Source organism: Enterobacter sp. BNK-16 (assembly GCF_048684955.1).
Taxonomy (GTDB): Bacteria; Pseudomonadota; Gammaproteobacteria; order Enterobacterales; family Enterobacteriaceae; genus Enterobacter; species Enterobacter bugandensis.
In genome coordinates, this window is sequence record NZ_JBLQTQ010000001.1 from 3,643,738 (window position 1) to 3,697,831 (window position 54,094).

The 54,094-nt window shown below is 52.3% G+C and carries 65 protein-coding genes and 2 pseudogenes (1 of these 67 cut by a window edge); 15 read left to right on the forward strand and 52 right to left on the reverse strand.

Annotated features, from left to right (window positions below):
- Positions 1 to 783, forward strand: partial view of a virulence factor SrfC family protein gene (locus tag ACMGGH_RS17525; RefSeq protein ID WP_232948311.1) — the end only. Its footprint begins 1,392 nt before the window's first position; the window shows 783 of its 2,175 coding nt (coding positions 1,393–2,175); its start codon lies beyond the left edge, outside the window; the stop codon is at positions 781 to 783.
- Between the two features lie 56 nt (positions 784 to 839).
- Here the strand turns inward: ACMGGH_RS17525 and ACMGGH_RS17530 are convergent, their stop codons facing one another.
- Both ACMGGH_RS17530 and ACMGGH_RS17535 read right to left on the reverse strand, forming a co-directional pair.
- Positions 840 to 1,595, reverse strand: coding sequence for an alpha/beta fold hydrolase (locus ACMGGH_RS17530; RefSeq protein WP_232948312.1), 756 nt, complete (start codon positions 1,593 to 1,595; stop codon positions 840 to 842).
- An 86-nt stretch (positions 1,596 to 1,681) separates the two neighbouring features.
- Positions 1,682 to 1,855: a GhoT/OrtT family toxin gene (locus ACMGGH_RS17535; protein ID WP_014883956.1), complete on the reverse strand. Its 174-nt coding sequence runs from the start codon at positions 1,853 to 1,855 to the stop codon at positions 1,682 to 1,684.
- Between the two features lie 244 nt (positions 1,856 to 2,099).
- Here ACMGGH_RS17535 and ACMGGH_RS17540 point away from each other — a divergent pair, with 244 nt between their 5' ends.
- Genes ACMGGH_RS17540 through ACMGGH_RS17550 form a run of 3 tightly spaced genes read left to right on the forward strand, consistent with a single transcriptional unit; the run spans position 2,100 to position 2,994 of the window.
- Positions 2,100 to 2,426, forward strand: coding sequence for a DUF1971 domain-containing protein (locus tag ACMGGH_RS17540; protein ID WP_045260685.1), 327 nt, complete (start codon positions 2,100 to 2,102; stop codon positions 2,424 to 2,426).
- 27 nt (positions 2,427 to 2,453) lie between these two features.
- Positions 2,454 to 2,807, forward strand: a complete 354-nt coding sequence (locus ACMGGH_RS17545) for a DUF1971 domain-containing protein (RefSeq protein WP_059354363.1) — start codon at positions 2,454 to 2,456, stop codon at positions 2,805 to 2,807.
- 4 nt (positions 2,808 to 2,811) lie between these two features.
- Positions 2,812 to 2,994, forward strand: a complete 183-nt coding sequence (locus ACMGGH_RS17550) for a DUF1869 domain-containing protein (RefSeq protein ID WP_003856955.1) — start codon at positions 2,812 to 2,814, stop codon at positions 2,992 to 2,994.
- 39 nt (positions 2,995 to 3,033) lie between these two features.
- On the opposite strand, the gene patD is transcribed toward ACMGGH_RS17550, so the two are convergent.
- From patD to ACMGGH_RS17585, 7 genes are all read right to left on the reverse strand, one after another.
- Complete coding sequence (gene patD / locus ACMGGH_RS17555) at positions 3,034 to 4,458, reverse strand: aminobutyraldehyde dehydrogenase (protein ID WP_048999931.1); 1,425 nt, start codon at positions 4,456 to 4,458, stop codon at positions 3,034 to 3,036.
- A gap of 24 nt (positions 4,459 to 4,482) precedes the next feature.
- Positions 4,483 to 5,289, reverse strand: coding sequence for an ABC transporter permease (locus tag ACMGGH_RS17560; RefSeq protein WP_041909768.1), 807 nt, complete (start codon positions 5,287 to 5,289; stop codon positions 4,483 to 4,485).
- Positions 5,279 to 6,223 carry an ABC transporter permease gene (locus ACMGGH_RS17565; protein WP_041909766.1) on the reverse strand — a complete coding sequence of 315 codons (945 nt, stop codon included), beginning with the start codon at positions 6,221 to 6,223 and terminating at the stop codon, positions 5,279 to 5,281. The genes ACMGGH_RS17560 and ACMGGH_RS17565 overlap by 11 nt, the downstream gene beginning before the upstream one ends.
- A gap of 1 nt (position 6,224) precedes the next feature.
- Positions 6,225 to 7,238, reverse strand: a complete 1,014-nt coding sequence (locus ACMGGH_RS17570) for an ABC transporter ATP-binding protein (RefSeq protein ID WP_136485703.1) — start codon at positions 7,236 to 7,238, stop codon at positions 6,225 to 6,227.
- A 17-nt stretch (positions 7,239 to 7,255) separates the two neighbouring features.
- Positions 7,256 to 8,401, reverse strand: coding sequence for a putative ABC transporter substrate-binding protein YdcS (ydcS, locus tag ACMGGH_RS17575; RefSeq protein ID WP_028013307.1), 1,146 nt, complete (start codon positions 8,399 to 8,401; stop codon positions 7,256 to 7,258).
- A gap of 270 nt (positions 8,402 to 8,671) precedes the next feature.
- Entirely contained in the window at positions 8,672 to 10,081 is a 1,410-nt protein-coding gene (locus ACMGGH_RS17580; RefSeq protein WP_420299187.1) for a PLP-dependent aminotransferase family protein, read from the reverse strand.
- Positions 10,082 to 10,162: 81 nt separating this feature from the next.
- A complete protein-coding gene (locus ACMGGH_RS17585; RefSeq protein WP_028013309.1) occupies positions 10,163 to 10,351 on the reverse strand; it encodes a hypothetical protein in 189 nt (62 codons plus the stop codon).
- A 425-nt stretch (positions 10,352 to 10,776) separates the two neighbouring features.
- Between ACMGGH_RS17585 and ACMGGH_RS17590 the strand changes: the two genes are divergently transcribed.
- The 6 genes from ACMGGH_RS17590 to hslJ all read left to right on the forward strand — a co-directional run bounded on the left by ACMGGH_RS17590 (position 10,777) and on the right by hslJ (position 15,219).
- Complete coding sequence (locus tag ACMGGH_RS17590; RefSeq protein ID WP_232948313.1) at positions 10,777 to 11,259, forward strand: Hcp family type VI secretion system effector; 483 nt, start codon at positions 10,777 to 10,779, stop codon at positions 11,257 to 11,259.
- A complete protein-coding gene (locus ACMGGH_RS17595) occupies positions 11,256 to 11,735 on the forward strand; it encodes a DUF2778 domain-containing protein (RefSeq protein ID WP_072058755.1) in 480 nt (159 codons plus the stop codon). The genes ACMGGH_RS17590 and ACMGGH_RS17595 overlap by 4 nt, the downstream gene beginning before the upstream one ends.
- A gap of 381 nt (positions 11,736 to 12,116) precedes the next feature.
- A complete protein-coding gene (locus ACMGGH_RS17600; RefSeq protein ID WP_063154243.1) occupies positions 12,117 to 13,517 on the forward strand; it encodes a cytochrome ubiquinol oxidase subunit I in 1,401 nt (466 codons plus the stop codon).
- On the forward strand, positions 13,517 to 14,527 hold the full coding sequence (cydB, locus tag ACMGGH_RS17605; RefSeq protein WP_045260632.1) for a cytochrome d ubiquinol oxidase subunit II: 1,011 nt from the start codon (positions 13,517 to 13,519) through the stop codon (positions 14,525 to 14,527). The genes ACMGGH_RS17600 and cydB overlap by 1 nt, the downstream gene beginning before the upstream one ends.
- The gene (locus ACMGGH_RS17610) at positions 14,527 to 14,655 is read left to right on the forward strand and encodes a DUF2474 domain-containing protein (protein WP_008501283.1); all 129 of its coding nucleotides are present in this window, start codon (positions 14,527 to 14,529) and stop codon (positions 14,653 to 14,655) included. Before cydB ends, ACMGGH_RS17610 begins: the two co-directional genes overlap by 1 nt.
- A 126-nt stretch (positions 14,656 to 14,781) precedes the next feature.
- Positions 14,782 to 15,219, forward strand: coding sequence for a heat shock protein HslJ (hslJ, locus tag ACMGGH_RS17615; protein ID WP_028013312.1), 438 nt, complete (start codon positions 14,782 to 14,784; stop codon positions 15,217 to 15,219).
- On the opposite strand, the gene ACMGGH_RS17620 is transcribed toward hslJ, so the two are convergent.
- Positions 15,220 to 15,486 (reverse strand): DUF333 domain-containing protein, encoded by a 267-nt coding sequence (locus tag ACMGGH_RS17620; protein ID WP_028013313.1) that lies wholly within the window; start codon positions 15,484 to 15,486, stop codon positions 15,220 to 15,222.
- 271 nt (positions 15,487 to 15,757) lie between these two features.
- Between ACMGGH_RS17620 and nifJ the strand changes: the two genes are divergently transcribed.
- Positions 15,758 to 19,282 (forward strand): pyruvate:ferredoxin (flavodoxin) oxidoreductase, encoded by a 3,525-nt coding sequence (gene nifJ / locus ACMGGH_RS17625; RefSeq protein WP_232948314.1) that lies wholly within the window; start codon positions 15,758 to 15,760, stop codon positions 19,280 to 19,282.
- Positions 19,283 to 19,671: 389 nt separating this feature from the next.
- Positions 19,672 to 20,811, forward strand: a complete 1,140-nt coding sequence (ompC, locus tag ACMGGH_RS17630; RefSeq protein WP_028013315.1) for a porin OmpC — start codon at positions 19,672 to 19,674, stop codon at positions 20,809 to 20,811.
- 332 nt (positions 20,812 to 21,143) lie between these two features.
- Here the strand turns inward: ompC and ACMGGH_RS17635 are convergent, their stop codons facing one another.
- The 6 genes and pseudogenes from ACMGGH_RS17635 to ACMGGH_RS17660 form a co-directional block, all read right to left on the reverse strand.
- Positions 21,144 to 21,221 carry a hypothetical protein gene (locus tag ACMGGH_RS17635; RefSeq protein ID WP_223239581.1) on the reverse strand — a complete coding sequence of 26 codons (78 nt, stop codon included), beginning with the start codon at positions 21,219 to 21,221 and terminating at the stop codon, positions 21,144 to 21,146.
- Between the two features lie 68 nt (positions 21,222 to 21,289).
- Positions 21,290 to 21,712, reverse strand: coding sequence for a GFA family protein (locus ACMGGH_RS17640; RefSeq protein WP_100170204.1), 423 nt, complete (start codon positions 21,710 to 21,712; stop codon positions 21,290 to 21,292).
- Positions 21,713 to 21,715: 3 nt separating this feature from the next.
- Positions 21,716 to 21,913 (reverse strand): hypothetical protein, encoded by a 198-nt coding sequence (locus ACMGGH_RS17645; protein WP_028013317.1) that lies wholly within the window; start codon positions 21,911 to 21,913, stop codon positions 21,716 to 21,718.
- Between the two features lie 64 nt (positions 21,914 to 21,977).
- On the reverse strand, positions 21,978 to 22,406 hold the full coding sequence (locus ACMGGH_RS17650; protein WP_028013318.1) for a VOC family protein: 429 nt from the start codon (positions 22,404 to 22,406) through the stop codon (positions 21,978 to 21,980).
- A 95-nt stretch (positions 22,407 to 22,501) separates the two neighbouring features.
- Positions 22,502 to 22,846, reverse strand: coding sequence for a DUF1294 domain-containing protein (locus ACMGGH_RS17655; protein ID WP_048999946.1), 345 nt, complete (start codon positions 22,844 to 22,846; stop codon positions 22,502 to 22,504).
- Positions 22,847 to 22,925: 79 nt separating this feature from the next.
- Positions 22,926 to 23,063, reverse strand: a pseudogene (locus ACMGGH_RS17660) (hypothetical protein); the annotation flags it as partial.
- On the opposite strand from ACMGGH_RS17660, the pseudogene ACMGGH_RS17665 reads away from it, so the two are divergent.
- A pseudogene (locus ACMGGH_RS17665) lies at positions 23,061 to 23,231 on the forward strand (site-specific integrase); the annotation flags it as partial. The pseudogenes ACMGGH_RS17660 and ACMGGH_RS17665 sit on opposite strands and share 3 nt — an antisense overlap.
- Positions 23,232 to 23,529: 298 nt before the next feature.
- Entirely contained in the window at positions 23,530 to 24,207 is a 678-nt protein-coding gene (locus tag ACMGGH_RS17670) for an SOS response-associated peptidase (RefSeq protein WP_049136369.1), read from the forward strand.
- A gap of 26 nt (positions 24,208 to 24,233) precedes the next feature.
- On the opposite strand, the gene ACMGGH_RS17675 is transcribed toward ACMGGH_RS17670, so the two are convergent.
- The 29 genes from ACMGGH_RS17675 to ACMGGH_RS17815 form a co-directional block, all read right to left on the reverse strand.
- Positions 24,234 to 24,908 (reverse strand): hypothetical protein, encoded by a 675-nt coding sequence (locus ACMGGH_RS17675; protein ID WP_420299188.1) that lies wholly within the window; start codon positions 24,906 to 24,908, stop codon positions 24,234 to 24,236.
- Between the two features lie 84 nt (positions 24,909 to 24,992).
- Positions 24,993 to 26,261 (reverse strand): Y-family DNA polymerase, encoded by a 1,269-nt coding sequence (locus tag ACMGGH_RS17680; RefSeq protein WP_049136371.1) that lies wholly within the window; start codon positions 26,259 to 26,261, stop codon positions 24,993 to 24,995.
- Positions 26,262 to 26,263: 2 nt separating this feature from the next.
- A complete protein-coding gene (locus tag ACMGGH_RS17685) occupies positions 26,264 to 26,683 on the reverse strand; it encodes a translesion error-prone DNA polymerase V autoproteolytic subunit (RefSeq protein ID WP_049136372.1) in 420 nt (139 codons plus the stop codon).
- A gap of 219 nt (positions 26,684 to 26,902) precedes the next feature.
- Entirely contained in the window at positions 26,903 to 28,462 is a 1,560-nt protein-coding gene (locus tag ACMGGH_RS17690; RefSeq protein WP_049136373.1) for a tail fiber domain-containing protein, read from the reverse strand.
- A 58-nt stretch (positions 28,463 to 28,520) separates the two neighbouring features.
- Positions 28,521 to 28,754, reverse strand: a complete 234-nt coding sequence (cor, locus tag ACMGGH_RS17695; protein ID WP_022648875.1) for a phage exclusion lipoprotein Cor — start codon at positions 28,752 to 28,754, stop codon at positions 28,521 to 28,523.
- Between the two features lie 111 nt (positions 28,755 to 28,865).
- The gene (locus ACMGGH_RS17700; protein ID WP_226857659.1) at positions 28,866 to 29,546 is read right to left on the reverse strand and encodes a hypothetical protein; all 681 of its coding nucleotides are present in this window, start codon (positions 29,544 to 29,546) and stop codon (positions 28,866 to 28,868) included.
- Positions 29,543 to 29,845, reverse strand: coding sequence for a hypothetical protein (locus tag ACMGGH_RS17705; protein ID WP_016063576.1), 303 nt, complete (start codon positions 29,843 to 29,845; stop codon positions 29,543 to 29,545). Before ACMGGH_RS17705 ends, ACMGGH_RS17700 begins: the two co-directional genes overlap by 4 nt.
- The gene (locus ACMGGH_RS17710; protein WP_049136374.1) at positions 29,845 to 33,294 is read right to left on the reverse strand and encodes a host specificity protein J; all 3,450 of its coding nucleotides are present in this window, start codon (positions 33,292 to 33,294) and stop codon (positions 29,845 to 29,847) included. The genes ACMGGH_RS17705 and ACMGGH_RS17710 overlap by 1 nt, the downstream gene beginning before the upstream one ends.
- Positions 33,295 to 33,344: 50 nt before the next feature.
- A complete protein-coding gene (locus ACMGGH_RS17715; protein WP_049136375.1) occupies positions 33,345 to 33,947 on the reverse strand; it encodes a tail assembly protein in 603 nt (200 codons plus the stop codon).
- A gap of 94 nt (positions 33,948 to 34,041) precedes the next feature.
- The gene (locus tag ACMGGH_RS17720; RefSeq protein ID WP_127353563.1) at positions 34,042 to 34,653 is read right to left on the reverse strand and encodes a hypothetical protein; all 612 of its coding nucleotides are present in this window, start codon (positions 34,651 to 34,653) and stop codon (positions 34,042 to 34,044) included.
- A 36-nt stretch (positions 34,654 to 34,689) separates the two neighbouring features.
- Positions 34,690 to 35,403, reverse strand: coding sequence for a C40 family peptidase (locus ACMGGH_RS17725; protein WP_049136376.1), 714 nt, complete (start codon positions 35,401 to 35,403; stop codon positions 34,690 to 34,692).
- Position 35,404: 1 nt separating this feature from the next.
- Positions 35,405 to 36,160, reverse strand: coding sequence for a phage minor tail protein L (locus ACMGGH_RS17730; RefSeq protein WP_049136377.1), 756 nt, complete (start codon positions 36,158 to 36,160; stop codon positions 35,405 to 35,407).
- Positions 36,157 to 36,504, reverse strand: a complete 348-nt coding sequence (locus tag ACMGGH_RS17735) for a phage tail protein (protein ID WP_049136378.1) — start codon at positions 36,502 to 36,504, stop codon at positions 36,157 to 36,159. Before ACMGGH_RS17735 ends, ACMGGH_RS17730 begins: the two co-directional genes overlap by 4 nt.
- A 336-nt stretch (positions 36,505 to 36,840) precedes the next feature.
- The gene (locus tag ACMGGH_RS17740; RefSeq protein WP_248178513.1) at positions 36,841 to 39,753 is read right to left on the reverse strand and encodes a phage tail tape measure protein; all 2,913 of its coding nucleotides are present in this window, start codon (positions 39,751 to 39,753) and stop codon (positions 36,841 to 36,843) included.
- On the reverse strand, positions 39,750 to 40,169 hold the full coding sequence (locus ACMGGH_RS17745; RefSeq protein ID WP_308937434.1) for a DUF1799 domain-containing protein: 420 nt from the start codon (positions 40,167 to 40,169) through the stop codon (positions 39,750 to 39,752). The genes ACMGGH_RS17740 and ACMGGH_RS17745 overlap by 4 nt, the downstream gene beginning before the upstream one ends.
- Positions 40,061 to 40,372, reverse strand: coding sequence for a phage tail assembly chaperone (locus ACMGGH_RS17750; protein WP_025913015.1), 312 nt, complete (start codon positions 40,370 to 40,372; stop codon positions 40,061 to 40,063). The genes ACMGGH_RS17745 and ACMGGH_RS17750 overlap by 109 nt, the downstream gene beginning before the upstream one ends.
- 64 nt (positions 40,373 to 40,436) lie before the next feature.
- The gene (locus ACMGGH_RS17755; RefSeq protein WP_049136381.1) at positions 40,437 to 41,108 is read right to left on the reverse strand and encodes a phage tail protein; all 672 of its coding nucleotides are present in this window, start codon (positions 41,106 to 41,108) and stop codon (positions 40,437 to 40,439) included.
- Between the two features lie 69 nt (positions 41,109 to 41,177).
- Entirely contained in the window at positions 41,178 to 41,588 is a 411-nt protein-coding gene (locus tag ACMGGH_RS17760; protein ID WP_049136382.1) for a DUF4128 domain-containing protein, read from the reverse strand.
- Positions 41,585 to 42,169 (reverse strand): hypothetical protein, encoded by a 585-nt coding sequence (locus ACMGGH_RS17765; RefSeq protein WP_049136383.1) that lies wholly within the window; start codon positions 42,167 to 42,169, stop codon positions 41,585 to 41,587. The genes ACMGGH_RS17760 and ACMGGH_RS17765 overlap by 4 nt, the downstream gene beginning before the upstream one ends.
- 1 nt (position 42,170) lies before the next feature.
- Positions 42,171 to 42,521 (reverse strand): hypothetical protein, encoded by a 351-nt coding sequence (locus tag ACMGGH_RS17770; protein ID WP_046887755.1) that lies wholly within the window; start codon positions 42,519 to 42,521, stop codon positions 42,171 to 42,173.
- 1 nt (position 42,522) lies between these two features.
- Complete coding sequence (locus ACMGGH_RS17775) at positions 42,523 to 43,005, reverse strand: DnaT-like ssDNA-binding protein (protein WP_062934626.1); 483 nt, start codon at positions 43,003 to 43,005, stop codon at positions 42,523 to 42,525.
- Between the two features lie 36 nt (positions 43,006 to 43,041).
- Positions 43,042 to 43,320, reverse strand: a complete 279-nt coding sequence (locus ACMGGH_RS17780; RefSeq protein WP_175437382.1) for an Ig-like domain-containing protein — start codon at positions 43,318 to 43,320, stop codon at positions 43,042 to 43,044.
- A gap of 2 nt (positions 43,321 to 43,322) precedes the next feature.
- Positions 43,323 to 44,276 (reverse strand): major capsid protein, encoded by a 954-nt coding sequence (locus ACMGGH_RS17785; protein ID WP_069732877.1) that lies wholly within the window; start codon positions 44,274 to 44,276, stop codon positions 43,323 to 43,325.
- Positions 44,277 to 44,287: 11 nt separating this feature from the next.
- Positions 44,288 to 45,058 (reverse strand): hypothetical protein, encoded by a 771-nt coding sequence (locus tag ACMGGH_RS17790; protein ID WP_069732876.1) that lies wholly within the window; start codon positions 45,056 to 45,058, stop codon positions 44,288 to 44,290.
- Positions 45,059 to 45,138: 80 nt separating this feature from the next.
- Positions 45,139 to 46,236 carry a phage minor head protein gene (locus tag ACMGGH_RS17795; RefSeq protein WP_069732875.1) on the reverse strand — a complete coding sequence of 366 codons (1,098 nt, stop codon included), beginning with the start codon at positions 46,234 to 46,236 and terminating at the stop codon, positions 45,139 to 45,141.
- A 1-nt stretch (position 46,237) separates the two neighbouring features.
- Positions 46,238 to 47,626 (reverse strand): DUF4055 domain-containing protein, encoded by a 1,389-nt coding sequence (locus ACMGGH_RS17800; protein WP_069732874.1) that lies wholly within the window; start codon positions 47,624 to 47,626, stop codon positions 46,238 to 46,240.
- Between the two features lies 1 nt (position 47,627).
- Positions 47,628 to 48,935 (reverse strand): terminase large subunit domain-containing protein, encoded by a 1,308-nt coding sequence (locus tag ACMGGH_RS17805; protein ID WP_420299189.1) that lies wholly within the window; start codon positions 48,933 to 48,935, stop codon positions 47,628 to 47,630.
- On the reverse strand, positions 48,913 to 49,914 hold the full coding sequence (locus ACMGGH_RS17810) for a terminase small subunit (RefSeq protein WP_069732873.1): 1,002 nt from the start codon (positions 49,912 to 49,914) through the stop codon (positions 48,913 to 48,915). Before ACMGGH_RS17810 ends, ACMGGH_RS17805 begins: the two co-directional genes overlap by 23 nt.
- Positions 49,915 to 49,992: 78 nt before the next feature.
- The gene (locus ACMGGH_RS17815; RefSeq protein ID WP_065421364.1) at positions 49,993 to 50,166 is read right to left on the reverse strand and encodes a GnsA/GnsB family addiction module toxin; all 174 of its coding nucleotides are present in this window, start codon (positions 50,164 to 50,166) and stop codon (positions 49,993 to 49,995) included.
- 269 nt (positions 50,167 to 50,435) lie between these two features.
- Between ACMGGH_RS17815 and ACMGGH_RS17820 the strand changes: the two genes are divergently transcribed.
- The gene (locus ACMGGH_RS17820) at positions 50,436 to 50,684 is read left to right on the forward strand and encodes a hypothetical protein (protein ID WP_127353564.1); all 249 of its coding nucleotides are present in this window, start codon (positions 50,436 to 50,438) and stop codon (positions 50,682 to 50,684) included.
- 126 nt (positions 50,685 to 50,810) lie between these two features.
- Here the strand turns inward: ACMGGH_RS17820 and ACMGGH_RS17825 are convergent, their stop codons facing one another.
- From ACMGGH_RS17825 to ACMGGH_RS17855, 7 genes are all read right to left on the reverse strand, one after another.
- On the reverse strand, positions 50,811 to 50,948 hold the full coding sequence (locus tag ACMGGH_RS17825; protein WP_164724261.1) for a hypothetical protein: 138 nt from the start codon (positions 50,946 to 50,948) through the stop codon (positions 50,811 to 50,813).
- A gap of 28 nt (positions 50,949 to 50,976) precedes the next feature.
- Positions 50,977 to 51,108: a hypothetical protein gene (locus ACMGGH_RS17830; protein WP_256099411.1), complete on the reverse strand. Its 132-nt coding sequence runs from the start codon at positions 51,106 to 51,108 to the stop codon at positions 50,977 to 50,979.
- 270 nt (positions 51,109 to 51,378) lie between these two features.
- Positions 51,379 to 51,576 (reverse strand): hypothetical protein, encoded by a 198-nt coding sequence (locus tag ACMGGH_RS17835; RefSeq protein WP_127353565.1) that lies wholly within the window; start codon positions 51,574 to 51,576, stop codon positions 51,379 to 51,381.
- Between the two features lie 409 nt (positions 51,577 to 51,985).
- Positions 51,986 to 52,447 (reverse strand): lysis protein, encoded by a 462-nt coding sequence (locus ACMGGH_RS17840; protein WP_049136391.1) that lies wholly within the window; start codon positions 52,445 to 52,447, stop codon positions 51,986 to 51,988.
- Positions 52,444 to 52,938: a lysozyme gene (locus ACMGGH_RS17845; protein WP_049136392.1), complete on the reverse strand. Its 495-nt coding sequence runs from the start codon at positions 52,936 to 52,938 to the stop codon at positions 52,444 to 52,446. Before ACMGGH_RS17845 ends, ACMGGH_RS17840 begins: the two co-directional genes overlap by 4 nt.
- Positions 52,916 to 53,140 (reverse strand): class II holin family protein, encoded by a 225-nt coding sequence (locus tag ACMGGH_RS17850; RefSeq protein ID WP_049136393.1) that lies wholly within the window; start codon positions 53,138 to 53,140, stop codon positions 52,916 to 52,918. The genes ACMGGH_RS17845 and ACMGGH_RS17850 overlap by 23 nt, the downstream gene beginning before the upstream one ends.
- A gap of 612 nt (positions 53,141 to 53,752) precedes the next feature.
- A complete protein-coding gene (locus ACMGGH_RS17855; RefSeq protein WP_049136394.1) occupies positions 53,753 to 53,944 on the reverse strand; it encodes a hypothetical protein in 192 nt (63 codons plus the stop codon).
- Positions 53,945 to 54,094 lie beyond the last annotated feature (150 nt).

Sequence of the window (54,094 nt, forward strand, 5' to 3'; positions counted from 1 at the left end):
AACCTGCTGCGGCAGGAGATCGCGTCGCTGATGCAAAGCTATCTGGCGCCGCTGGTTGAGGAACCGGGTACACGACGTGCTCAGGCCGAAAACATGGTGCGCACGCTGCAAAGCAGTGCCGCCCGTCACGGCGAACTGCTTGAGGGCCTGCTGCCGCCGCTGAAAGCCTTTGAAACGCTGCTCGCCGTTCAGCAGCCGCGCGAGGAGCAGGTGAACGGGCTGTTCACGGACACCATCGATCTGTTCGCCGATAACGCCCAGGAAAGCGCAGGACGATTCCAGACAAAAGACAAAGCGCGCCTGGCGCACAGAGTATGGATAAATCATCTGCGCCAGTGGAGCCGCAATGAAGCTACCGCCGCCCGTCTTGGTCTGGAGCCCGCGGTGCTGCAGCAAATCGCGGATGTGCTGGTGGTAACCAGCTACCGGCTTAATCTGCCGCAACAGCTTCAGCGCATTGTCGACGCGGATAAAAGCAGCGCGGCGCAACTGCATGCGGTGATAGGGAATTTCGTTGGCTGGCTGGGTTACGACCAGACCCCGTCAGCAGAACGCCCCGCAAGCCGCATTCGCAAAGGTCAGGCAATCTTTGTTACGCCCGTCGTCAGCAGTGCCGCACCACGCCTGACGCGTCTTGGGGAGCAGCCTGTTCATGCGGCCACCGCGTACGTTTATGACTGGCTGGTTGCCCTCTATAGCCGGGCAATCGAAAACATTGATTATCAGCACCCGCATGATGTTCAGCCTGACGCACGTCAGGCACTGCGGGCTTTAATCCTGTAGCGGCCTTTCTTGCCGGGTAGCGCTGCGCTTACCCGGCCTGTATTCCGCGACGATAATCACGCCGCCATACACTCCGCTAACGCCTGCGCCAGTGCCGACGGGTTTTCCCACGACATGGAGTGCCCCGCCGCAGGGATGATTTTGACCTCAACGCCCTTCAGCTTCAGATTATCCACATCGTCATCCGGCAGTGAGAACTCACCAAAAATCAACGTCACCGGGCAAGGCAGCGACAGAAATTGCGCTTCCCAGTCCGGCTCAACACCGGCGACCAGGCTTGATGCGCCGCGCCAGACGGCATAGGGTGCATTGCTTTGCAGGCACCCGGCCCAGGCGGTGGTCTCTTTGCGGAGCATGGCATTATAGCCCTGCGCCACAAACTGGTGTTCGGTTTGCGCCGCAATAGAGCGGCTAAACATCCCCCCACCAGCGTGAAAATTGGGCTCCGACACCATCAGTCCCTTCACGCGCGGTGCCAGCAGCCCTGCCGTTTCTATAGCAATGCTGCCGCCCATGCTGTGACCGTATAACCAGAAAGCATCCAGCTGAAGATGGTCAATCAACTCCGCCACGACGCGCGCCTGTTCAGTCGTTTTATAGCTATAATGTTCAGGCTTATCGCTGTAACCGCTGCCGGGTAAATCGATGAGAATAGCTCTGCGCCCTCCAAACTGAGGGTCTCGGACGACGCGAGGATATTCATAGGAAGAGGCGCAGCCCAATCCGTGGATAAAGACTACGGGATCGCCAGAGCCGGGCAAATCATGCCAGCGCACGGTGCAACCCGCATGCTGCGAGTAAAAACTGTTCATAAGCACTCCTTTTACGATGCACTGTGTATTTATACAGCTATCGTAACTGGAATGCTATGTTCATCTTTCGAAAATGGAAGGATGCTTCAGAAAAGAGAAATCAGCAGCGCAACGGGGAAACTCATCGGCCAGGTCGACCCGACCAGAAACGCGCTAAGCAGGCGGATGCGCTTGCGGTCTTTAGAAAGGAACCAGGTAATTAATGCACAGATGGAAGCCATCACTGCGTAAAAAACCAACATCTTTTGATACAACGTCATTCTGTATACCAGAGCCGAAAAAATAACCGCACGCAATATGCGTCATATGTTGATACAGATCAAGTTTTTTCATTACATAATAACCACTTAAATATTAAGGCTAATAACAACTGAGTATTTTGTATTACAAACAGGGGGAGCCACCCATTATCTTTATTGATAACATGCAAGTTAAATGCACTTTTTGATAAATCCTCTCTTCCGCATAGGCGTCTAATAAAGGCAGACATACATGGGAGGCAATATGCTACGCATTCCGCAAAGCTGTATTCATACCCGCTCTACCCCTTTCTGGAATAAAGAAACCGCCCCCGCCGGGATCTTTCAGCGTCATCTCGATACGGGTACCCGTCCGGGCGTTTATCCCCGCCTGTCCGTTATGCAGGGTGCTGTCCGCTACCTGGGTTATGCTGATGAACATGTCCCTGAGCCTGACAGCACACTGATTATCAGGGCCGGCCACTTCGGTGTTTTTCCCCCTGAGAAATGGCATCACATCGAGGTGATGAGCGACGACACGCTGTTCAATATTGAATTTTTCGTCGAACCAGAGGTGTTGAAGTCGCTTTAAGCGGCTTTTATTTACGAGGTAACCCTTATGCTACGTATCCCTGAGAATTTTGTTCATACCCGCTCCACGCCATTCTGGAACAAAGACACCGCGCCAAAAGCGCTTTTCACCCACCATAATACGAAAGCCAGCGTATATGGCCGTTTGTCGGTGATGCAGGGTGCGGTGCGCTATTTCGGTTTCCCGAACGCTGACGCGACCGAACCGGATCTGGAGCTGGTGATTGAAGCCGGATCGTTTGGCATCTCGCCGCCAGAGAAATGGCACCGCATCGAGCTATTGACCGACGATACCTATTTCAATATCGACTTTTTTGCCGATCCTGCTGTTACGCTTCAGGGGGCTGGCATCGGCAAAGTGGTCAATACACATAAGGAGTAACCGCGTGGGTAAAGCAACGTACACAGTGACCGTGACCAACAACAGCAACGGCGTCTCGGTAGATTATGAAACAGAAGCTCCGATGGAGTTGCTCATCCCCGACGTCGCCGCAGACGTGGTAAAAGATCTGGTGAATACCGTCCGCGCTTACGACACGGAAAATGAGCACGAGGTGTGTGGCTGGTAAAGCAAACGCCCGGCGATGCCGACCGCCGGGCATGATTTTCTAATGTTTAATCATAACGTGCCGGACAACCGTATAATCCTCAAGCCCGTATACCGACATATCCTTTCCATAGCCAGACAATTTCATGCCGCCGTGCGGCATTTCGCTCACCAGCATAAAGTGGGTATTCACCCAGGTGCAGCCGTACTGCAGGCGCGCGCTCAGGCGATGGGCGCGTCCCACGTCTTTCGTCCAGACCGACGACGCCAGGCCGTACTGCGAATCGTTCGCCCAGGCCAGGACCTGCGCTTCATCGTCGAATTCGGTGACGCTCACCACCGGTCCAAACACTTCGCGCTGAACGATGGCATCGTCCTGTTTCGCCCCGGCCAGCAACGTTGGCTGGAAGTAGTAGCCCGCCCCCTCTTTTTTGCTCCCGCCCGTCACCACGCGGATATGGCCGAGGGCTTTCGCCTCGTCAACCGCCTGACAGACGCGTGAAAGATGGGCAGCCGAGCTGAGCGGACCGAGTTCAGTAGATTCATCCTCCGGGGCACCCATTTTGAGGCTGGCGACCGCGGCACCGAGCTTTTCCACCAGCTGGGCATAGATCCCCTTCTGGGCATAGATACGGCAGGCCGCCGTACAGTCCTGCCCGGCATTGTAGAAACCAAACGTCCGCACGCCTTCTACAACCGCATCCAGGTCGGCGTCATCGAACACGATAACCGGCGCTTTACCGCCCAGCTCCATGTGGGTGCGCTTAATGGAGGACGCCGTGTGCCCGATGATATGCTCCCCGGTGGCAATCGAACCGGTCAGCGACACCATGCGCACTTTTTCATGTCCGGTGAGCGGGTCGCCCACCGTTTTCCCGCGGCCAAACAGCACGTTGAGAACGCCAGCCGGGAAGATATCTTTCGCCAGCTCCGCCAGCTTTAACGCCGTTAGCGGCGTGATTTCAGACGGCTTGATGACCACACAGTTACCGGCCGCCAGCGCAGGCGCCAGCTTCCATGCCGCCATCATCAGCGGGTAGTTCCACGGCGCGATAGAGGCAACCACGCCCACCGGGTCGCGGCGGATCATCGACGTGTGGCCGTCAAGATACTCACCCGCGGCCAGCCCGTTCAGGCAGCGGGCCGCCCCGGCGAAGAAACGGAAAACGTCGACCACTGCCGGAATTTCATCGCCCAGCGCACAGTGCAGCGGCTTTCCGCAGTTGAGGGATTCGAGCCGGGCAAACTCTTCGCCATGCGCTTCAATCGCATCCGCGAGCTTCAGCAGGCACTCGGCGCGCGTTTTCGGCGTCGTTTGTCCCCACGCCTCAAAAGCACGGTCGGCGGCCTGAACCGCTGCGTCGACCTGTGCCGCTGACGCTTCAGCAATCTCCAGCAGCACCTCTCCGGTGGCCGGGTTATAGACCGGCTGTTTTTCTCCCTCTCCGGCAACCAGTTCACCCTTTATCAGCAGATGTGTTTGCATAGCATTGTCCTGTTCAAATCAATGTTATTTCCCGCCGCCGGCGATGTTCTCGCCGTCGCGGGTTAGCCACCAGGCTCCCAGAATGGGGATGGTTGTTACCAGCATCACCAGCAGTGCAACGACGTTGGTGACCGGCACGTCGCGCGGACGGCCTAGCTGATTGAGCAACCACAGCGGTAACGTGCGCTCGTGTCCCGCCGTAAAGGTTGTGACGATAATTTCGTCAAACGACAGGGCAAACGCCAGCATTCCCCCGGCCAGCAGCGCCGAGCCCAGGTTGGGCAGCACCACATAGCGGAAGGTTTGCCATCCGTCGGCCCCGAGATCCATCGACGCTTCCACCAGACTCCAGGAGGTGCGTCTGAACCGGGCAATCACGTTATTGAAGACCACCACCACGCAAAACGTGGCGTGCCCAACCACGATGGTGAAAAATCCCGGCTCAAGGTTGATTGTTTTGAACGCTGTCAGCAGCGCCAGGCCGGTGATGATCCCCGGCAACGCAATCGGCAGCAGCAGCAATAGCGAGATCGCGTTCTTGCCAAAAAACTCGCTTCGCCAGAGCGCCGCTGCAGCAAGCGTGCCAAGCACCAGGGCTATCGCGGTAGATAGCGCGGCAACCTGAAGTGACAACGTCACCGATTCAATGATATCGCCGCGCCCCGCCGCCGCAGTAAACCACTTCAGCGTTAGCCCCTGAGGCGGAAAGCTGTAGGCAGCATCTTCGGTATTAAAGGCATAGACTGCGATAATCAGCAGCGGGAAGTGCAGGAAGATGACGCCTCCCCACGCTGCCACTTTCAGGAACAGCGGTGCGCGTTCAGAGTGCATCGAACGCTCCCAGACGCTTCACGAACGCCAGATAAAGTGAAATCAGCACGATGGGAACCAGCGTGAACGCGGCGGCCATGGGCATATTGCCGATCGCCCCCTGCTGGGAGTAGACCATGTTACCGATGAAAAACCCCGGCGGCCCAACCAGCTGCGGTACGATGAAATCCCCCAGCGTCAGGGAAAAGGTGAAGATTGAGCCCGCGGCAATGCCCGGGATAGCCAGCGGCAAAACGACATAGCGGAAGGTCTGGCGCGGGCGCGCGCCGAGATCGGCTGAGGCCTGCAGCAGCGAAGCCGGCAGACGTTCCAGCGCCGCCTGAACGGGCAGGATCATAAACGGCAGCCAGATATAGACGAAGACCAGAAACCGCCCCAGCCCGGAGGTGGATAAGGTGTTGCCGCCTACCGCGGGTAGCGTAAGGATCGAGGTCAGGAGCGGCTCCAGCCCCAGGTGGTTGAGGAACCATTGTGCCACGCCGTCCTTCGCCAGCAGCAGCGTCCAGGCGTAGGCTTTGACGATGTAGCTCGCCCACATTGGCAGCATCACGGCGATATAGAAAAACGCTTTCCACTTGCCGCGGGTGTATCGCGCCATGTACCAGGCCATCGGGAACGCCAGAATTGCGCTGGCAATCGTCACCGCAATCGCCATCGTTAACGTGCGCAGGATGATGTCGTAGTTTGCCGGGTTGAAGAGCGCCAGAATGTTCGCCAGGGTCAGATCCGGCGTGACCGCCATGGTGAAATCGTCAAAGGTGTAAAAACCCTGCCACAAAAGGGTCAGCAGCGATCCTAAATAGACAATGCCAAACCACATCAGCGGTGCAAGCAGAAGCAGGAACAGTCCAAGCGACGGTTTACGCCAGAACAGTGACGTAATGCGGCTTATGCGGCCGCGCGGGGCGGGAGGGTGCGCGACACTCATAGCCATTTCACCTCTCCTCCTGCAGGCGAATCATCGCCTCGCGCGACCACGACGCCGTGACGGCCTGCCCCGGCGCAATGCCGCTTAGCGGCGAGAAATCGCTGAGATTGGCCTGGCTCACCAGCAGTTTGGCACCGTCGGCGAGCCTGAGCTCAAGACGCGTGGCAGCCCCCTGATACTGAACTGCCTGGACGACGCCCTGCACCTGAACCTCACCCCCCTCATTCAGGCGGATATGTTCCGGACGCAGGGAGTAGCTGCCCTCCATGCCGCAGATTTTATGCGCCAGGCCTGCATCGAAGACGTTCGAGGTGCCGACAAAACCGGCGACAAACGGCGTGCGCGGGCGCATGTAGAGATCGCGCGGGGTATCGACCTGCTCGATGCGCCCATTATTGAACACCGCCACCCGGTCCGACATGGAGAGGGCTTCACCCTGATCGTGGGTGACAAAAATAAAGGTGATGCCGAGTTCCTGCTGAAGTTTCTTCAGCTCGAACTGCATCTGCTCCCGCAGCTTGAGATCGAGCGCGCCTAACGGCTCGTCGAGCAGCAGGACGCGCGGTTCATTCACCAGCGCCCGCGCGATGGCCACACGCTGGCGCTGGCCTCCGGAAAGCTGCGAAGGCTTGCGGGCGACGGCAAAGCTTAAGCCCACTTTTTCCAGCGCGTCGCGAGCCTGCGCGTGGCGTTTTTTCTTGTCGACGCCTTTCACCATCAGCCCGTAGGCGACGTTATCGAGGATCGACATATGCGGGAACAGCGCGTAATCCTGGAATACGGTGTTCACGTCCCGCTCCCACGGCGGCAGCGCGCTCGCCTCTTTGCCAAAGATAGATATCGTGCCGCCTGACAGCTGCTCAAAGCCGGCAATCAGACGCAGGCAGGTGGTTTTGCCGGAGCCCGAAGGCCCCAGCATGGAGAAGAATTCTCCGTCACGAACGGCAATGGTGACCCCATCCACCGCCCGCACGTCGCCGTACAGACGGGAAACGTCATTAAACTCTACCGCGTACGTCATGTTCTGCTCCCGGATGATTAACGGCCACCCATGATGGCGATGTAATCCTGCGTCCAGCGGCTGTAAGGCACATATTTTCCGCCTTCTGCGATGGGGGTTTTCCAGAACATGATTTTGTCAAAATAGTTATAGCCGTTGGTTTCACAGCCCTTGTCACCCAGCAGCGTGCTGGCCTTACACCCTTCAGGCACGACGGGCAGCGAGCCAAACCATGCCGCCAGATCGCCCTGCACTTTCGGCGTGAGCGACCAGTTCATCCACTTGTAGGCGCACATCGGGTGTTTTGCCTGCGCATGCAGCATGGTGGTATCCGCCCAGCCGGTCACCCCCTCTTTCGGGAAGACGGTGGCAACGGGCTGGTTCTCGCCCTTCAGGGCATTAGCCTGATACGGCCAGGCGCTGGAGGCCACGACGCCTTCATTTTTGAAGTCGCTCATCTGGACGGTGGTGTCATGCCAGTAGCGGTGGATCAGGGCATGCTGGTCGCGAAGTACTTTGAGCACGGCGGCATACTGTTCTTCAGTGAGCTGATACGGGTCGCTAATACCCAGTTGCGGCTGAGTGGCTTTGACGAACAGCGCCGCATCGGCGATATAAATCGGACCGTCGTACGCCTGCACGCGTCCCTGATTGGTTTTGCCGTCCGGCAGATCCTGCTTCGTAAAGACCACGCTCCAGCTGTCCGGCGGCGTCGGGAAGGTTTTGGTGTTGTACATCAACAGATTGGGCCCCCACTGATACGGCGTGCCGTAGACCTTGCCGCCCACGTTAAACCACTCGCCCTTCACGATGCGCGGGTCAAGAGTTTTCCAGTTGGGGATCAGTTCCGGGTTAATCGGCTGAACGCGTTTTCCCATAATCAGGCGGAGCGAGGCATCACCTGACGCGGTGACAAGGTCGTAACCTCCCTTCGCCATCAGGCTGACCATTTCATCTGACGTGGCCGCCGTTTTAACGTTGACCGCGCAGCCGGTCTCTTTTTCAAACTGGGTAACCCAGTCATAATTTTTATCCGTCTGTCCGCGTTCGATGTACCCCGGCCAGGCGATAATATCCAGTCGGCCTTCCCCGTCGCCAATGGCCTTTGGTGGTTCTGCGGCTTGCGCGGTCATGATAGTCATGCCGAGCGCGCACAGGCTGCTGCGGGCAAATTTTTTGCTCATAAGAGTTACTCCTGTCGCAATGAAATTTAGCGGCAGCCGTGCCGTAAAAATATCTCCCTTATTAAACGTAGACCGCGCAAATGCGCCGCACCGTTCGGCTTAAGGAAATTTCATCAAGGTGTGACCGAGGACGCATTCCCCGTTAACTGGATTATAGACAAGGAGTTAGCCGCGAAAGCCGGTATGCAGATTTCATATGATACGGCACCGCAAAATATTTGCCGTGCCGTCGTCAGGATAAGAAATGATTATTTAAATAAAGGGGAAAAGTTATTCCATCATTGTGCTAATTAATTTACCTAACTGAATGACCGCCTGCTCTTCCCGCTCACCCCACGCCCAGGACGTATTAAACCGGAAGAACGGCGTCCACGCGTCAGAGGTGGAAAACATCTTTCCGGGCGCAATGCTGATAAGGTGCGTTAAGGCCTTTTCGCTCAGCAGCCCCGCGTCCAGCTGCGCAGGTAGCTCCAGCCATAAAAAGTAGCCGCTGTCGTTGTGGTGGATTTTGACACCGGCGGGCATATGGCGCAGAAGCGACTGCCACGCCTGTTGTTTTCGCTCGGCGAGGGTTCGTCGCAGGCGGCGTAGATGGGCGTCGTAGCGTTTTGTCGCCAGGTAGTCCACCAGCGCCAGCTGCATGGGGGAACTGGTTGAAAGCGTGCTCATCAGCTGCAGCTGCTGAATGCGGCGCGCGTGTTTTCCTGCCGCCACCCAGCCGATGCGAAAACCGGCCACCAGGCATTTTGAAAAGGACGAGCAGTGAAGCGTCATATCTACCCGGTCCCAGGCTTTGGCCGGAAGCGGTTTTTCGCGACCAAAATAGAGCTCGCTGTAGACATCGTCCTCGATCAAGGTGACGTTGTGCTCCGTCAGGAGCGCGACCAGACGCGCTTTTTTTTCCGCACTCAGCGTGAAGCCAAGCGGGTTTTGGCCGTTGGTCATGAGCCAGCAGGCTTTTACGGGGTAGTCGTTCAGCGCCTGCTCCAGCGCATTCAGATCGATACCCTCCCGGACGTCTGTGGCGACCGACAGCGCTTTTAGCTTCAGACGCTCCAGCGCCTGCAGCGCGCCGTAAAAACACGGGTTTTCAACAATCACCCAGTCTCCTGGCTCCGTCACCGCCTGCAAACTCAGGTTGAGGGCCTCAAGGGCGCCTGCGGTAATGACGATCTCGTCTGGCGAGATGTTCATCCCCTGCTGCGCATAACGGCGCGCAATGGCGTGACGGAGTTCAGCGTTGCCGGGCGGCAGGTTCTCAATCACGCTCATTGCGGTAGCGGTTTTACTGACGTTTGCCAGCGAGCGGTTGAGCTGCTGAAGCGGGAAAAGCCGGGGGTCGGGAAACGCGGAGGCGAAGGGAACAACGGACGGATCGCGGCTGGCCTGTAAGACCTCGAAGATATAGGTGTTGATATCTACCGCTTCATCACGCATTACCTGGGCAGGCGGCGCAGGCTGTTGTGCGGTCGGGCGCGAGGCAACGTAATAGCCCGACTGCGGCCTGGCGACAATGCGCCCCTGACTTTCCAGCATCTGATACGCGTGGCCAACGGTCATAAAGCTCATGCCGCTGCTTGCCACCTGCTCTCGCAGGGAAGGCAGCTTATCGCCCGGCAGCCAAACGCCAAGCTCAATCTGCGAGATAATTTGTTGCGCCAGACGCTGGTATTTTTTCATCAGATTCTCCTTATTGCCGACAGTGTATATCAGCAGGAGAAAAAGAGAAGATTTTGCTAACTGTTATAGTTTAAATAAAAATTACTTACGGTACTCGGTAACGTGGCTTTGCGCCTGACGCGCAGCGGCCAGGTGATCGAGCGTGATCATTGACGATTTGCAAAAGATGCATTTCGCACCGAGCGGGTTTTTCTCAGATACATCAAAGACTGAGGTACGGTACTGCGAGCCATGACAGCATGGGCAGCGGAAATGGATATAAGAAGTCATAGGATTCTCCTGTGAACGTAAAAACGTAAATTACTCATGAGCCGATCAGGCAATAATGGTTTTAAACAAAACTAATCGGAATGTAGATAAAGACCCAAGAGAGGCTGCGGAGAGGCACAACGTGATGAGAACTGCTTTATAAAACTACGTCAGATATTTATTTGGACTCAAAACCAGAAGACCATTAACGCACGGCAATGATGACAAAGCAAGCGGTTTAATGCCTAAAATTCATAAAAATAGTGTTTTTATTCAGAAACGCTTAATGCGGCACAAAATATTAGCGGGGCCAATCTCAAGAAAAATATTTATAAATCAATGAAATATAAATATTTTGCATGGCATTTTTTGTCTAATCACCATAACACATTGGGAGTATTAACATTCATTCGGTATACGAACTGTGAAAGAAAAAGGAGTTTAAGATGGCCATTCCAGCATACCTGTGGCTAAAAGACGACGGTGGAGCAGATATCAAAGGCGCTGTCGATGTACAAGATCGTGAGGGCAGTATCGAGGTGTTGGGATTTAGTCATGGCCTGCATCTACCAACAGATAACATGACGGGGAAAATTACTGGTACTCGTATTCATTCAGCTCTCGTTTTTGAGAAGGAATTCGACAGATCAAGTCCCTATCTCTACAAAGCCGTTGCAAAAGGTCAGACGCTGAAAGGGGCTGAATTTAAATGGTTTAAGATCAACGATTCCGGGCAGGAAGTTGAATACTTCAATATGCAGCTAGAAAATGTCAAAGTCGTCTCTATATGTCCACTCATGCATGACATTAAAAACCCGGCAACGGAGAAGCATAACCATCTGGAAAGTATCTCCCTGCGTTACGAAAAAATAACCTGGAAACACTGTGACGGTAATATTATTTTTTCTGACGAGTGGAAAGACAGATGATTCGGTGCACTTTTCATTTGAATGGCTATCAGCTTTCCACTTTGAGTTGCCCCGGCTTAGGCTTTTTCCCCGCGTATTCTGGAAATTCCGGGCATAACAGAAATAATCCTAATGCCGTTGCGACTCCTGAGGTGGGCCCCTTACCCCCAGGACTATATTATATCGTGACACGTCCACGAGGCGGTTTTGGTACTCACTGGCATGACGCAATTAAAGGGTTAGAAAGCGGATCAAACCGTGACTTTTGGTTTGCTCTTTACCGCCACGATACTCACATTGACGACAGAACTTTTATCAATAATGTTGAGCGTGGTTCTTTCCGGTTACACCCGGCGGGACAGTCTGGGATTAGCAATGGATGTATTACGTTGCCAAATCACTCCCATTACAGAATTCTGATGCATGGTCTACTGGCATCCGGCACGTTTAAAGTTACTGCTGGGTTAGATGCACTTGGAACAATACAGGTATATTGATGAATGCAAAAAAGCATACCCTGACCTGGGTTGTTGAAACATTGATGCTGTTTGTTATTTACTCACTTGTATGTTACTTCATGCCTGATGTATTACTTTATCATCTCTTCACCAGACATTTTGGTTTTATGACTGAACTTGAATGGAGTGAAAGCTATACACTGTTGCTTTTCATCTTCTCATTTTTGCTCAATGCCATGTTGATTTACCTCTGGGCATTACGAAAATGAACCTCCCTTGGGCAGAAATATTGCCGCCCAGCAATATAAAGCAAAGGCAGGCAAGAAAACTGTTATAGATAAATAACCCAGGTCTGTCTCTGCAACCCAGCGCTGGCGCGGCTTAGAATGGCATCGACATAATTACATCGCGGAGTTTTGCATGTTTGGTTTAGATGCTTTTCACCTTGCGCGGATACAGTTTGCCTTTACCGTATCCTTTCACATTATTTTCCCGGCCATCACCATCGGCCTGGCCAGCTATCTTGCCGTGCTCGAAGGGCTGTGGCTGAAAACAAAAAATCCGGTCTGGCGCTCGCTATACCATTTCTGGTCGAAAATTTTCGCCGTCAACTTTGGCATGGGCGTGGTCTCCGGGCTGGTGATGGCCTACCAGTTTGGCACCAACTGGAGCGGCTTTTCGCAGTTTGCAGGCAGCATTACCGGCCCGCTGCTGACCTATGAAGTGCTTACCGCCTTCTTCCTCGAAGCCGGGTTCCTCGGCGTGATGCTGTTCGGCTGGAATAAAGTGGGGCCAGGGCTGCACTTCTTCTCCACCTGCATGGTGGCGCTGGGCACCATTATCTCAACCTTCTGGATCCTCTCCTCGAACAGCTGGATGCAGACCCCGCAAGGCTACGAGATCGTCAACGGACAGGTGGTACCGGTGGACTGGTTCGCCGTGGTATTTAACCCCTCCTTCCCCTACCGCCTGCTGCATATGTCGATTGCGGCATTCCTGAGTAGCGCCCTGTTTGTCGGTGCATCCGCGGCATGGCATCTGCTGCGCGGGAATAATACCCCTGCCATTCGGGCGATGTTTTCGATGGCGCTGTGGATGACGCTGATTGTTGCACCCATCCAGGCCCTGGTTGGCGATATGCACGGGTTGAACACCTTAAAGCATCAGCCCGCCAAGATTGCCGCTATTGAAGGCCATTGGGAAAATCCGCCGGGCGAGCCTACTCCACTGCTGCTGTTTGGCTGGCCTGACATGGAGCAGGAACGCACCCGCTTTGGACTGGCGATCCCGGCGCTGGGTAGCCTCATCCTGACGCACAGCCTGGATAAACAGGTCCCTGCGCTAAAAGAGTTTCCAAAAGAAGACCGTCCTAATTCCACCATCGTCTTCTGGTCGTTCCGCATTATGGCGGGTTTAGGGATGCTAATGCTGCTGCTTGGAGTAGTGGCGCTCTGGCTGCGTTATAAAAAGCGGGTTTATTCTTCGCGTCCGTTCCTGTGGTTTGCCCTGCTGATGGGGCCATCCGGGCTGATTGCCATTCTGGCCGGATGGGTCACCACCGAAGTCGGCCGCCAGCCGTGGGTGGTCTACGGACTCCAGCGAACAAAGGATGCGGTTTCAGCCCATGGTGACCTGCATATGAGCGTGAGCCTGTTGGCCTTCTTCGTCGTCTATACCTCGGTATTCGGCGTGGGCTACAGCTATATGGTGCGCCTCATCCGAAAAGGCCCGCAGCCGCATGAATCGTTCGCCACCGAGTCCGATGGACGCCCGGCGCGCCCGCTTTCTGCCGTCACAGCTGAACATAAGGAGCAGCCATAATGGGTATCGATCTTTCCATTATCTGGTTTGTCATCATCGTCTTTGCCACGCTGATGTATATCGTCATGGACGGGTTTGATCTGGGAATCGGTATTCTGTTCCCGGCAACACAAAACGCCGACGATCGCGACGTGATGGTCAACAGCGTCGCCCCGGTCTGGGACGGCAATGAGACCTGGTTGGTGCTAGGTGGTGCCGCCCTGTTCGGTGCATTCCCACTGGCCTATGCGGTGATTATTGATGCTCTGACCATTCCGCTGACGTTAATGCTGATCGGACTTATATTCCGCGGCGTGGCGTTTGAATTTCGCTTTAAAGCCACGCCAGCCCACCGTCCTTTCTGGGATAAGGCGTTTATTGGCGGTTCCGTTCTGGCAACCTTTACCCAGGGCGTGACGGTAGGTGCCGTCATTAACGGCTTTAGCGTCACTGGCAGAACGTATACCGGTGGACCGTTTGACTGGTTTACCGCGTTTAACCTGTTCTGCGGCGCGGGTCTGGTGGTGGCCTACGCGCTGTTAGGCTCAACCTGGCTGGTGATGAAAAGCGAAAATGCGCTGCAGCAGCGGATGCGTGAGGTGTCGAAAACGCTGTTAATCGTGCTGCTGGCGTTTATCGCAGCGATCAGCCTCTGGACGCCGCTGGCGCACCCGGCCATCGCGGCGCGCTGGTTTACGCTGCCGAATCTGTTTTATCTGCTGCCAGTCCCTGCCCTGGTCGTCATGTTTAGCTTCTACCAGTGGCGCTGCTTGAGTAATCCTGACAGCCATGCTCGGCCGTTTATTCTGACGCTGGGGCTAATATTTCTCGGCTTTAGCGGGCTTGGGATCAGCATCTGGCCGCATATCATACCGCCGTCGATCACCCTGTGGCAGGCCGCCGCGCCGACGCAAAGCCAGGGCTTTATGCTGGTGGGCGCGCTGTTGATCATTCCCGTTATTCTGGTCTACACCTTCTGGAGCTACTACGTATTTCGCGGCAAAGTTCAGCCTGGGGAGGGTTATCACTGATGCAACAACCTGTCTGGAAAAGATTGCTGTGGCTGGCCATTATCTGGGGCGGCAGCGTTCTTGCGCTGGCAGCAGTCAGCATGCTCTTTCGCATGCTGATGACGGCTGCCGGGTTTAAATCGCATTAAACTTCATTCCGGGCAGCCCTGCGCTGCCCGGCACCACCCCGCACTTTCAGATAAACCCCATTAACGCACCGCAGAGTATCGTTACACTGGTAAAAGATTCACAGAATTTATTATTTGAGAAGAAAAATGAAAAAGCTCATCGCGTTAAGTGTTATCAGCCTTGTCCTCAGCGGCTGCGTTAATCCGGGCAAAGCATCCGTTCAGCCGGATCAGCTGAAGAGCCACCGTTTTGTTCTGGAAAACGTGGACGGCAAATCCGTGAAGGGCATGACAACGCAGCCTGAGATCGCTTTTAACGCGCTTCCCGACATTAGCCTCATTGATAACATTAGCGTTTCGGGCCAGATGTGTAACCGCTTCAACGGGCAGGGAAAGCTGTCCGAAGGTGAGCTGAAAGTGAAAACGCTGGCGATGACCCGCAAACTTTGTACCGAACCACAGCTTAACGAGCTGGATCAGGCCATCGGCGACATGCTGCGCAAAGGGGCGCAGGTCGACCTGACTGAAGACCAGCTGACGCTGGCGACGGCCGATAAGACGCTGATGTTTAAGCGAGCAGAATAATCAGTAGCTACCGCAGCTTCCAACGGCAAGCGACTGTTCACTGCAGCGTTTGCCGTTTGGCAAGGCGCACATCCCAATAGCCGAACCGTCAAGCTGGCGGGCAACAGACAGCGAGCCGCCAATCATGGCGCAGTTGGCCTGGCCTGAACTGGACATTGCCGCTTTCATTCCTGGCGCCACGTGGGCCGCCGTGGCCTGCTGCACAGGTTCACTGCTACATGCCGACAACAACAACGCGGCACACCCTACCCAAAATGCTGAACGCATGCTCTCTTCCCCGTAATTAGTGCGAAACCTAAGCATAATAGGCATCACATCCCGTGTCGTCGAGAGCAGAAGTGCGTATTTATGCGCCGCTGAAACAATTTCTCGCAATTTTTTCGCCCTAAGTTTGATCTAACCATTGATGGTGGGAATACCGAGGACACAAAAGCGAAAATCGTAAAACCCCCTGTTTGCTAGACTACACAGATAATATTCAGGGTTTGTCGCCTTATGACAGCCCCCTATTTTTTGCGCAATGTAAGGGTGTCGTCCTATGCAAACTATTGACGGTAATGGTGCAGTTGCCTCAGTCGCGTTTCGCACCAGTGAAGTTATCGCCATCTATCCGATCACGCCAAGTTCAACTATGGCCGAGCAGGCGGATGCCTGGGCGGGAAACGGGTTAAAAAACGTCTGGGGCGATGTCCCGAGAGTGGTTGAAATGCAGTCTGAAGCGGGTGCGATTGCTACGGTCCACGGTGCGCTGCAGACTGGCGCGCTTTCCACGTCGTTCACCTCCTCTCAGGGATTGCTGTTGATGATCCCAACGCTGTACAAACTCGCGGGTCAACTGACCCCCTTCGTCCTGCACGTCGCGGCGCGTACGGTGGCCACCCACGCACTCTCAATTTTTGGCGATCACTCGGACGTGATGGCCGTGCGCCAGACCGGGTGCGCGATGCTGTGCGCCAGCAGCGTTCAGGAAGCGCAGGACTTTGCCTTAATTTCGCATATCGCCACGCTTAAAAGTCGCGTTCCGTTTATTCACTTCTTTGATGGTTTCCGCACCTCTCACGAAATCAACAAAATCGTCCCGCTGGCGGACGAGACTATCCTTGAGCTTCTGCCGCAGGCTGAAATCGACGCGCATCGCGCCCGCGCCCTGAACCCGGAACATCCGGTAATTCGCGGGACATCGGCAAACCCGGATACTTATTTCCAGTCACGCGAGGCCACAAACCCGTGGTACAACGCGGTTTATGACCACGTCGAGCAGGCAATGAATGACTTTGCCGCCGCAACCGGACGCGAGTACAAGCCGTTCGAATACTACGGGCATCCGCAGGCTGAGCGCGTGATTGTGCTGATGGGATCTGCTATCGGCACCTGTGAAGAAGTCGTTGACGAGCTGCTGACCCGCGGCGAAAAGGTCGGCGTGCTTAAAGTGCGTCTTTACCGCCCGTTCTCGGCTAAACATCTGCTCTCTGCCCTGCCGGAAAGCGCGCGTACCGTGGCGGTGCTCGATCGAACCAAAGAGCCTGGCGCACACGCGGAACCGCTGTATCTTGACGTGATGACCGCCCTCGCTGAAGCCTTTAATAACGGCGAACGTGAAACGCTACCGCGCGTTATCGGCGGTCGCTATGGCCTGTCTTCCAAAGAGTTTGGCCCGGACTGCGTGCTGGCCGTCTTTAACGAGCTAAGGGAAGCGAAACCCAAGCCACGTTTCACGGTCGGCATTTATGATGACGTAACGAATCTTTCCCTGCCTTTACCGGAAAATACCCTGCCTGCAACAGCCAAACTTGAAGCGCTGTTCTACGGCCTGGGCAGCGACGGCAGCGTCTCGGCCACCAAAAACAACATCAAGATCATCGGCAATTCAACCCCGTGGTACGCGCAGGGTTACTTCGTCTACGACTCCAAGAAAGCCGGCGGTCTGACCGTTTCTCACCTGCGCGTCAGCGAGCAGCCCATCCGCTCGGCCTACCTTATTTCTCAGGCCGACTTTGTTGGCTGCCATCAGCTGCAGTTTATCGACAAGTACCAGATGGCTGAGCGCCTTAAGCCCGGCGGTATTTTCCTCCTCAATACGCCATACAATGCGGATGAGGTCTGGGCGCGCCTGCCGCAGGAAGTACAGACGGTGCTGAATCAGAAAAAAGCCCGATTCTATGTGGTTAACGCGGCGAAAATTGCCCGCGAATGTGGCCTGGCCGCGCGTATTAATACCGTCATGCAAATGGCCTTCTTCCATCTGACCAATATCCTGCCGGGCGACAGCGCGCTGGTGGAACTTCAGGGCGCCATCGCCAAAAGCTACAGCAGCAAGGGGCAGGAGCTGGTAGAGCGAAACTGGCAGGCGCTGGCGCTGGCGCGCGAGTCGCTGTTCGAGGTGCCGCTGCAGCCGGTCAATGACGCCAGCCCGAATCGCCCTCCGGTGGTCTCGGATGCCGCACCTGATTTCGTGAAGTCCGTCACGGCCGCCATGCTGGCCGGGCTGGGTGACGCCCTGCCCGTCTCTGCGCTGCCGCCGGACGGAACCTGGCCGATGGGCACCACCCGCTGGGAAAAACGCAACATCGCCGAAGCGATCCCCATCTGGAAAGAAGAACTCTGTACCCAGTGTAACCATTGCGTCGCGGCCTGCCCGCACTCGGCCATTCGCGCCAAAGTGGTGTCACCGGAATCAATGGAAGATGCCCCGGCCAGCCTGCACTCTCTGGATGTAAAATCCCGCGACATGCGCGGCCAGAAATACGTTCTGCAGGTCGCACCGGAAGACTGCACCGGGTGTAACCTGTGCGTTGAGGTCTGCCCGGCGAAGGACAGGCAGAACCCGGACATCAAAGCCATCAATATGATGTCGCGCCTTGAACACGTTGAAGAAGAAAAAGTGAATTATGATTTCTTCCTGAACCTGCCGGAAATCGATCGCAGCAAGCTGGAACGCATTGATATTCGTACCTCGCAGCTGATCACGCCGCTGTTCGAGTACTCCGGCGCCTGCTCCGGCTGCGGTGAAACGCCGTACATTAAGCTGCTTACCCAGTTGTACGGTGACAGGATGCTGATTGCCAACGCCACCGGCTGCTCGTCTATCTATGGCGGTAACCTGCCCTCCACGCCGTACACCACCGATGCGAATGGGCGCGGTCCGGCATGGGCAAACTCGTTATTCGAGGATAACGCCGAATTTGGCCTGGGCTTCCGACTCACCGTTGACCAGCACCGCGCGCGTGTCATGCGCCTGCTTGAACAATTTGCCGATAAGATCCCGGCTGAACTTAACGCTGCGCTACACGCAGAAGCCACGCCAGAGGTTCGTCGCGAGCAGGTAGCTGCACTTCGCAGCGCACTCAAGGGAATCGACGGCGCTGAACAGCTTCTGACCGACGCTGACGCCCTGGTCGAAAAATCGATCTGGCTGATTGGCGGTGACGGCTGGGCTTACGACATCGGCTTTGGCGGGCTGGATCATGTGTTAAGCCTGACCGAAAACGTCAACATTCTGGTTCTGGATACACAGTGTTATTCCAATACCGGTGGGCAGGCATCGAAAGCCACGCCGCTGGGCGCCGTCACGAAATTTGGTGAACACGGTAAACGCAAGGCACGTAAGGATCTCGGCGTGAGCATGATGATGTACGGCCACGTTTACGTCGCGCAAATCTCGCTGGGGGCGCAGCTTAACCAGACGGTGAAAGCCATTCAGGAGGCTGAAGCGTATCCAGGGCCGTCGCTGATCATTGCCTACAGCCCGTGCGAAGAGCATGGCTACGACCTGGCCCTCAGCCACGATCAGATGCGTCAGCTGACGGCCACCGGCTTCTGGCCGCTCTACCGGTTCGATCCGCGCCGTGCGGACGAGGGCAAATTACCGCTGGCGCTGGATTCACGTCCGCCGTCAGATGCCCTGGCAGAGACGCTGATGCAGGAACAGCGCTTCCGCCGTCTGAATGCGCAACAGCCTGAGGTGGCAGAACAGCTCTGGAAAGACGCCGCCGAAGATCTGCAAAAACGGTATGACTTCCTGGCACAAATGGCGGGTAAAGCCGAAAAATCAACCAGCGACTAACTCCACTGCCCGGCTTGTCCGGGCATTTTTTTGGCATAAAAAAAGCCCGATGTCTTCACATCGGGCTAATCCAGATAATTAATGAATCTCTCTTTAGTTTCCCAAATGACATTCACGATAATTATGGATAAATAATCTTAAAGGCATATAACGGGGCAGAGATTACCTGATTCAACCGCTGATTAATAATTTTTATTTAATATGAATCATTTTCAATCATTCACCACAACAATGATCATTTCCGCGGATTTATTCATTTGAGATTTTACTCAATTAGTAACAATTATATTTTATTACTCTTTCGCAGGAGTGATTTAGCATGAGACAACTTTCTTATCCGGGAAGTTCAACAGGTAATCAAATAAAAACAACTGCAAAGGAATATCACGATGCAAAGAAAAGTACTGGCCCTGATGATTCCAGCTCTGTTAATGGCTGGCGCCGCGCATGCGGCAGAAATTTATAATAAAGACGGCAACAAATTAGATCTGTACGGAAAAGTAGATGGTCTGCACTATTTCTCCGATGATGCCTCAAAAGACGGCGATCAAACCTACATGCGTCTGGGTTTCAAAGGTGAAACGCAGATTAACGACATGATGACCGGCTACGCGCAGTGGGAATATAACATTCAGGCGAATAACACCGAAGGGTCTGATAATCAATCCTGGACGCGTCTGGCCTTCGCGGGTGTCAAAGTGGGTGACTACGGTTCCTTCGACTATGGTCGTAACTATGGCGTGCTGTACGACGTGGAAGGTTGGACCGATATGCTGCCTGAGTTCGGCGGCGACTCTTATACCTATGCGGATAACTTTATGACCGGCCGCGCCAACGGCGTGGCAACCTACCGCAACACTGATTTCTATGGTCTGGTGCAGGGTCTGAACTTCGCGCTGCAGTATCAGGGCAACAATGAAGATGCCAGCAACAATCAGGAAGGCACCAACAACGGCCGCGACATGCGTTATGAGAATGGCGACGGCTTCGGTATTTCAACCACCTATGATTTCGGCATGGGGTTCAGTGCCGGTGCCGCTTACGCCTCATCTGACCGTACAAATGACCAGGTAAGCGCAGGTACTGGCGCTGCGTCTCAATATGCGGGTGGTGATAAAGCGGATGCCTGGACTGCAGGCCTCAAATATGACGCAAATAATATCTACCTGGCGGCGATGTATTCTGAAACCCGTAATATGACGCCGTACGGTTCAGGTGATAGCAAATCAGGCGGTGGTATTGCCAACAAAACTCAGAACTTCGAAGTGACCGCACAGTACCAGTTCGATTTCGGTCTGCGTCCGGCCATTTCTTACCTGCAGTCTAAAGGGAAAGACCTGGGCAACGGTCAGGGCGATCAGGACCTGGTTAAATATGCGGACGTAGGCGCGACCTACTATTTCAACAAGAACATGTCCACCTATGTTGATTATAAAATCAACCTGCTGGATGAAGATGACAGCTTCTACAAAAACAACGGTATCAGCACCGACGATGTCGTTGCATTAGGCCTGGTTTACCAGTTCTGATGGTCAGAGCCCGCAGCGTCATGCGGGCTCTCCTTTTTTTGATGTTTGTCTCACAACAGCGCTTTATCGCGATATTGTTGAGGATAAGTTGAAAGAAAGCGGGTTAGACTGCGCCGATATCCCCCTCTTCATTAAGGATACCTGCGTTGTTTGGTCGTATATCCGTTACCATTCTGACACTTTTAGCATGCTTGTGGATGGCGTTAATCTTTGATTTTCGAGATATTGTCGGGCATCTCGGCACGCTGCTAAACCATCTGGATCACCATTAACAGTGAATCCCAGCAAAAAGCCACCAGCAGTGCCGGTGGCGGTAGTACCCGTTATGAACGTTACTTTTTCACGGGTTGCGGTTTTTTATCCCCTGATTCCGGGGCCTCACGCGGATCGTCTTTTTCTACACAGAGCATAATTTCTCCTGTTTTAGAAACCCACTTCCCACTATAGCCAGGCTGATAAAAAAAAGGCCAGGCGGTAATTAATCTTGATTGGTCTCTTTTTTGCGAAACGAGAGATAGCCAAAAACGCCGCTTTCGCCGTCGCTCGGATGGTTTACGCCATCCATCACCGTCACTTCTGGGAAATCAAACGGCGACACATTTTTAAAACAGGCCACATTGACACCGTATTCATTTGGGTTAGAGCGACGCTGATGGAACGTGTAAATCCCGCAGACCGAGCAGAAGAAATGCCGCGCCGTCCCCGTGTTGAACCGGTACTCCGTCAGCTTATCCTCACCTCTGATCACGGTGATACCCGACAGCGGTGCAGAGACCACAACCGCGCCCCTCATACGGCAAAAAGAGCAGCTGCAGCGCCGCGCGGTATTCAAGCCGTCAGTCAGTTCGACGGTAAAAGCCACCGCACCACAGTGGCACTGTGCATGACGAATGTCAGCCATTGGCTATACCCCTTTTCTTACCAGTTCGGCAGCTTTGAGAAAAACCTCATCTTCTACACCATCGCCTTTCTGCCTGCCCAGCCTGACAAGTTCGTTGACAATGCTGTCACGATCGATCGTTTTTTGCGATGAAACCAGCCCTATAACGGCAGCCCCAATCGCCAGCCCCACTAATCCTGTTTGTTCGTCTTTGTTCTTCATACTCATGCTCCTGATACAACAAACAAGCGTAGCAGGATTTTTCAGACCGTTTTCAGGCGTTTTACTATTTCGCCTGAATCGCTGTTATTCCGACACGCTGGCCGTATGAGAGCTCTAAGGTATTACCGTCAGGATCGGCAAAAAATACATAATAGCCGACGGGATCACCCAGATCTTCCGGCGCTTTCCTCAACACCCCCTCTTTAGCGGCCATCGCAGTTTTTCTGTCAATTTCTTCGCGCGTGGCGCAGGCAATCCCAAGGTGGCCAAAATGCCCCAGCGGCGTATCGGTCACGGTGTCCGCCTGCACCAGAACCAGCGCAAAAGGACGCGTATGGTCAGTTAGCCACGCCACTTTACGGGCAGTTGGAAGATCGGGCTCACGCGAATGGATGACGTCCATCCCGGCATATCGGCGATAGAAAGCAAGGCTCTTCTCCAGATCCCTGACCATAAACGCAACATGAGTGAATCCTACATCAATGTCTTTCATTTTAAGATGTTACTCCTGTATCAACATGTCGTAGCCATCTTAAAAGCTCAAGTTAACTTGAGGTCAACGGTGAATTTGTGCGGTCCTGATGATGTTCAAAAAAGAATAAAGGGACAGAAATGATAAAGCGCCGCCGTGGCTGAAATATTCACGACGATGCTCAGCAAAAACCAGGTTTTGAAGGGTTGCTTCTGCGTTTTATGGCGAAAGAGCTGTTGGCCCAATATGGCGCCTGGCCACCCTCCCACAGTACCAAACGTCAGTAAAGTGACTTCCGGTATCCTGCGCATCGCTTTTCGTGCCGCCGTTTTGTCGACACCATAAATCGCTATCGTCAGCATATTAATCAGCAGAAACCACATGGCAAAAGGATACGAGGAAAAAAAGCTGCCGATCGCAGTGAAGATCAGCAGAATAAAACAAAAGCGATTCAATGTCATAGGGTCAGTCACAGAATATGTAAGCGTATGTCGGGAAAGCATTATACGCTATCTTATGCAAGTATCCGGTCAGGTGCTATCAGCCCGCTTTGCATGCGGGCCTCAAAATGAATGACCTCTTCGACGCACCGAATTGCATTTTGTGAAGCTTCGCATACGCGCCATCATGAGCAAGCAGTACCTTATGGCTTCCGCGTTCAACGATAACGCCAGTTTGTTTTGGTCCCCCCTCCCGAATGGCGAACAGAAAGCCGACTACGCTTTATTAGCTATTGCGCAGAGTGTAAAACGTGCTGGCATTCGCCGCCGGAATCCGTACCATACGCGGCATACTTTTGCCTGCTGGCTATTATCTGCCGGCGCTAACCCGTCTTTCGCCGCTACTGGCTCCGAAGGTAGTAATAAATGCAAGAAAATCAATCAAATACAAAGAAAGAACAATACAACCTGAATAAGCTACGCTGATTTTGACATCCCATTGATGTCATTTAATTTATCATCTAATTCAATTAGTTATAGCATAATAACTTCTCCCTAAAGCTACCCAGAACTACATTTTTTGTGCCCTTTTTTTGCCCCTATTTCACTTTTTTGCCCCTAAATTTGCCCCTAACTTTAGCCAGTGCTCCCCCCTTCTTCTCCCTGCCCTATACTTTAATTCTGACATCTGGCTGGAGGTTTCTATGTGTGGGCGTTTTGCACAAGCTCAAACGCGTGAAGAATACCTGGCTTACCTGTCCGATGAAGCCGATCGCGACATCGCATACGACCCTGAACCTATTGGCCGATACAACGTCGCGCCCGGCACCAAAGTGCTGCTGTTGAGCGAACGCGACGAGCAGCTGTATCTTGATCCGGTTTTCTGGGGTTATGCGCCCGGGTGGTGGGATAAGCCGCCACTGATTAACGCTCGCGTCGAAACCGCGGCCGCAAGCCGAATGTTTAAACCTCTGTGGCAACATGGCCGGGCTATCTGCTTTGCTGATGGCTGGTTCGAATGGAAAAAGAAAGGAGACAAGAAACAGCCTTACTTTATTCATCGGGCCGACGGTCAGCCTATTTTTATGGCGGCGATCGGCAGCACGCCGTTCGAGCGTGGAGATGAAGCAGAAGGTTTTCTCATCGTGACGTCCGCAGCCGACAAAGGACTGGTCGACATTCATGACCGTAGGCCACTAGTTCTGTCGCCTGAAGCGGCCCGGGAGTGGATGCGTCAGAGTATAGGTGGGCAAGAAGCTGAGAAGATAGCGGCCGACGGTGCCGTGCCGGCCGACAAGTTTATCTGGCACGCCGTGTCGCGCGCCGTGGGGAATGTTAAGAATCAAACACCAGAACTGATAAACCCAATTTTAAAATCATAAGAAAAGGATTTTATTGATAAAAGTAATCAACGACCCTTTGCATCTCCAAACATCTCATAATCATGACTAGTTGAAGGAGACCATCTTTTTTTCAAACTATATGTCTCGGTGCCATCTAAATTATAAATTTTAAATAACCACCCTTCGTACATACCACTTTCAACAAGTTTAACAGCATCCCAGGAGTCTATAAAGTAATTATAGAAAACAATCACCACATCTACCTGACCTTTCAAAGGCTCATTTAGATGCAATGTGGTTTTCCCTCTTGAATAATAATCACTATATGTTTGGCCGGTGCTAATGCCATTTGCACTACGATAGTTATTGGCGAAAGCTACAACATCAGCTATCATAGTTAGCTTCTTAGTAGGCTCAATCGCTTTTACTTGAGCTCTAAAATAGTTTTTTGTTTCTTCGTCAAATTTACCAGATTTATCTGCAAGTATATCACCAACAGTGTAACTGTGTGTTTTTGCATATTCATCGATTTTCGAAGAATAGACTTTCAACTTCTCGATATAAGCTGCCTTGTCTTGGTTCTCATTATATATCAAGATGCTATAACCTACCCCACATAAAACCAATATGGCTATAATCATGCTTGCAAAAATCTTCGCAACTCTTTTCCCTGGCTTAAGGAGCTTAACAATCACGATGACAAGTAATAATGCTACTAAAAATAATACTAAGTTTAACATTTTGGCTATTTCCTTATTGAACTATTGTATCTTACCAGTACAACGCAGCTCATGTCATATAGCCCTTATGAAATATCGTGCGAATCACTTTACCCGCAGCAGATCAGATATCCTTGTTGTATAACGCGGAGAAAGCATTTCCCGCTTCATCTGCCACTGCTGCTGAACGCCCTGGCCTGCAAAGTAGAGTGTGCCTTTTCCATCTTTAGCGTTCAGGTGATCGAGTACCTCCATCAGCCGGTCACTTCCTGCGCGCGGTGCGTTTTCATCAAAAAGGTTGAGCTGAGCCACCCCTTGGCTGAAGAAGTCGCCCAGCATAATGCCAGCCTTTTGATAGCGGTGACCATCCTTCCAAATTTTGTCCAGGCACTTGACTGCAGCGTTAATGATGTCGCGGGAATCCTGTGTAGGTGTCAGAAGCTTCATTGACGCACTGTTGCCATAATAGGGCTCGTTAAGCGCAAATGGAGAGGTTTTCACGAAGGCAGAGATAAAACGGCAATACTGATGCTCGCCGCGAAGCTTTTCGGCGCCACGCGCCGCATAGCTGCAAATAGCCTGACGCATCTGTTCGTACTCGGTAACGCGTTCGCCGAATGACCTACTACAGACGATTTCCTGCTTTGCAGGCGCAAATTCCTCCAGCTCGAGACAGGGCTCGCCGCGCAGTTCCCGGACAGTTCGCTCCAGGACGACATTGAAGTGCTTTCGAATAATCCACGTACTCTGCTCTGAGAGGTCGAGAGCCGTTTTGATGCCCATGGCGTTCAGCTTCTTACTGATGCGCCTGCCGACTCCCCAGACGTCCTCCACCGGAACCAGAGCAAGCAGTCGGCGCTGGCGATCGATATTGGATAGGTCCACTACCCCGCCCGTTTGCCGCTGCCATTTTTTGGCGGCATGGTTTGCGAGCTTCGCCAGTGTCTTTGTCTGGGCAATGCCAACACCGACCGTCAGGTGCGTACGCTTCAGAACTGTAGCGCGGATCTCTTTCCCGAAGTCTGTCAGGTCACGACAATTTCGAACACCAGTCAAGTCACAAAAAGCTTCATCGATACTGTAAATTTCGACGCGGGGGCTCATTTCCTCCAACGTTGTCATCACCCGGTTGGACATGTCAGCATAGAGCTCGTAATTACTGCTGAAGCAAACAACACCAGCGCGCCGGAATAAGTCCTTTTGCTTAAAGAACGGCTCGCCCATGGTGATTCCAGCCGCCTTGGCCTCGGCGCTGCGCGCGATTACGCAGCCGTCATTATTCGAGAGAACAACCACAGGCCGCCCTTTCAAATCGGGCCGAAACACCGTCTCGCATGATGCGTAGAACGAATTCACATCACAGAGCGCGAACATGTTCAGCTCGCCGATTTAACAATGAAAGTCACGACGCCGAATACGTCGAGCGTGTCCTCACTCCCGACAATAATCGGCGGGTATGCGCTGTTCATCGGTATGAGTTGGACGGTTGGACGAAGCTGCAGACGTTTAACAGTGAATTCCCCTTCCACTGCGGCGATGACAATGTCACCGTGCTCAGCTGTGCGTGAACTGTCCACCACCAGCAGATCTCCATCGCTGATCCCGGCTTCGATCATTGAATCCCCCGCGGCTTTGACGAAATATGTAGAGCTCGGGTGAGCGACAAGTAACTCATTGAGATCGATACGCTGTTCAACGTAATCAGCTGCGGGGCTTGGGAAACCACACTGTACTAAGTCACTGAAAAGCGGAAGAGCGATAATTTCTCGCAGTTCTGTTGGCCTGATGAATTCCATTGCACACACCTCAAAATACTGTTTTTATATACAGTAGTTTTATTTGTAAGTGTCCGCAAGATACAGGCCCTATCGTCACTGCTTAAAGCTTCACCGTTTCGTTTCTAAGTTTCTATGTCGCTTCGAATTATGAGTTTTGTAAATTTTATGGCAATAGCCCTTTGCGAGCAGATTTTAGCCGCCGCCCATTCTTGCATACTATGGGCAGCGGTTTTCTCATTATGAACCAGCAAAATTATTTCTAAGGTCTGCAAGTTCTTTCTGTGTAGCTTCCAGCTGCTTAATGACGTAATTCAGCGCCAGTATCGCATCAACTAACAGGACGTTGTTATCCAGCGCCAGGGTTGATGGCTTTTGTGTCTCGGTGCCATCATCTTCAATTTCAATCCCTCCTGGCACCTCTTTCACGTAGTCCGGGTCAATCAGCATGATATCCTGGGCGATCACACCACGGCGAACGCGCTCCTTTTCATCGTTTTTGTAGATAAACGTAGTCGGTTTCATGGCTTTGATGTTTTCGACCGACGCTTTGCCGTCTGTGTAAGTGATCTCTTTTTTCAGGTTGGCATCAGATGTCGCTGATTTATTAAACACATAGTCACCAGCGAAACCGCCTGTTCCTGATACGTAGATATCGCCGGACACAAGATTAAATTGCCATGCTCGAGTACCTGCATTACCACCGTCTCCCAGAGTCATCATAACGATACTCGGCCAGGCTGATGTCCCATTCGCTACAGAACCGATTGCAGTCACAGCATGATATCCACCGGATGCACCTGAATGCCAACGCAGAGCAGGAACATATCCAGCGTCGTTGTTCTGTGTCAGGTTAGGACGGCTAAATGAAATATTGGTGTTGTCGGCGTTGGCTATATCCATATACCCCCCGCCACCGCCAACTCCAGGCGCCTGAACTGATTTACCACGGAATCGGCCATCAGCGTACCAACGATAATCGGAATTTGATGAAATGCCGTCGAAGATATTCATCTGTACGCGGTTTAAGTCTGTACCAGCTCCCCGAATAGCGCCTATTCGCCATACGCCCGCGTAATAGTTACCAGAAAGCCAATTAACATAATTCTCGGCCGGACCATCGGAGCCAACGTTTCCTAAAGTAATGGCTTTATTACCCCCACTACCAGTAGCAATACCGACCTCATTACCTGCGGTTGAGATAATGCTTCCTGTAACAGTACCGCCTAACTTTCCTTCAATTGTGTTAAGACGCGAATCATCGCCGGCAGCTACGGTACCAGCTGCCTTTCCGATGTCCTTCGTCGCTGATGTTCCTAAACCGAGGTTTGTGCGACTGCCTTCTGCCGTTGTTGCTCCGGTACCGCCCTGGACCATGGGGATAGCACCATTGGTACCTTTCTGAGCCAGTTTACCGATGCCCGGGATAGTTACGGAGGCGCCATTGATCGTAACGGTAATACTCTGATTGGCTGAGGTGGTGGCGAACGTCTCCCACGCGCCAATGTTCTCGTCATACTCTTTGATGAGCTGCGACATGGCCTGTGCCAGTCCGTCGACAGAGATATTGTCGGACACCAGGATTCCATACTTCTGGCCGCTCAACGCCGGGGAAGCAGCTGGCGTAACCGTCATTGACGTGGCGCTGTTCACGGATGAAATCTGGAACATCTGAACCGGGTTAGACATGACGATAATCGTCTGGCCAGCGCGAACCTGGCTGGCCGGTGCCGTCCAGTTCGTGCCCGTGCCGGTGGCGGTGTTTCCGTTAATGGCGATGGTGCCAGTGTTATAAAGCATATTTTCTCCAGGCAATAAAAAACCCCGCCGAGGCGAGGTTTGCATTCAAAGTCGTGAGTTATTTACATGTCGTGCTTGTGAATGTGTTCGCACTTACCCAACGCCAGTTGAAGGGATATCCGGCCCGGTATTGAGTCTGGTTGTTTTGTTTTCTAACGCCGTAAATCATAACGGTATTCTCATGGTCACCCATATATGCCGTGCCGCTGCAAATAGGTTCCTGTTTCTCAAGTACACCAGCACAACCAGACAGCATTAAAGCGATCGCCATGCTGATAATTAGCCTTTTCATTTTGAAAGTATCCAGAGGAATTCAGTAGGTTCGAAGATATCAATACAAAATCGATGGGTATAATTGATTATGTAGATCAATTATTTGTTATTGATCGCTCAAAACGATCAATCAGTCATAGGCTGCGGTGTTGATGGCCGTCAATGCTATTCCTGTGGTTGTCCCTCCCGCTGCAGAACCAGTAGCTGTTGTCGAAGGCGCGGCATTTATCCTGGTCGACGAACCGTTAAAGCGGCAGCCTGCATAGGCTGTTATATTCACGATTGTTGGAGGCTTGGTATTGTTGTTCTGTACGATTTGTGAGCCCAGAATTGCAGGTGCTACCGCATAACTACCCTGCAACGTAACATCAATGTTAATCCCTCCCGTTGAGGCTCCTGGTGTTCCGACAGTAACGAGGTCAGTAAGCACGCGGCTTTCGTTTGTCAGTACCAGCTTTCCGGCTTCATCCCAGACAGCAAATCCCCAGTCGGGCAACGTTTGTGGAAAGATGGCAAAGATGTACGCCGTCAGAGTGTGTGACTGACCATAAGCGTTGCTTGAACCAACAAGAATGTTTCCTCCTGACCGGGTTGCCCCGACTGTAGTGGGCTGGGCTGTATCACTCGTTTTGCAAAAAACCATCGCCGGATAAGAAGCATCCAGAGCTACCGTCGCAGAAGCACCGTGGTATGCCCCATTTGCCACTGAGTTAACCACTACCTTTCTGTACAGACAAAACGGCGTTGACTGAGGAGTAATAAACGGATTTCCGCTTTCCAGCGCAATCAGTGCACCATAATCTGCCATCATGCATTCTCCACGAAGACCACCAGTTCACATTCCGAGGCCGGATAATTACCAATACCAACTTCGCTGGCAGTGCTGAGAGTGATGGTGTTCCCGTTAGCGATAATGCGTCGACCCACCGAGACCGCGCCTTTATCAAGGGACACCGCAAATCCGACCTTCATCCCCGCCGGAATGGTAAAGGACCAGTTGCCCGAGGTTTGCCCCTCGGAAAGCTGAATACGCCCTACCACTGATACGGGTTTGATACCGTAGTTGTTCGGGATGCCGTTGGCGTCCCAGGTCTGAATACCCCAGGCCATTAAAACACTCCTGTAAGTTTGCCTATCTGAACACGGAGCCTGTTAGCATCCCGAATGCTGATGGTGACGTTAGTCTGCTTCATGCCTCCGGAACTGTCGCTCCCGTAGTTCTGCATCGTTCCGTCTTTACCCCAGCGCCAGCCAGCGCTTCCGGCAACATAATTATTAGACTGCAGAGAATCCGTAATTTTGCCGAACTGGATACTCGCATCACGGAAGAACGCATCATTGATGAATGTCTGCCCGTTCTGGATAACAAATGGCAAAGAAACAGTGCTGCCAGCTTGGGAGGTAACGGCAAAACGGTCGGCCAGGAAGATAACCTGTGACTGCATCCCTGATGGCGTATTCTCCACCCCGATCCCCATTCCTGCAGCGTAATACTGGCCATTACTCGTTACCCCAACTTTGATGTTGTACATCGCGCTGAGCTGGCCGTTTACGTTCGCAATGGCCTGGGCGTTCGTGGTGATAGAGGCAGTATGTCCATTGACTGTCGCCGTAATAGCATTTATCTGCGTGGCTGTAGACTGCTGATAATTCGAAACCGTATCGCTCAGGCTGTTGATGGATGCCGTATTACCGTTGACGTTCGTTTGCAGACTCAGCAATGCGCGTGCCGTTGCCTCCCTGTCATTGACGATCACCTCATCAATGCGGTCTAGCTGCGCGCTGTTACCGGCAACCGAAGCCGACAGGGTTTTACGTGTGGCCACCTGAGCGAGGTTGGCCTGGATTATCGCAATTGCCGAGTTCTTCACGCCTCCTGTCATGCCGTCCATCGAAACAGAAATCTCGTCTATCTTCACTTCGGCCTGCGCCAGCCCGTCAGCGTTCTCCTGGATGTCTTTCGCCTGCTGCTCGAGCTCGTCGGCATGCTTTTTAATGTCATCCGCCATGCCTGCAACTTTTTCGTTGCTGTCCACTGCGTTCTCGATCAGGTCTTTGAAGGTATCAGAGTCTTTCATTCCCTCCAGAATCACATCGGTGATGTCAGAAACATCGATACTTGCCTGTCCTCGCACCCATTCTGTGTACCCTGATTCGTTGCCGCTGCGGTCCACCAGCTGCGCGCGGTACCAGAAAATCTGCCCAGCCTTAAGGCCCATCTGCTGATATTTGCGCTGCGGGTAAGGCACATCGGCCAGCAGCATCGCATCTTCTTCGGTACCAGTCAGGCTGTACTGAATTTCCGTCTTCAGCGTGTCGTCGGTATTCGCCGGGAATCCCCAGTTGAGCTCGATACCGAATACCACGCTTTCAGAAGCGATGAAGCCAACCGGCTTCGGTGGATTGCCCACTTTACCCGTCAGCGTTTTCTCTTCTGAATAGCCCCAGCCTGACGAAATTTCGGCAGCATTGATGGCGCGCACGCGCACCAGGTAGCGCCCGGCATAAATCCCCGGGACGTCGAATGATGTGGTGGAGCTGCGCGGCACGTTAACCCAGTTCCCGTCGTTGCGGCGCCATTGCGCTTCATAGGCGATAGCGTTCTGCGCCTGGTCCCAGCTCACGCGCATCGTTTCGACACTGATATTTTGCTGCACCACAGAAAACGAGCTGATGACGATGTTCGCAGGCGGCGACTGGTTGCCCGGCGGGATCACGCTCACCGGCCGCTGGTCAATGATGGCTCCGGTATCAATGCGATCGAATTTATCCGGATCGTGATTTGCACCGACGATTGTGAACGTGCCGTCATTATTATCAGTTACTGTAATAACGCGATACTGCTGTGCGTAGAGCTCATCAGACTCAATGACCCATACGGCCTCGGCCTGTGGAAGCTCGCTAAAGGCGGTTGTCACGGTAACCATTCCACCTGACAGGGACTGAATCGTCCGGGATTGGGTAATACCCGACGGCAGGTTTACCATTATCCTGTCACCGGCCTTAGCACTTGGCACCCGGTCAAGTTTGAGTACACGACCATTAACCGCGGATAATCGACCGCCTAAATCTCGGCCAGAGAGATTTCGGTCAGCGACAGCAATTATGTAGCCAGGCTGAGGAATATTGCCGTCCAGACCAACGTCAAACGTTACAATCCTATCTTTATTGTTGGTCAGGATCCCCCAGCGCCCTTTCCTGTTAGCCTCAGATTGCCGGGTGCATCCGATAGCGGTGATCTCAAGCTGGTTGAAACCATAGCGCGCCACCAGAGCCTGCTCGAAGACGGGCTCCATTGCGTCAGCATAGCCATTTGCCGGATCCGACCAGGAAACAAGAGCGTTTGTGTAGCGACTTTTGGTTGTGCTGCTGGAATACACAAATTTGCCATCGACTACGTTAGCGTGCGTGTAGGTAAAATCGACATCTCTGGGCATGTCTGCAAGGGCAACAATCTGGTCGTCTCCCCAATAGGTCATGCCTCGAAAAATGGCGGCAAAGTCTCGCAGGACGGTGTAAGCGTCATTTCGATCCTGAATGTATACGTTGCAGGTGTAACGAGGTTCAGTTCCGCTACCACCCTTACCATCCGGTACCGGTTGATCACAATATTGAGCGACCTGATAAAGCGTCCATTTGTCGATATTGGCTGCCGTTAGCCGATTACCAAGGCCGAAGCGGTCTGTGACCACCAGATCGTAAAATATCCACGCAGGGTTATCCGTCCATGCCCACTTAAATGCTCCCGTCCAGGTGCCGCTGTACGTTCGTGTTTCTGGGTCATAGGTATCGGGCACACGAATAACACGCCCGCGGGGCTCGCAAGAAATTTGCGGAATTGAGCCATTGAACTGGCTCGAATCAAATTCGATGTACAGTAGCGCGGTGTTCGGATAGCGCAATTTGGCGTCGATTACTTCTGTGAAGCTTTGCAGCGTCATCGTGTCGCCAATCTTAGCGCTATTTGCGTCTGCGGTAATCTTGCGCAGCTTGATGGTCCAGGTGCTGCCCGCCTGAGGTAAATCAATACGGTGGCTGCGTTCATAACCAGAGGTGGTTTTCCCGGTCACGCTGGTATTTAGCACCGTCTGCCAGGTACCGCCATCTGTCTGCAGGTCAAATGCGTAGTTGACCGAATAGCCAACCAGATCGCCATCGTCCTCCTGTTTGAAGAGAGAAGGCCATTTTAGACGCAGGCGAACAGCTGAAAGCTGCGTATTGGTGAACGTGCGCGTCCACGCTGTAGAGCTGGAAACTTCGGAACCTACATTGATTTCATTTTCGGTACCTGGGATCCCTTGAATGTATTTTTGCGCCTGAGTTCCAGAACGAAACTCCCACGCCACGCCGCTGAAGTTCTGTGAACCATCTGCGTTCTCAAGTGCGGTGCCATCGAGATAAATATCGCGCGCAGTAAGTCCACCAGCAAACTCCCCCTCTCCCAGCGCGAGAAGGATTTTTGCCTTGGCAACTGACTGCAGGTCGTCTGGCTGTTCTGTAGGAGTTCTTGAGCTTGAACTGCCGCCCTTGCGGCCTTTAATAGCGGTTGCTATAGCCATATTGCGCCCATAAAAAAAGCCACCGGGAGGTGGCTTGTTGATAAATCTATTTACTGTTGGTCTTCTACATAGATACCGGCGGAGATGATCGCGCCACCTATACGGCGCCGTCCGTACAAGAGTGGTACCGGATTGCCCTGAGCTGTCGTATTTGTTACTCCACCAAAGGCATAACTGGCCTTGTTGTCTGCCGATTGCTTGCTGGCAAGTCCGGTTGTTTGTGGAGAAAGCATTTGAACGACACCGCCAAGGGCCATCGCAGCGCCAAATTGCATTAGAGGAACGCCGACAGCACCACCGCCAAAGTATGACGCCACAGCACCAACTGCGACCAAAGCCACACCTAAGATGGTCTGGAATACTCCACCACGTTTACTCCCGAGGATAACCGGCGCGATACGGATATCAGCGGTACTCTGATCCATAGAGAGTTCATCATCGTTCAGGTTACGCTTACCGCTGAATACAGCGTAAGTAAGCCCACGCTGCTTGCTGGTATTCAAAAACCGCTCGAAGCCTGGCACTATAACGCACAATGCACGGATGGCTTCTTTAGGCGAAGCAACAGAAAGTTTGAATTCACGACCAAATGTTGAGCCAAGTATTCCATAGAGGCGTATGGTTCTCATCGGCTGACCAGTTAAAAATGTCATACATGCCTCCAAAGTCTCTCTTGACTAAGAGAGACTATTAATGTTGATAGACTTTTTGATGTTTTTAACACGCAATCCAAGAATTCAAATCAACTTACTTATTTTTGGCTGACGGATTAGCAACTTCTGGGTGTTTTTTATTGAATTCTATAAAGCTACTTGGACATTCCTTTGAAAGTAAATAATAATTTACTAAACATGCATCCGCCTTAGCTTCATCGCTCGAATGATACACACCATCTGCCAAAGATAATGTCGGAGCTAAATACCTGGCTTTAATCAACTCTTGCCCCAACGCCAAAGCATCCTTAGAAGTAGCTGCTGAACAAGACGTAACAGCACCGTCAAATAACGTCTTATTACCTTTGCAATTTAAGGACGCATCTAAGAAGGACTCGTGTAAATCGGTGCGCACTTGAATAAATGCAGGATCAGTAATATTTGAACCAGCCAAGATCCCTATCAGACCTAACCCACCTCCGATTGTAGCAATGGCTGAACCATTGGCGAGGTTCAAATCTCCCCATACCAACCATCGCAACAGGAAAAAACTCACTGCTACGGACGTTATCAAATATCCAAACCCAGTCCATAGATTGTGACTGTGCCCGAAGAAACTCAAGCATGCAAGCCCGACCCCAACGACAAATGGAACGCAGACAACGACCATTTTAATATAAAAAGTATTCAAGTTGACAAATGCCACATTAATATCCGTTAATGAAGTACGTTGGGCTCATTATTATATAAACTTCGATTGATGGCGAAGGATTTTGTTTGTCCTCTCACGCCAATACCCACCATAGGGTACTCGCTGGCTAAGATGTCCATATAGATGATGCAGAAGCATGTTCCCCTCCAGTAAGATTCCTGAATGGTTCCACTTATTCGATTCCACCTGCATGATGATCAGATCGCCCGACATCGGTGATCCACTGAATTCACGGAAACCACACTCGTACCAGCAATCCTGATAGAAGTTGTCCGGGTAGTCGTTCTCCCACCAAGGATAATCTACACGGTAATCCTTAAGCTCGATCCCATGCTCCTGCCGGAAATAGCTCATCACTAGGCCCCAACAGTCGTAGTGTCCGAGCACAAACGGGCGCCCGAGCAACGGTAATTCACCGCGGGGAGTAATGGTGCGAAAGTCTCCTTCAGGCCAACTGACAATATGCCAGGGCAGCAACGTTGCATCGCATTGAGCCTTGTCCAGTTCGCTTGGTTGGGTCGTCGCGTCGGGGTGGCTATGTACGATTCCCGTTATCGTCCCCCAGTCTTCAGCAGCAGCGTAATCCTCTGGCGAAAGGTGAAACTGTTCCGTTGGTTCGGCAGCCAGATTACGGCATGGGAAATAGCGTTCCACCCGACTTTTCTGCGCTATTACACCACAGCATTCGCGGGGATATTCTTTCGCGGCATGCACCAGGATGTCCTGAATTGTTTTCTGACGCATGTTAACTCCTGATCAAAGATGTTCCAGGAAAACCACCGAAAGGAAGTTCATTGTGTTCACCAAACCGAAGCTTGCAGGCGGTGAGCGTGCCGTTACATTCATCCAATGAGGGATCGCTTACCGGATTGTTGTTTTTGTCGAAGTAAAGCGTGCCCGTATAATCGCACCCATCGCCGGTGCGGTACTTATTCCGGATGCACCAGGTACACAGGGAATGAAGCTGCCTGGTCGGGATCATCAACCCCTGCAGATCCATCGGGCTGGTAAGAACAAACTCGATACTTTCACCGGAAAGCTCGCTATTTTTACCGTCGATATAGAAAACCCGCTTTCTCACCTGCAAGGGATCTGCTGTTGGATTTCCATCCGGGAAATTGCGCTCATCCAGGTAATGCGCAAAAGTGTCATGAATCGTAACTTTGGCCTGCAGCATATCGTCATAGGCCAGACAGAGCGCAGTGATAGAACTGTCAATGTTGGCAACGGTGAGCGTCGGCTGGGCGCTACTGCCATCGGTTGAAGCTTCCAGTCCCTCGAGCTTATATGGCCAGGCACCATACTCTTCGCCCTGCCACCAGATACTCTTCGCCTTTAACTTTGATTCGTCGCCACCAGCAGCCGCAATCTCTTCTTCAGTATGCGGGAGGTTATAAGCGTGAAAGCGCAGAACGTCGTCCAGACCAAACGCAGAACCGTCTACTTCAAGAAGACGTATTTTTTCACCCGGTTCGAGGCGTTGATAATCTTCAGTAATCATGGTGCGTATGCCTGTTTGAAGGTTGCTTTTATGGTCATCACTTTGCTGGATAGCGGCTGGGCTTTAATGGAATCAGCTTCAATCCGGTATAAACCGGTTTCGCCAACAGGAGACGTCCAGATAAAGGATTTTGTGATGTGCTTGCGGCAAAAACTCAGCGCATCGAGCATCTCAGCTTTTTTTCCCGTTAAGGTCATCGGCCATGACTGTTTTTCAGGGTTGATACCTTCACCGGCGATCTGTTCAAAGCCGTCTCCAAAGGATGCAGAGCGTGTTGTGTAAGTGAACTCCCCTTCCATACCCGCTTGAATCTGGGTTCGCCAGGTAAATGTTTCGATCGTCACTTTTTCTCCGGGCATAAAAAAACCCGCCGAAGCGGGTATAATTCGATTAGTCGCTGAAAGAAATTTCATCTCCAATTGTCGATTCATTACGTATATTTGAATGGCTATTACACAATTTCACTACACAGCGAGTTCTCATGAAAACACTACTAATCGCAGCTCTTTCTTTAGCGCTTGTGGCGCCCTCGATCACTTATGCAAAAGGTTCTCGTGGTCATTACACCAACGGGAAAGGCTCCTCACACAAGGGTGGGACATATACAACCCATAAGTATCTGCCCCGTAAATAATTAATCTTGTGATAGCAGGCTCAAACAAGGGACTGCTATCAGTTTATCAACGGCTTTTCATAGCGTTCCAAATCAACCTTCCGGGTTGCAACTCCTTAGCAATTCCAGCACGAACAGACTGATCGATGGTCTGTTTGTAAGCCTGAGAAATAGCATCGTTATTGCCGGAAGTTTGCTGCTGAGAGTTCTGGTTTTGAACTATCACAGACGTTTGAACTGTTACGCCACCAGCTGCATGCGATTGCAGCCCATACCTTGGGGCAGAGCCAACATAACCGCCGTTAGCATATCCCGGAGCTCCACGCATAAGCGCATACAGATTGCCGACACCCAGTGCACGAGTCGCTTCTTTCGTAAACACAAACTCACCGCCGTGTACAACGCCTTTCGGTTGGTACTTACCCCCATCTCCCGTGTAGCCGCCTCCATCAAAACCGGGGACCAAACCACCACCTGAGAAACCAAAGAACGCACCGATACCAGTTCCACCAAACGCTGACTTCATTCCATTAACCAGAGCCAGTTGGGTCAGCATCTGGGCGATGCCCTTGAGGAAAGTGGAAAGGAAATCTGAGAAGTTAGATTTACCTATTGTGAAGAAATCAGTCAGGGTGCTGGCCATGCCAGTGAACGCGTTACTGGTAACCGTCTGCACCTGGGAGTACACATTGGTCGCGCTGTCTTCGAAATCAGCCCAGCCCTTTTTCGCGCCGGTCAGCCAGTCACCGCGCAGCTGATCTTCAGCATCATAGTAATCATTAGCTGCCTTAAGCTGTTTCTGATATCCGTCATCATCCAGCGAACCACCTGAATTTTTCCAGCCAGCGGCGAGCTGACTTTTCGAGAGTTCACGTTGTGCCTGACGGTCACTCATCCCGGCACCGATCACTAATGCAGCCTGCTTCTCTGCCATCTGTGTGACGTATTTCTGCGAGGTATCCATTCGCTTGTTCAGCTGTTCCTGTGCGGTAATCTGATCACCTAACAGGGCTTTCTGCCGTGCCAACTGAAGCACCTGGTATTTACTCGTCAGCAGGGATTTCTCCTGCTTTGTCAGTGAACGTGAACGCGAGGCCTCCTCCAGCACCTGAAATTTCGCTTCAGTCGTCCACAGATCTTTGCGCTGCTGGCTGATAGTGTCGTTCAGCCCTTTATGCTGCTGCAGCGCGCGTAACTGAGACTGAAGCGCCAGCAACTCGGCCTGGGCAGCATCCGTGCTGAGATCGCCAGCCGATAAAGTGCCCTGCTTTCCGGTTTTGGTTTTTTTGCCAAAAGCAGCGACTCCTTCCCGATCCTTCTGGGTGGTTGCGGCACTTATCTTTCTGGTCGTATCGAGGTATTTACCTGCACTGATATCAGCCGCATCCCAGTCTTTTTTCAGCTGAGAGACGCTGTCACCATATGCGCCGGCCATTTGTTCGTTGTAGTCCTGCCATCCCTGCAAAGTATCTGTTTTCGCCCAGTCAGGAACGAGGTTAATCGCGGCAGCGATAGAGGAAGAAATGATCTGGTTCAGCTTCTGGAAAACGATCGCAACGCTGTAATAAATTGCGTTGAATTCCTTCAGTGTGTTTGATGCCAGCTCAGCTACCCACTGACCGATACTCTGCATGGCCTCAGACGCCCAGCCCTTGATATCCAGCCACAGGCGACCAAACGGTGTCAGCGAGTCGTAAGCCTGCTCTCCACGTTCTGCCATCGTATCGCCAAACAGGTCCATAGCCTGCGTAACGGCCGCTGTCTGGTCCTTTTGCTTCACCAGTTCATCAATGTGCTTAAGCTGTGAAACGGTCAGGAAATTATATTGTTCGTTGAGACTCTGCAGCGCTTTAACAGGGTCTTTTTCGATGTCCTTATAGGCTTTGGTGATGTCCTGCGCCGAGACTATACCGGTCTGAACCGCCAACGCCGTGGAGCCCGCTGCTTTTTCAAGTTGCTGCTGTGTCAGCGATCCCATGCCAACCAGCTCAGTCATCAAGCTCTGAACGGTACCTACAGTAGCGCCAGTAGAGGCAGCAATAGACTGGGAGGAAGCCATGATCTTGAGCGCTGACGTGCCGGCAATGTTGCCAGTCCTGATAATGGCCTTGTTGATTTCGTCGTAGGCGGTGAAGTAGTCCGATCCCGCTTTGGCCGCAATCAGTACAGCACCGGCCAGGCCACCAATGGCCACTCGGGCAGGAGTCACCATCGACAACATCGCTTTCAGAGCATTGCCTACACCGCCAAACGAATCGCGCAGCTGGCCGCCCTGCTGAATGGCTACCATATAAACCGGCATACCGGACGCTAATGAAGTTACGATGTCGGTCATTTGCATTGGAAGATAACGCATCGCGTTGCGGTATTGCCCCGCGCTGATCGCTCCTGACTTCCACGCTTCTTCCTGCTCTTTCAGTCGGGCGATCATCGGTGCAGCACGATCGGACACGCCAAGTTGGGCTGCTTTTAGCTCTAACAGTTCTGCGCGCGTTTTCCCGATTGCTGTGACCTGCTCTTCCAGCGAATCGATAAAGGTTTTGCCCGCTGCAGCTGCCCGCTGCGCTGCCTGTGCCTGTTCAATGCGAGCCCGCCCCTCTGCGGTCTCAGACTCCATGACCTGCGCCAGTTTAGCTCGGGTCGTCTCAAGCACGCTGTTGTAGCGAGTAAAGTCTTCATCCCCTACAAGCCCTTTACCGCGAAACTTCGCCAGGCTCTCCTGGATCGTGTCCAGTTCATCCAGCGCCTTGTTTACGGGGCTGATTTTATTCAGTAGGTTCTGCAGTTCCTGCCGCTGTTGCTTGAGGCTTTCGCTGTTTTTCTTCTGGTTATCGATACCGGTGCGGAACGTACTATTCAGGTCATCCGCTTTACCTGCCGCGGCGGACGCGGTCTCCTGAAAGCGATCCAGTGCCCGATTACCGCGCTCCAGCTCACTGGTATTTACACGCAGGGAAATCGTGGCGATATCGTTACTCATTCCGCCCTCTCTTTATGCATAATTTTTAGCGCAGCACTTTCCATCACCCGGATGTCCGAAAGCGCGGTTGCCTCGTCGTCGACGTTGTGCAAACGCATCACCCAGGGCAAAACGTTATAGTCGAGCCCGGACGCGCCCCCCATTCCCGTTCGCCATTGCGTGCTGACAGTCTGAAACACCAGGAATGAAGTCCATACATCTGGCCAGACGTCGACGTAATGATCGTCGTAATCATCCGGCGTAAGCCCGTATGGTGCCAGGTCTGCCGCTGTGGGTTCAGGCGTATAGAACGCAGAGGCAACCGCTATCAGTTTTTTTCGCGCTGCCCCATCAGCTCGCGGTAGTAGGTTTCCGGGATGGCCTTCATCGCCGCCGGATAGTTTTCCAGCAGCACCGACAGGTTTTCCGCGTTGAATGCATCGGGAAGTGCCCAGCCAGCAATGATTTCCATCAGAAAATCAGTGGCGGTTTTGCCTTCCAGTTTTTCCAGATTAGCCAGCTCTTTGAGTGGCTTATGATTAAACGTGAAGGTCAGCACGCCATCCTCATCGCCGGCGCGCGGGATCGAGACGTTGGCCTTAAATGTAGGTTTTGGCTGAAGGGTGAATTTGGTCGCCATCGATACCTCTTAACGGAAAAAAGCCTCCACAATGAGAGGCATGAAATAGTGAAAGCTCTGACGGCTAGGCGGCAGCGTCAGTCACCTTGTAGAACGTCATCGCCGGTGACTGCAGGTTCAGCACCACACTTACTGTCTCTACCTCGTTAACCGCAGTAGTTGGCGTATCGTCAAAGGACGCCGTGGCCGCCCAGTAACGGTTTTCCTTCGCCTTCGGCACGTACATGTAAGCCGCAACCGTCTCTTCGTCTTCGTCCAGTTGGCGCAGCAACGGATATACCGGGAGAGTTGAGTCGTGAGCGATCGAGTAGGTCTGAGAGACTGCGGATTTATAGGTATTCAGGTTGCGCTGGCGATCATCGCTGAGGAACTGAATCTGCGTGGTGTTCTGATCACCACCGGATTTCGATACCTCTGTGATTTGTGGCAGTTCGGTCCATTCTTCAATTTTGCGAATAGAGCCGGAACCGCCGCCCGCCGCGTATTTGTTTTTGTTGGTGGTATTGATGTTGCGAAGAGTGACAGCATTCTCCGCAATCGCGTCGATTTTCGCGATAACGTTATCAATACCCGACCAGTTGCAGTTCACGTGAACGATATCGCCGACCGCAATATCGTCCGCGGCGCTGACGGTGATCACCGCGTGCTCAGCATTCGTCGCGCCGGTGAAAGTAATGGCCGGGCCGTAGCCCGACGCCAGATAAACATGAGCGCCGTTAGGCAGTGCAAAGCCCATAATGGTTACTCCTTTAGAAACGGGAAAACCGGCTCAAGGCCGGTCAGTTGTGGGACATCACAGAGGGAATCAGCTGGTAATGTCTGTCCGATAATTCAGGCTGACAGGAACGGTGTAGGACACAGGTGTAGGGACGCCGCGGAATATGACAGGCGCGCTGGTAATCCAGCAGGTAAAGTCTTTGCCTGCAATTTCCAGCCCCTCGGGGAACAATTCCGCTACTCTGCCCGCCATGGCAACGACGGAGGTACGGCCGGAGCCGGCTGGCGCTACGACATTAATCTGGTACACGCCTGAATAAGTCCGGCAGCGTAATCCGAGATCGATTGTTCGAGGCGTAACGGGCATATCGTGAACGGCCAGGTACATCTCGTTAGCAGGAGGTGTGAACGGCACGTTCTCCCATGCAACCGAAATGCCCTCGGCATCGGCCCAGGCACCCAGTCTGGCGGCCAGTGCAGATGCAATATCAGGAATCACTTAGTCACCTCCCTGACAGCTTCCTCAAAGAAGCGTTGAAACTCAGCTGCAGTTATGCGGACCATACCGCCCGGAGCCTGTGTGGAATGCCCCATTTCAAGCGGGTAGGCATAGGGCACGTTGTTGCAGAAATAAATGGCCTTCATCCCGACTTTGAAGAGCGACAGCGTGTAGTTCCCGGCCGCTTTTGTCAGGTCGCCGGTCTTGTCTATTCGCCCTGTCTCGTCAGTAGTTGGCGCATCAAAGGACACCTGCCAGTTACCGCGAAAGCGTCCGCCCGTATACCCCGGCGGTGCTTTGATATCCATCCCATCCACCACCTGGGCTTTTTTCTTCAGTCGCCCGGTTTTGGTCAGGTTGTCGGGATTGGCGCGCTGCGCCTCGTTGTGGTCGTAAACAGCGCGATTATAGGAAACGGCTGCCTGGTTGACTTCCCATAACTCCGGGTTGCCCACTGGGGACATCATCACCAGTTGATTAAGGATCCGAATGCCGACTGCGCGTACGACTGCTTCCTGATTCGCTTTGGCTTTGTCCACAAATGCGGTGATGGCAGCCGTGAACGCCTTATTATCGCCCATTTTATGCCCTCAACTGAGCTTTGTAGCAGAGCACCACAGCGCCCGGTTTCACCGGGTTAGGTTTAACAATACGGTAGGCTGTGCCGTCAATATCAACCACATCACCGATTTTAATTTCCTGCTCTGCCGTAAAAACGATCTGCACGTCGCCGTTAACGATGACCGTTCCATCAATTTCACCTGGCGCGTATTCAGTCTTCACGCCCACAGCAGTAAAACGGACCGCTTCAGTTTTATGCTCAACGCCACCAATAACCGCTACCGAACCTTTACGGGTGATGTTGTACGCCACGCCGTTCTGCCTGAGCATGCGGGTCGTTCTGGCCTGCACACGTTGGTAATCAATCGCCATATCAGGCCCTCTCTGCAAATGCATTAATGGCGTAACCACGACCACCAGCGAGGTCGCCCAGCAGCGCCATAACGGCAGGATAGGACGGCGTGAAAACCTCACCATCTGCGACCGCATAGGTCATGGTGACAGCACCTTCCACACGTTCAGTTTTCACAGCGGCTTCGCGCACGCTGGAGAGTAAATCCCCGTCGATTGCCTCTACCGCCAGCATGCACTGCGCGGTTATAACCTGCCGTGGAACTTCATCCGGCGGGAAATCATGTTCATCCAGAATGACATTCGCCCGTGGCCAGGCCAGCGGCTGTCGAGGGTCTGCTTTTGAGCCAACCCAGTCCAGCCCCTCCAGGTAATCCATTGCTTTAATCAGCAAAGGTGTGAGCTTGTCAGATAGTTCAATGCCGCGTATTTCCGCAAATGAGGCAAGATCCTCTTCACTGGCGTAGCTGTTGGCATCTGGAGAGGTGATATCCGTATTAATCATCTGAGCATCCTGTTTATGGGGCTTTCGCCCCATTCGTTATTCTCCGGCAGGTGCAGTGAAGGTGATCTCATCAGTGGTTTTCGCCACTCCTTCAACCGTGCCGGTTACCGTGAATGTGCCAGCAACGTCTGATGTGAGTTTCACCGTTGCACCACCAGCAGAGCCTGTTTGAGAACTGGCCGTGCTGAGTGTGCCACCTGTGGACGTCCACACGACGGTTTTACCGGATACACCGGAGCCATTCAGCATGTACTTCAGAGAAACAGTTACCGCGTCTGTGCTGTCAGCGGTTGCGGAGGTTTTATCCGCTGACAGCGTTACTCCCCCACTGCGGAGCCCAGCTTAATCAGCACGCCTGCCGTAGATTTGTTGCTGGTGAAGTGTTTCTTCCAGTTGCCCGCAGTGCCGATGGCGGTCAGGTCAGGGTTATCACCTTTGGCGGTATCCCAGCTGTAGCCCAACAGGTCAACGTTCACCACACCTTCAGCACGATAGCCAACCGCAAGGTTTTCCTGATCGTTGATGTCGTAGGAACGGAACCCCGGCGCCTGCGACTCGGTGACGGTAACCGCTCCGGCTACCAGCCCAAGGATCGCATCAGCGTCCATGGTGTCGGTCACAAGCACAGGTTTACCCAACGTACCCGGCTGCCCGCCGTAAACCACCACGCCAGCTTCTTCGTAGATTTTGTTGGCGATCGCCTCATCCACGATGTCGAAGTAAGTAGCGGAGTGCATAACGAAGAGCACGACACGGTTGAACTTGTCGCCGTACTTACGCAGGCCACGTGTCAGGGTCTTCTTACCGTCGGTCTCAATGTCGGCAGTGACCACCATGTCCGCGTTTGCGCCAATAGCAGCCGTAAGCGCTTTCAAGCCATATTTCACATAGCCTTCCAGCGTCGCGTCAGCAACATCAGTGCCGATCACTTCTGAGAACTCGTCAACCGAGCGGCCGCGGCGTTTGAACGCTTCTTCAGTAGTTTCGTATGGACCGTATTTCCACGGCGCTTTGACGGATACGGCTTCACCAGCGCCAATCTTCTTACCCGTCACCTTTTCGGTGGAGTTAACGTCACGCGATTCGATTGAGCCGCCCACCTTGTAGAAGGCACGCTTGCGGAAGTCGCCTTCAATCAGTTCGTTATCCAGCAGGATCGCGCCGTTGGAGGACGCGTTGAAAATTGCCAGGTTGTCCTGGCGACGCTCGAGGAAAGCGGTCTGCGCCAGATCGTCATAAATAATCAGGTCACTATTAATAGTGGTAGACATGGGTTAATCCCTTATTTCGGAAGTTTGAGGAAGGCCTGCTGGCCATGCTTGCGGATGTAGTCCGCTTTGTCGCTGGCGCTCATTTCGGAACGTTTCAGGCTGCCACCGCCGTTTGGTTTGTGTCCGCCCGCGCCGGTGCCTTCTGCGCGTGGAAACAGATGCGGAGCCGTCTCCTTAAGAGACTCCGCCCATTCGAGTGGACTCAGTGGCGTTTTGCCGTCTTTACCGAACAGAACATCGCCATTTGCATCAACTGCTACGGCCTCGCCTTCGTCGTTGAGCTGGAACGTGCCTTTGGCACGCAGAATCAGATCGTCGGATGCTTCCGGCAGCGCGCCAGCTTTTGAGGCTGCTGCACGGATTGCATCGCCCAGAACTCGATCCCGGAATTTGTTGGAGAACGCTTCGGCTTTGTCGGCGCGTTCATTTGCGGCTTTAATCTGCTTATCAACGTCAGCGCGCAGACGCTCGGTGCGCTTATCTAGCACCTCATCAATTTTCCCGGCGGCAATCAGCTTTGCCTCTTCGTCGTCGGAAAAACGTTGGAGGATCCCACGTACAGCATCAGGATCGATACCATCGAAGCGCGACAGGGTTTCTTTTTGCTGCTTGATGGTGCCCAGCAGCTCAGAGTTTTTTGATTTCAAGCCAGTGACTTCGCTGGTCACACGCTCATCAATCAGCTTCTGGATTTCTGGGGTGATTTCGATACCACCGCCACCGCTGCCCTCTCCGCCGCTTTCAGGTGCGTAATATTTCAGAAGCATGTTTCGAATTAACATAATTTCCCCTTGGGATTTTGCCGGGCCTCGCCCATAAAAAAGCCCCGACGGATGCCAGGGCGTGAAGAAAGTAATGGTTGTTAGTAGTCAGTACCTGAGAGCTGTTTCAGACGTTCCAGGCTGATCCATTCGCCTTTGTCAGTGAACATATCCGCCAGGTCGATTTCACCCGCGCGGAACAAACGGCCACGCTCGGCACCCAGAACTTGATCCTGGCGTTGTGCTGGCTGGCGTGCGAGCCATTCCAGATACGAGGTTTTCCCCGGTACCTGTCCATCCATGCTGGCACGAGTCCCCTCGTCCATCTCGTCGATATCGATGCCGAGTTCTCGCCATGACTTGAGGATCAGGGTTTCAGTAGAACGGCAGCAGAAATGAATCTTCCCAGGTCCCTGCAGGTAAGGCACCTTATGCCCAACCGGTTTGTTATCAAGGGTGTAGCGCAGCAGGTCACGAATAATGCAGTCATGACTTGTTTTATTGTCCAGCGTAGACAGCCACTGTTTGCCTTTCACGATATCGCTGTTGGCACTGGTGAAGCTGTTGCGTGCTGTGGCAGCCAGATGATTTACAGCTGTTTTAGCGATGCTGGCGGCATTTGCCCTGCTCATCTGCAGCGCGCCGTCGCGATAGTCTTTGTTGGCGTGGCCGCGAACACTGCGTGCGATTGTTTCTACCGTGTCGCCGGCAAGATAACCCCTGCGGACAGCGTTCACGATACGCGCCAGCCTGTCCGATTCCAGATTCTCCGCCCATTCACTCAAAAGTCGTCCCTGAAAGGGTTGCGCCATTGCTGCTGCATACACCATATCGGCGGTGATGCCCTGCAGCGAATAGTGAGACAGGACCTGTGATGGCAGAAGGGAATCGAACAGGCTCAGCTGATAACTGGCTTCGTTCTTGGCCAGCGCCACCAGCTCACCCTTGAGCCCTGCCTGCATGGTAGCTACGGCCTGATGATTAAGTTCGCGTACGCTGCCCAGTAAACTCTGCAGACGGCTAACGGTGAAGCTCTCAGGAGGCAATCTGTCCAGCGCATCCAGTAGACGTGCCGACAGGTCAGCATCCGTCTCGTTAAGCAACTTCACCATCCGGTTTGCCACGCCGGTGGCGTAGCGGCTTAACCAGACGGAATGTGCGATCGACTCATCGCGCAGGCTTTCGTTTACGGTTGCCATATCAGCCCCCGGTCAACGTGGGTGCCTGATTGCGAAGCGCATCAATAACCTCGTCCGGGCTGTCTGCCGGGTCAATAAGATCGAGCTTCTGCAGCGCGCGAATCATATCGCTGTCGCGCAGCGCACCGGACTGCCAGGCGTTGACGATCGCCGTCACCATGCCCGACTCAGCAACCTTCGCAATGAATTCCTGATTGATGGTGTAACTCGTCGTTTCGCCCTTGATGCCGAGGTATTTCGCACACCAGCCAAGCGCCAGCGTATAGGCTTCAGAAACGTTTGAAACGCAGATACCGAGCACCGATGTTGAGGATGTTTGCTCACCGCTCGCCTGGGTAGCAGTCTTCGCCGTGGCGTTCTGCTCAATCAGCCGGGCGCCAAGCTGCACCATGTAATCGCGCTTGCTGTCCATGGCCTCTTTAGCCAGCATGTTCGGCTGTGCCTGGGCATAACCAAACGAGCCTTCTTTGGGAAGCAAAAGCGGTGATCGGGAACCAATTTTCACGCCCTTCTTCTCGAGGTGATCGCGCCAGCCTGTATCGAGCCCAGTCATGTACGGCTGCACCTGGCCACAGAACCACACGCTGTCCTCATAGTCAGCACTGTTACGATAATGACCGTGATTTATCTCCACCAGCGCAGCTAGCGGTGAATCATCGATAGTGGGATCGTTATTCTGAGCACCGACAAAGGTGAACGGGATTTCGTCCCAGTAGTCCTTTCCTTTCGGCTTAGGGTGGTACTCACTGTCAACGGTGTAGGTACCGCTTGCGGTGCCACCTGCCCGGCGCCATACCCGGCAGATAAACTTCCCTTCCTGCAACGCCAGCTCGCGGTACTGGATTTCATCCTTGTAAGCGTAACCATCCGGCTCTTCTACGCATTCACGCAGTACCACCAGTACCAGCTGATCGCGCCCGTTAATTCGCTTTGTACGCCAGTTGATAATGTTCTCTGCCGGATAGCGAAGGATGATCGCCTCATCGGAGGCTTCTGCGTAATCGACATAAAGCCCCTCTCGCGCCACCTCCAGCACGTTCTCGGTCACCAGTTGCGACTGCTGATAGATGCTGGTTCCGGCCCCGTCAGCATTGTCCAACAGGTAATTGAGCTTTTCAGGGCCGTTAAACGTGGGATCCTTGCGATACGCCATCCCAAGCATGCCGATTTTCGTATTACCGGCAATGGCATAGAACACCGCGCGGCTCAGATAGTCCTCATTGCGCTTGCGATTGCGTGTGGATTTATCGGCTGGGTCGAGATAAGGCAGATACTTATTACCTGCCGCTTTTACGGCCTCAGCTCCTTTGCAAAAGTCCCTGTATTTCCGCCAGGCAGCAGAAGCCGCCCGGTGTTCTGGTCGAACCCAGGTGATGTCGTCGTTTGCCATATCAGAAAGTGGTGTCCATGGTGATTGAGTATGCCGGTTTCACGATCGGGTAATCCTTCACGATGAAGTACCCACCAGCATCATTGGGGTGATCGTTATCTGCTGATTTGTCCGGTTCGCCATTGGCCGCCCAGATTTGCTGCTCGAGGCTCTCGGTGTAAACCGGGCAGTTCTGAACGTTAACCAGATAGCGGCGTTCGCCATTGGCGTTGCAGAACATGGCGTTCATCGAGTTGATGCGGTCCTTAACAGGAGGGTTGGCATCATCAACGATGACGCTGAATCCGGCATCGTTGAGCTGGGCGATGTCGGTCTTGCTGGCGTTCTGCGATTTGCGGGAGTCGCCTGACGCATCCGGATAGATATAAATCTCCCGGCTTTTAACGTATCGGCCATCCTCGTAGCGCCAGAACTCTTCCTGGATGCGCTTAATCATCGCCTGAGTATCGTAAACCTTCACCAGTTCACGTACCGCACGCGGCAGGCCATTACGCTTTACGTGAACGATCGCGGCCATTTTTCCAACGTTGAAGTCCATACCGATAAACAGCGGATCCCCATCCTGAATCTCATCAGAACAATTGTTCAGCTTACGGTTAAAGGTGTGGTAAATGGTCCCGCTGTTGAGGTTCGTGAACTTCCCCCGCAGGTATGCCTGAATCAATTCATCAGGATAAGAACTCAGCAGCGAGGGTATGTAATCCGGGGGAAGGTTCTTCGCGTTGTCGAACGTGCTGGCCTGAATCAGCCCGTACAGAGCAGAAAGCTCAGGTTTTTCACGCACCGCTTTTACGAACTGCTGGTAAACGAATTTGAAGCCTTCCGGCGTTGTCGTGACATCGATGCCGTTACGCAACCCATCGACCTTGTAACGCATACGGGCGATGATTTTTCGCCAGGCCTGCTGTGCTTTAGCAGCCGCCATGACGTCCAGTTCATCCACCATCGCATTACCGATTTTAAAGCCGACTATCGAACCTGGCTTCTCCATCGAGCGGCAGATTGTTGTCCCGCGGTACCGTCGCCCCTCGTAGAAGTGAACCTCTTTATTCCCCTCATTGATTTTGACGCTCAGCCCCCAGTCAAAGGCCACCTCTTCGATCGTCGGATAGAAGATGTCACGAATCTGCGGGTAAGTTGGCGCGAAGTAGCCCTGGTTGATTTTCGGATGCTCCCACATGCCCTTACAGATGCCGCCACAACCCACCCACGTCTTACCGGACCCGAACCCAGCAACGTAGGCTTTGAATTTGTGCTGCATCGCGAGGAAACGCGCCTGAGGAATGTTAAGTGTCGGGCTGATCCCCATCTTCCGCCCTCGCGTCCACTACGTTGATATTGATCTGCACTGGAGTCGGTTCGTCATCATCACCATCACCGGCCAGCTCTTTGCGGAGTTTTTCCACCTCCAGCTGCCGGCGGTCGATTTCGATTTGCTGGAGACGCTGCGCGAATTCGCTATCCGCCAGGCCAAGCCGCTTCATTACCGCTTCGAACATTCGCTCACGGCTGATAGTGGTTATCTCGACGCCATTCTTGCCGATCTTTACGCCGGAGTAAGCGAGCCTGGAAGCAGCCGGGAGTTTGCGCGTATCAGGGAAATAAGGCTGGCCGATTCCGTCACCATTACAGCGCGGACAGCCAGGGTTAGGCTCTCTGGTGTGATCGTAGCCATAGCCGCCTGTATCTTGCGGCAGCCTTGCCCCTTCCCTTCCCTCCGCCTTTGCTGTTTCCTCTTCGAACTCTACAGCGTCACGCCACTGATAGTGGTGGCCGAAGCCCCAGCAGTAACGACACGCACCGCGGCGATACTGCGAAAGTTGGTTTGCATCGAAGGTGGCGAGCTGCCACATCTGCGCGAGAACCTCATCGGCACTGCCAAGCGTGCGCGCAATTGAGGCCTTTTGCTGTTGCGCAATAGCCTGCGCAACTGGAGTTTTCTGAAGGAGTTGATAGCCGATTTGTTCAGCTGATTTTTTACTGTAGCCAGCCCGGATAGTTGCCTGTGTAGCATTGCCATCCTTCAGGTATTCTGCGACAAAGCGTCTTTGCTGTGCCGTTAATCCATCATCATCCACCAGATCATCTGCGCTTTTATCTTTCTGCGCAGTGCGCAATTTTTGCTGCGCAGTTTTTTGCGCAATTTGCGCAGATGGTTTCTTGATGTATCGGCGGGCAGTAGCGTAATTCAGTTCCTGCGCTTCACACCATTCCTTCGGTGATACGCCGGTTGCGGCATGTTCGGACAGGAACCGTTGCTGAAGCGCGCCCCAGTCCGGTTTTGCCATTGTTTACTCCAATAAAAAAGCCACCAGCGAATGCCAGTGACTTAGGATTGTTGTGGTGCCGAGTACTTACTGCAAACCTTATATAAGCTTGATTTTTATACTATAACCCTGGAGGCCAGACATAGTTTCTATAGGAATAAACTCAACATCAGAGACTTCCTTCCCTGTTTTTTTTCTCAACTCAACCATTTTTTTTGAGATGAAAGACGAAATCTCTTTTTCGATTTCACTCTTGATGTTATCAGAATTCATTTTACCTCCTATAAATAACTCATTAACACTCAACCAAACACAAATCGTTAATGAGCGAATCAGATACTTATGTATAGATGATTCATGACACTATGGCAAATATGCACCCTACTATATGTACAGACCCACTAAAACATCATATAGCAAAAGCAACTAAAAACCACTATTTAAGGCATATTAAAGTCTATAAAAGCATTACTTGCACACCTTTACAACTAAATACTTATTTCCTGCTATGATTAATGTACCAAACAATCCCAGGAGTATTTATGTTCACTAAATCCGCAGATAAAAACCAAGAGAAACTTGGTGATATGGAAGGCAGTTTTGGTGGAGCAATTAATCCATCAGAACATCCTGTAATAGAAACCGCAAAAAAATACGCAACACAAACCAACGATGCCATACGAAGCCACTCTGACGATATAAAATCAAAAATAAAATCAAACCCTCGAACATGCATTGCAATATTAACCAGCGCAGCTTTTGCATTAGGTTTTTTATTGGGGCGTAGATAATAATAAGCATTCAGCCCAAACGTCAAAACCTTTTTAAATACGTATTCAATCATTCAATCAAGCGTTGAGATGACCAATAAATAATCATTATATTAAACCGCCCTTAGGCGGTTTAATTATTTTATACTAATTCTGTAAATCTCTTTTATCATCGGGTTCAAGTGGACTTGATGGTTGTCCCTCTCCAGGAAGGTCAAGCGGTTCCTCTTGAGGAGAAGGTTCTAAATCAGGGGCAGGATCATCAAAATCAGGACGTCCGGACATATATACTCCTTAATAATTCACGTGTTTTTTATTTCCGATCTCTTTTGGCCGATTTTTTATCCTGCTCATCATTGTTTCGATCTTTCCCTTTTTCATTTTCTTTCCCATTATTCCTGTCCTGGGACCGCTCATTAGAGATGTTCATATGTTTAGCTTTCATGGGTAACTCCAGTGATAATGACAGCAAATTGCTGTATATTTATTATAGTAGCAATATCGAAAATGAATCACATATTTGATGTTACTAAAAATATCCTGAACCCATATCATTAATTACTGGGCATATTAAATAAAATACTTACAAATAAATTACAAATAGAGCATCCACTCAGGGAGGTAAACTATTGGCCGCCACCTAAAGTTTTGCATCTCCTAAACGAAACAGCATTCAATTGGCCCTAAGAAAGAACCACCATATTTATGTTTTTTCTTAAGACTTCATATGCCTAGCCTTGCCACCAGAAAGTGGGGCGGTTTCCTCATTTTCTTCATCATTCTTATAAACTTCTATGAATTCATCAGCATGAACAGGAGCGCCACCCTCATCTTCCCATTCATTTAACGAGTGTAGCCATTCCTCCTGCGTTATGACTTTACCTGTTTTGGTACTACGTAGATGAATATTCACAACACGCTCCCATTCTTTTACTCAACGAAGAGTATAGCTCAACGCAGTTAATCATCAGTTCGAAAATTCAATTAACCGCGTCTAATATTTGGTTATTTTTTATGGGGATATACCAAAAATCATCTATTATTCGAGAAAATAATTGTCATCGGCAGCCTGAGACTATTCCTATTACAACCGCTTACGCTTGTTGATTACTGGTTAACTGCCAGGCTATCCAAGACTCTGATGCGGAGAATGCCAACTCCAGGGAATCATCGATAAAAAGAGCAAGTGAAACTGAGACTCCTTTAGCTCTCCTTGCGAGGGCTTTTTTTTGGCATCACCCAACCTATCAGATTGCGCTTAAAATATATGCTAATGCTAGTGTCCAAGAGCGAGATAGTGGCAGAACCTTGCGGATGAGGTTCTATTTCAGACACTGCTCTTTGATGTAGTCCTGCAGGTAGCCAATTTGCTTTCTCACTGTGACGATTCGCTTTCTGAGGGTGAAATAATCCCGTTCAGCGGGGTCAGTAAGTCTGGGGCTGGTAGCATCGCCCATGCCGCCGGTGCTGGTCGCTCCGTTCGCGGGACATCTGGCGTTGACGTGCAGCCCACACTTACCAGTGCTAACGCAACGCTGCAGATCTTCAAGCTGAGATTTCGCATCGGCTAATTCCTTCGTGTATTTAGCATCCAGTGCCGCTGCGTCACGCTGGCGGGTCTGCATGTCTTTGATGGTGGCGATCGACAGGCTGAGTTTCTCAGTGGCTTTATCGCGTTGGTCTTTATAAGCGATGGCGTTGTCGCGGTAGTGGTTAATCGCCCAAGCCATGGAAACTAGCAGGCTGATAACGACAGTGAAGATGATGGCTGTTAATCGGCTCATTTCTGGCCCCACTCGCATACTTCCCGCTCAATCTCACGACGGGTTATCAGCCCCTTCCACTGTTTGCCACCGGCATACGTCCAGCGCTGCAGCTCTTTGCATGCTCCCGGAACATCACCGGCATTCAGTTTCTTCAGAAGAGTTGATCTGCTGAATGCGCCAGAGCCAACGTTATAGGTGAAAGAGTAAAGTGCGGCCCGAGTGGTTTCGGGAACATGGACCTTAATCAGCGGGTCGATGGCGTTTGCCACCTTTCGCAGATCAGACTGCAGCAGGTTGTCACACTCTTTGTCGCTGTAACGGTGGCCGCGGCGAATATCAGCGCCGGTGTGCCCATCGCAAACAGTCCAGACACCTACGACATCCTGATAAGCGTAATATCGTCGCCCTTCCAGACCATCAGCATTACCCAGCATGATCGCTGCTATAGAGATTGCACCGGATCCGCCAACAATAATGCCCACCAGCTTATTTCTGAGTGTCGGGTTCATCTCGACTCCTGCTACGGCGGTTGTCTTCGCGGATTTTGAAATAGAGATTTGTCAGGTACGTCATCACTGCAATGATGATGCCCACCAGCACGCCGATAGCGTTCCACTGTTCGGGACTGTAGGCATTCAGCATGCCGTTCAAAATGCTGCCGGCTGAAGCGCCGTATGCAGCGCCGGTGGTTAATTTGTCCATGCGATACATGCTCTCACCTCGCTCTGTGCGGGTGCTAAATTTGGGAATAAAAAAAGCCCGCTCTTTCGAAGCGGGCCAATGAGTTGACTATTTATAAGGTAGGTGTGAGTGAGACCTATGCTCAGGAGTGAAGCTGTATCGGCTGATTCACTATAGGCTCAGGAGAACCACCAGAGAGGTAGGCGCATCTCACAACTCAAAGCGTAGCAGCAGATTACAAAACCATAAAAAAATGGCCTGCTTTTTATTACAGGCTCTCAAGGAATTTGAAACTTGTATTGTTGTTGTCATGGTGCCGGGTGCCTCCCGGTGACTCTACCCCAGTCAGCAAAGACGCGCGCATACCTGCAGACAGCAGTTGACTGGAACGCCCTTTCGCTTAGAAAGTGATTCACCACTGAAATAATTTACGCGCCATCTATTCCTGTGGTCAATGCTTTATCTATGAACAAAAAAAAGCCTACTTAACGAGTAGGCAATCTGAGACTAACAGCATGCACGCTGTTAGTGAAAAGCACTAAGTACAAGCACTTCCATATCCATTCCACCGGATATTTAGAAGAGTAGCTCGAAAAAGATGAAGTGCAAGAAATACAGTACAATATCGTGCGATAAATCTTCTTAACTAATTGGTGGAGAAAGTGGGCCGGAGAGAATTTCTGCTTCTCCGTTATGACAAATATCATCTCCCTGCGTCAGATGCCAGACACCAGTTATAGTCTGGCCAGTTTCAAGATCCTCGGTTACACCATTGGTGTAGTAGGCGACCTGAATCCTGCCGTTGTGCTGTACCCAGTAGAAACCTTCTTTCATTTTCCCTCCTGCTTGGTTGGGAAAATTATAAATCACCGCGGGGTTGGTTGGTTTTAGAAATTCTTAAATCGCTATTAAGCAAAAGCCCCACGGGGTTAACCGCAGGGCTTTAAACGAAGGCAATAACCCATCGTTAGAGCAAAATTACCA

Excerpts from the sequence above, each read along its gene's own strand:
- ACMGGH_RS17530 (WP_232948312.1), bottom strand. The coding sequence starts at position 1,595 with ATGAACAGTTTTTACTCGCAGCATGCGGGTTGCACCGTGCGCTGGCAT.
- ACMGGH_RS17535 (WP_014883956.1), bottom strand. The coding sequence starts at position 1,855 with ATGACGTTGTATCAAAAGATGTTGGTTTTTTACGCAGTGATGGCTTCC.
- ACMGGH_RS17540 (WP_045260685.1), top strand. The coding sequence starts at position 2,100 with ATGCTACGCATTCCGCAAAGCTGTATTCATACCCGCTCTACCCCTTTC.
- ACMGGH_RS17545 (WP_059354363.1), top strand. The coding sequence starts at position 2,454 with ATGCTACGTATCCCTGAGAATTTTGTTCATACCCGCTCCACGCCATTC.
- patD (WP_048999931.1), bottom strand. The coding sequence starts at position 4,458 with ATGCAAACACATCTGCTGATAAAGGGTGAACTGGTTGCCGGAGAGGGA.
- ACMGGH_RS17560 (WP_041909768.1), bottom strand. The coding sequence starts at position 5,289 with ATGCACTCTGAACGCGCACCGCTGTTCCTGAAAGTGGCAGCGTGGGGA.
- ACMGGH_RS17565 (WP_041909766.1), bottom strand. The coding sequence starts at position 6,223 with ATGGCTATGAGTGTCGCGCACCCTCCCGCCCCGCGCGGCCGCATAAGC.
- ACMGGH_RS17570 (WP_136485703.1), bottom strand. The coding sequence starts at position 7,238 with ATGACGTACGCGGTAGAGTTTAATGACGTTTCCCGTCTGTACGGCGAC.
- ydcS (WP_028013307.1), bottom strand. The coding sequence starts at position 8,401 with ATGAGCAAAAAATTTGCCCGCAGCAGCCTGTGCGCGCTCGGCATGACT.
- ACMGGH_RS17580 (WP_420299187.1), bottom strand. The coding sequence starts at position 10,081 with ATGAAAAAATACCAGCGTCTGGCGCAACAAATTATCTCGCAGATTGAG.
- ACMGGH_RS17585 (WP_028013309.1), bottom strand. The coding sequence starts at position 10,351 with ATGACTTCTTATATCCATTTCCGCTGCCCATGCTGTCATGGCTCGCAG.
- ACMGGH_RS17590 (WP_232948313.1), top strand. The coding sequence starts at position 10,777 with ATGGCCATTCCAGCATACCTGTGGCTAAAAGACGACGGTGGAGCAGAT.
- ACMGGH_RS17595 (WP_072058755.1), top strand. The coding sequence starts at position 11,256 with ATGATTCGGTGCACTTTTCATTTGAATGGCTATCAGCTTTCCACTTTG.
- ACMGGH_RS17600 (WP_063154243.1), top strand. The coding sequence starts at position 12,117 with ATGTTTGGTTTAGATGCTTTTCACCTTGCGCGGATACAGTTTGCCTTT.
- cydB (WP_045260632.1), top strand. The coding sequence starts at position 13,517 with ATGGGTATCGATCTTTCCATTATCTGGTTTGTCATCATCGTCTTTGCC.
- ACMGGH_RS17610 (WP_008501283.1), top strand. The coding sequence starts at position 14,527 with ATGCAACAACCTGTCTGGAAAAGATTGCTGTGGCTGGCCATTATCTGG.
- hslJ (WP_028013312.1), top strand. The coding sequence starts at position 14,782 with ATGAAAAAGCTCATCGCGTTAAGTGTTATCAGCCTTGTCCTCAGCGGC.
- ACMGGH_RS17620 (WP_028013313.1), bottom strand. The coding sequence starts at position 15,486 with ATGCGTTCAGCATTTTGGGTAGGGTGTGCCGCGTTGTTGTTGTCGGCA.
- nifJ (WP_232948314.1), top strand. The coding sequence starts at position 15,758 with ATGCAAACTATTGACGGTAATGGTGCAGTTGCCTCAGTCGCGTTTCGC.
- ompC (WP_028013315.1), top strand. The coding sequence starts at position 19,672 with ATGCAAAGAAAAGTACTGGCCCTGATGATTCCAGCTCTGTTAATGGCT.
- ACMGGH_RS17635 (WP_223239581.1), bottom strand. The coding sequence starts at position 21,221 with ATGCTCTGTGTAGAAAAAGACGATCCGCGTGAGGCCCCGGAATCAGGG.
- ACMGGH_RS17640 (WP_100170204.1), bottom strand. The coding sequence starts at position 21,712 with ATGGCTGACATTCGTCATGCACAGTGCCACTGTGGTGCGGTGGCTTTT.
- ACMGGH_RS17645 (WP_028013317.1), bottom strand. The coding sequence starts at position 21,913 with ATGAAGAACAAAGACGAACAAACAGGATTAGTGGGGCTGGCGATTGGG.
- ACMGGH_RS17650 (WP_028013318.1), bottom strand. The coding sequence starts at position 22,406 with ATGAAAGACATTGATGTAGGATTCACTCATGTTGCGTTTATGGTCAGG.
- ACMGGH_RS17655 (WP_048999946.1), bottom strand. The coding sequence starts at position 22,846 with ATGACATTGAATCGCTTTTGTTTTATTCTGCTGATCTTCACTGCGATC.
- ACMGGH_RS17670 (WP_049136369.1), top strand. The coding sequence starts at position 23,530 with ATGTGTGGGCGTTTTGCACAAGCTCAAACGCGTGAAGAATACCTGGCT.
- ACMGGH_RS17675 (WP_420299188.1), bottom strand. The coding sequence starts at position 24,908 with ATGTTAAACTTAGTATTATTTTTAGTAGCATTATTACTTGTCATCGTG.
- ACMGGH_RS17680 (WP_049136371.1), bottom strand. The coding sequence starts at position 26,261 with ATGTTCGCGCTCTGTGATGTGAATTCGTTCTACGCATCATGCGAGACG.
- ACMGGH_RS17685 (WP_049136372.1), bottom strand. The coding sequence starts at position 26,683 with ATGGAATTCATCAGGCCAACAGAACTGCGAGAAATTATCGCTCTTCCG.
- ACMGGH_RS17690 (WP_049136373.1), bottom strand. The coding sequence starts at position 28,462 with ATGCTTTATAACACTGGCACCATCGCCATTAACGGAAACACCGCCACC.
- cor (WP_022648875.1), bottom strand. The coding sequence starts at position 28,754 with ATGAAAAGGCTAATTATCAGCATGGCGATCGCTTTAATGCTGTCTGGT.
- ACMGGH_RS17700 (WP_226857659.1), bottom strand. The coding sequence starts at position 29,546 with ATGATGGCAGATTATGGTGCACTGATTGCGCTGGAAAGCGGAAATCCG.
- ACMGGH_RS17705 (WP_016063576.1), bottom strand. The coding sequence starts at position 29,845 with ATGGCCTGGGGTATTCAGACCTGGGACGCCAACGGCATCCCGAACAAC.
- ACMGGH_RS17710 (WP_049136374.1), bottom strand. The coding sequence starts at position 33,294 with ATGGCTATAGCAACCGCTATTAAAGGCCGCAAGGGCGGCAGTTCAAGC.
- ACMGGH_RS17715 (WP_049136375.1), bottom strand. The coding sequence starts at position 33,947 with ATGACATTTTTAACTGGTCAGCCGATGAGAACCATACGCCTCTATGGA.
- ACMGGH_RS17725 (WP_049136376.1), bottom strand. The coding sequence starts at position 35,403 with ATGCGTCAGAAAACAATTCAGGACATCCTGGTGCATGCCGCGAAAGAA.
- ACMGGH_RS17730 (WP_049136377.1), bottom strand. The coding sequence starts at position 36,160 with ATGATTACTGAAGATTATCAACGCCTCGAACCGGGTGAAAAAATACGT.
- ACMGGH_RS17740 (WP_248178513.1), bottom strand. The coding sequence starts at position 39,753 with ATGAGTAACGATATCGCCACGATTTCCCTGCGTGTAAATACCAGTGAG.
- ACMGGH_RS17750 (WP_025913015.1), bottom strand. The coding sequence starts at position 40,372 with ATGGCGACCAAATTCACCCTTCAGCCAAAACCTACATTTAAGGCCAAC.
- ACMGGH_RS17755 (WP_049136381.1), bottom strand. The coding sequence starts at position 41,108 with ATGGGCTTTGCACTGCCTAACGGCGCTCATGTTTATCTGGCGTCGGGC.
- ACMGGH_RS17765 (WP_049136383.1), bottom strand. The coding sequence starts at position 42,169 with ATGGGCGATAATAAGGCGTTCACGGCTGCCATCACCGCATTTGTGGAC.
- ACMGGH_RS17770 (WP_046887755.1), bottom strand. The coding sequence starts at position 42,521 with ATGGCGATTGATTACCAACGTGTGCAGGCCAGAACGACCCGCATGCTC.
- ACMGGH_RS17775 (WP_062934626.1), bottom strand. The coding sequence starts at position 43,005 with ATGATTAATACGGATATCACCTCTCCAGATGCCAACAGCTACGCCAGT.
- ACMGGH_RS17785 (WP_069732877.1), bottom strand. The coding sequence starts at position 44,276 with ATGTCTACCACTATTAATAGTGACCTGATTATTTATGACGATCTGGCG.
- ACMGGH_RS17790 (WP_069732876.1), bottom strand. The coding sequence starts at position 45,058 with ATGTTAATTCGAAACATGCTTCTGAAATATTACGCACCTGAAAGCGGC.
- ACMGGH_RS17795 (WP_069732875.1), bottom strand. The coding sequence starts at position 46,236 with ATGGCAACCGTAAACGAAAGCCTGCGCGATGAGTCGATCGCACATTCC.
- ACMGGH_RS17800 (WP_069732874.1), bottom strand. The coding sequence starts at position 47,626 with ATGGCAAACGACGACATCACCTGGGTTCGACCAGAACACCGGGCGGCT.
- ACMGGH_RS17805 (WP_420299189.1), bottom strand. The coding sequence starts at position 48,935 with ATGGGGATCAGCCCGACACTTAACATTCCTCAGGCGCGTTTCCTCGCG.
- ACMGGH_RS17810 (WP_069732873.1), bottom strand. The coding sequence starts at position 49,914 with ATGGCAAAACCGGACTGGGGCGCGCTTCAGCAACGGTTCCTGTCCGAA.
- ACMGGH_RS17815 (WP_065421364.1), bottom strand. The coding sequence starts at position 50,166 with ATGAATTCTGATAACATCAAGAGTGAAATCGAAAAAGAGATTTCGTCT.
- ACMGGH_RS17820 (WP_127353564.1), top strand. The coding sequence starts at position 50,436 with ATGTTCACTAAATCCGCAGATAAAAACCAAGAGAAACTTGGTGATATG.
- ACMGGH_RS17825 (WP_164724261.1), bottom strand. The coding sequence starts at position 50,948 with ATGTCCGGACGTCCTGATTTTGATGATCCTGCCCCTGATTTAGAACCT.
- ACMGGH_RS17830 (WP_256099411.1), bottom strand. The coding sequence starts at position 51,108 with ATGAAAGCTAAACATATGAACATCTCTAATGAGCGGTCCCAGGACAGG.
- ACMGGH_RS17840 (WP_049136391.1), bottom strand. The coding sequence starts at position 52,447 with ATGAGCCGATTAACAGCCATCATCTTCACTGTCGTTATCAGCCTGCTA.
- ACMGGH_RS17845 (WP_049136392.1), bottom strand. The coding sequence starts at position 52,938 with ATGAACCCGACACTCAGAAATAAGCTGGTGGGCATTATTGTTGGCGGA.
- ACMGGH_RS17850 (WP_049136393.1), bottom strand. The coding sequence starts at position 53,140 with ATGTATCGCATGGACAAATTAACCACCGGCGCTGCATACGGCGCTTCA.
- ACMGGH_RS17855 (WP_049136394.1), bottom strand. The coding sequence starts at position 53,944 with ATGAAAGAAGGTTTCTACTGGGTACAGCACAACGGCAGGATTCAGGTC.